The 51,671-nt window shown below is 69.7% G+C and carries 41 protein-coding genes and 2 pseudogenes (1 of these 43 only partly in view); 22 read left to right on the top strand and 21 right to left on the bottom strand.

Features of this window, described 5'->3' with window-relative positions; all coding sequences use genetic code 11:
* Window positions 1–702: pseudogene (locus J7E91_RS16455) on the bottom strand (IS5 family transposase); the annotation flags it as partial.
* A gap of 368 nt (window positions 703–1,070) precedes the next feature.
* Here J7E91_RS16455 and J7E91_RS16450 point away from each other — a divergent pair.
* From J7E91_RS16450 to J7E91_RS16440, 3 genes are all read left to right on the top strand, one after another.
* On the top strand, window positions 1,071–1,775 hold the full coding sequence (locus tag J7E91_RS16450) for a tyrosine-type recombinase/integrase (RefSeq protein ID WP_214904602.1): 705 nt from the start codon (window positions 1,071–1,073) through the stop codon (window positions 1,773–1,775).
* 120 nt (window positions 1,776–1,895) lie between these two features.
* Complete coding sequence (locus J7E91_RS16445) at window positions 1,896–2,198, top strand: AlpA family transcriptional regulator (protein WP_214904599.1); 303 nt, start codon at window positions 1,896–1,898, stop codon at window positions 2,196–2,198.
* An 82-nt stretch (window positions 2,199–2,280) separates the two neighbouring features.
* Window positions 2,281–3,501, top strand: coding sequence for a site-specific integrase (locus tag J7E91_RS16440; RefSeq protein ID WP_214904618.1), 1,221 nt, complete (start codon window positions 2,281–2,283; stop codon window positions 3,499–3,501).
* A gap of 143 nt (window positions 3,502–3,644) precedes the next feature.
* On the opposite strand, the gene J7E91_RS16435 is transcribed toward J7E91_RS16440, so the two are convergent.
* Window positions 3,645–5,174 carry a UDP-N-acetylglucosamine 1-carboxyvinyltransferase gene (locus tag J7E91_RS16435; protein ID WP_214904596.1) on the bottom strand — a complete coding sequence of 510 codons (1,530 nt, stop codon included), beginning with the start codon at window positions 5,172–5,174 and terminating at the stop codon, window positions 3,645–3,647.
* Between the two features lie 280 nt (window positions 5,175–5,454).
* Here J7E91_RS16435 and J7E91_RS16430 point away from each other — a divergent pair, with 280 nt between their 5' ends.
* Window positions 5,455–5,862, top strand: a complete 408-nt coding sequence (locus tag J7E91_RS16430; RefSeq protein ID WP_214904593.1) for a RidA family protein — start codon at window positions 5,455–5,457, stop codon at window positions 5,860–5,862.
* Window positions 5,863–5,882: 20 nt separating this feature from the next.
* Here J7E91_RS16430 and J7E91_RS16425 read toward each other — a convergent pair whose 3' ends face one another.
* Together J7E91_RS16425 and J7E91_RS16420 are read right to left on the bottom strand one after the other, a co-directional pair.
* Window positions 5,883–6,083 carry a DUF2191 domain-containing protein gene (locus J7E91_RS16425; protein ID WP_214904590.1) on the bottom strand — a complete coding sequence of 67 codons (201 nt, stop codon included), beginning with the start codon at window positions 6,081–6,083 and terminating at the stop codon, window positions 5,883–5,885.
* 86 nt (window positions 6,084–6,169) lie between these two features.
* A pseudogene (locus J7E91_RS16420) lies at window positions 6,170–6,777 on the bottom strand (GNAT family N-acetyltransferase).
* A 306-nt stretch (window positions 6,778–7,083) separates the two neighbouring features.
* Between J7E91_RS16420 and J7E91_RS16415 the strand changes: the two are divergent.
* Entirely contained in the window at window positions 7,084–9,930 is a 2,847-nt protein-coding gene (locus J7E91_RS16415) for an aconitate hydratase (protein WP_214904587.1), read from the top strand.
* Between the two features lie 77 nt (window positions 9,931–10,007).
* On the opposite strand, the gene J7E91_RS16410 is transcribed toward J7E91_RS16415, so the two are convergent.
* A complete protein-coding gene (locus J7E91_RS16410; protein ID WP_214904584.1) occupies window positions 10,008–13,877 on the bottom strand; it encodes a GH92 family glycosyl hydrolase in 3,870 nt (1,289 codons plus the stop codon).
* A gap of 466 nt (window positions 13,878–14,343) precedes the next feature.
* Here J7E91_RS16410 and ngcE point away from each other — a divergent pair, with 466 nt between their 5' ends.
* The 10 genes from ngcE to J7E91_RS16360 all read left to right on the top strand — a co-directional run bounded on the left by ngcE (window position 14,344) and on the right by J7E91_RS16360 (window position 27,978).
* Window positions 14,344–15,789: an N-acetylglucosamine/diacetylchitobiose ABC transporter substrate-binding protein gene (gene ngcE, locus J7E91_RS16405; RefSeq protein WP_214904581.1), complete on the top strand. Its 1,446-nt coding sequence runs from the start codon at window positions 14,344–14,346 to the stop codon at window positions 15,787–15,789.
* A 49-nt stretch (window positions 15,790–15,838) separates the two neighbouring features.
* The gene (locus J7E91_RS16400; RefSeq protein WP_214904578.1) at window positions 15,839–16,762 is read left to right on the top strand and encodes a carbohydrate ABC transporter permease; all 924 of its coding nucleotides are present in this window, start codon (window positions 15,839–15,841) and stop codon (window positions 16,760–16,762) included.
* Window positions 16,762–17,685, top strand: coding sequence for a carbohydrate ABC transporter permease (locus J7E91_RS16395; RefSeq protein WP_214904575.1), 924 nt, complete (start codon window positions 16,762–16,764; stop codon window positions 17,683–17,685). The genes J7E91_RS16400 and J7E91_RS16395 overlap by 1 nt, the downstream gene beginning before the upstream one ends.
* 171 nt (window positions 17,686–17,856) lie before the next feature.
* Entirely contained in the window at window positions 17,857–19,056 is a 1,200-nt protein-coding gene (locus J7E91_RS16390; RefSeq protein WP_214904565.1) for an ROK family transcriptional regulator, read from the top strand.
* A 133-nt stretch (window positions 19,057–19,189) separates the two neighbouring features.
* Window positions 19,190–20,290, top strand: coding sequence for a sugar ABC transporter substrate-binding protein (locus tag J7E91_RS16385; protein ID WP_214904617.1), 1,101 nt, complete (start codon window positions 19,190–19,192; stop codon window positions 20,288–20,290).
* A gap of 191 nt (window positions 20,291–20,481) precedes the next feature.
* Complete coding sequence (locus tag J7E91_RS16380) at window positions 20,482–21,270, top strand: ATP-binding cassette domain-containing protein (RefSeq protein ID WP_214904614.1); 789 nt, start codon at window positions 20,482–20,484, stop codon at window positions 21,268–21,270.
* Entirely contained in the window at window positions 21,267–22,571 is a 1,305-nt protein-coding gene (locus J7E91_RS16375; protein ID WP_214904562.1) for a sugar ABC transporter permease, read from the top strand. The genes J7E91_RS16380 and J7E91_RS16375 overlap by 4 nt, the downstream gene beginning before the upstream one ends.
* A 123-nt stretch (window positions 22,572–22,694) precedes the next feature.
* Window positions 22,695–24,611 carry a 1-deoxy-D-xylulose-5-phosphate synthase gene (gene dxs, locus J7E91_RS16370; RefSeq protein ID WP_214904559.1) on the top strand — a complete coding sequence of 639 codons (1,917 nt, stop codon included), beginning with the start codon at window positions 22,695–22,697 and terminating at the stop codon, window positions 24,609–24,611.
* A gap of 274 nt (window positions 24,612–24,885) precedes the next feature.
* Window positions 24,886–26,364 (top strand): amino acid permease, encoded by a 1,479-nt coding sequence (locus J7E91_RS16365; RefSeq protein ID WP_214904611.1) that lies wholly within the window; start codon window positions 24,886–24,888, stop codon window positions 26,362–26,364.
* Between the two features lie 102 nt (window positions 26,365–26,466).
* On the top strand, window positions 26,467–27,978 hold the full coding sequence (locus tag J7E91_RS16360; RefSeq protein WP_214904556.1) for a glycosyltransferase family 39 protein: 1,512 nt from the start codon (window positions 26,467–26,469) through the stop codon (window positions 27,976–27,978).
* On the opposite strand, the gene J7E91_RS16355 is transcribed toward J7E91_RS16360, so the two are convergent.
* Window positions 27,936–28,349: an NTP pyrophosphohydrolase gene (locus tag J7E91_RS16355; protein ID WP_214904553.1), complete on the bottom strand. Its 414-nt coding sequence runs from the start codon at window positions 28,347–28,349 to the stop codon at window positions 27,936–27,938. The two genes, J7E91_RS16360 and J7E91_RS16355, sit on opposite strands and share 43 nt — an antisense overlap.
* Before the next feature lie 116 nt (window positions 28,350–28,465).
* On the opposite strand from J7E91_RS16355, the gene J7E91_RS16350 reads away from it, so the two are divergent.
* On the top strand, window positions 28,466–29,557 hold the full coding sequence (locus J7E91_RS16350; RefSeq protein ID WP_214904550.1) for a hypothetical protein: 1,092 nt from the start codon (window positions 28,466–28,468) through the stop codon (window positions 29,555–29,557).
* Window positions 29,558–29,629: 72 nt separating this feature from the next.
* Here J7E91_RS16350 and J7E91_RS16345 read toward each other — a convergent pair whose 3' ends face one another.
* From J7E91_RS16345 to J7E91_RS16325, 5 genes are all read right to left on the bottom strand, one after another.
* Window positions 29,630–31,783 (bottom strand): 3-hydroxyacyl-CoA dehydrogenase NAD-binding domain-containing protein, encoded by a 2,154-nt coding sequence (locus J7E91_RS16345; protein WP_214904547.1) that lies wholly within the window; start codon window positions 31,781–31,783, stop codon window positions 29,630–29,632.
* Window positions 31,780–33,006: an acetyl-CoA C-acyltransferase gene (locus J7E91_RS16340; protein ID WP_214904544.1), complete on the bottom strand. Its 1,227-nt coding sequence runs from the start codon at window positions 33,004–33,006 to the stop codon at window positions 31,780–31,782. Before J7E91_RS16340 ends, J7E91_RS16345 begins: the two co-directional genes overlap by 4 nt.
* A 183-nt stretch (window positions 33,007–33,189) precedes the next feature.
* Entirely contained in the window at window positions 33,190–34,470 is a 1,281-nt protein-coding gene (locus J7E91_RS16335; RefSeq protein ID WP_214904542.1) for a ribonuclease D, read from the bottom strand.
* A gap of 178 nt (window positions 34,471–34,648) precedes the next feature.
* Window positions 34,649–35,311 (bottom strand): response regulator transcription factor, encoded by a 663-nt coding sequence (locus J7E91_RS16330; RefSeq protein WP_028813689.1) that lies wholly within the window; start codon window positions 35,309–35,311, stop codon window positions 34,649–34,651.
* Between the two features lie 232 nt (window positions 35,312–35,543).
* Window positions 35,544–36,215 (bottom strand): DUF3000 domain-containing protein, encoded by a 672-nt coding sequence (locus tag J7E91_RS16325; protein WP_214904539.1) that lies wholly within the window; start codon window positions 36,213–36,215, stop codon window positions 35,544–35,546.
* A gap of 90 nt (window positions 36,216–36,305) precedes the next feature.
* On the opposite strand from J7E91_RS16325, the gene hemE reads away from it, so the two are divergent.
* Window positions 36,306–37,376, top strand: a complete 1,071-nt coding sequence (gene hemE / locus J7E91_RS16320) for a uroporphyrinogen decarboxylase (protein WP_214904536.1) — start codon at window positions 36,306–36,308, stop codon at window positions 37,374–37,376.
* A 319-nt stretch (window positions 37,377–37,695) separates the two neighbouring features.
* Here hemE and J7E91_RS16315 read toward each other — a convergent pair whose 3' ends face one another.
* A complete protein-coding gene (locus J7E91_RS16315; protein WP_214904533.1) occupies window positions 37,696–39,078 on the bottom strand; it encodes an FAD-dependent oxidoreductase in 1,383 nt (460 codons plus the stop codon).
* Window positions 39,079–39,128: 50 nt separating this feature from the next.
* Entirely contained in the window at window positions 39,129–40,118 is a 990-nt protein-coding gene (locus J7E91_RS16310) for a DUF4349 domain-containing protein (protein WP_214904521.1), read from the bottom strand.
* Window positions 40,119–40,145: 27 nt separating this feature from the next.
* Between J7E91_RS16310 and hemG the strand changes: the two genes are divergently transcribed.
* Window positions 40,146–41,678: a protoporphyrinogen oxidase gene (gene hemG, locus J7E91_RS16305; RefSeq protein ID WP_374224724.1), complete on the top strand. Its 1,533-nt coding sequence runs from the start codon at window positions 40,146–40,148 to the stop codon at window positions 41,676–41,678.
* 4 nt (window positions 41,679–41,682) lie between these two features.
* Entirely contained in the window at window positions 41,683–42,414 is a 732-nt protein-coding gene (gene hemQ / locus J7E91_RS16300) for a hydrogen peroxide-dependent heme synthase (RefSeq protein ID WP_214904514.1), read from the top strand.
* A gap of 30 nt (window positions 42,415–42,444) precedes the next feature.
* Here the strand turns inward: hemQ and J7E91_RS16295 are convergent, their stop codons facing one another.
* From J7E91_RS16295 to J7E91_RS16270, 6 genes are all read right to left on the bottom strand, one after another.
* Window positions 42,445–44,049 (bottom strand): alpha/beta hydrolase, encoded by a 1,605-nt coding sequence (locus J7E91_RS16295; RefSeq protein WP_214904510.1) that lies wholly within the window; start codon window positions 44,047–44,049, stop codon window positions 42,445–42,447.
* 86 nt (window positions 44,050–44,135) lie between these two features.
* Window positions 44,136–44,660, bottom strand: a complete 525-nt coding sequence (locus tag J7E91_RS16290; protein ID WP_214904507.1) for a TIGR04222 domain-containing membrane protein — start codon at window positions 44,658–44,660, stop codon at window positions 44,136–44,138.
* On the bottom strand, window positions 44,600–45,622 hold the full coding sequence (locus J7E91_RS16285; RefSeq protein WP_214904504.1) for a TIGR04222 domain-containing membrane protein: 1,023 nt from the start codon (window positions 45,620–45,622) through the stop codon (window positions 44,600–44,602). The genes J7E91_RS16290 and J7E91_RS16285 overlap by 61 nt, the downstream gene beginning before the upstream one ends.
* A gap of 7 nt (window positions 45,623–45,629) precedes the next feature.
* Window positions 45,630–46,997 carry a DUF692 domain-containing protein gene (locus J7E91_RS16280; protein ID WP_214904501.1) on the bottom strand — a complete coding sequence of 456 codons (1,368 nt, stop codon included), beginning with the start codon at window positions 46,995–46,997 and terminating at the stop codon, window positions 45,630–45,632.
* A 90-nt stretch (window positions 46,998–47,087) separates the two neighbouring features.
* The gene (locus J7E91_RS16275; protein WP_214904498.1) at window positions 47,088–47,873 is read right to left on the bottom strand and encodes a DUF4142 domain-containing protein; all 786 of its coding nucleotides are present in this window, start codon (window positions 47,871–47,873) and stop codon (window positions 47,088–47,090) included.
* 135 nt (window positions 47,874–48,008) lie between these two features.
* On the bottom strand, window positions 48,009–48,785 hold the full coding sequence (locus J7E91_RS16270; protein ID WP_214904495.1) for an aminoacyl-tRNA hydrolase: 777 nt from the start codon (window positions 48,783–48,785) through the stop codon (window positions 48,009–48,011).
* Window positions 48,786–48,870: 85 nt separating this feature from the next.
* Here J7E91_RS16270 and J7E91_RS16265 point away from each other — a divergent pair, with 85 nt between their 5' ends.
* From J7E91_RS16265 to J7E91_RS16255, 3 genes are read left to right on the top strand one after another with little or no spacing between them, the layout of a single operon-like run.
* A complete protein-coding gene (locus tag J7E91_RS16265; protein WP_214904494.1) occupies window positions 48,871–49,548 on the top strand; it encodes an AIM24 family protein in 678 nt (225 codons plus the stop codon).
* Window positions 49,549–49,604: 56 nt separating this feature from the next.
* Window positions 49,605–49,742: a hypothetical protein gene (locus J7E91_RS16260; protein ID WP_214904492.1), complete on the top strand. Its 138-nt coding sequence runs from the start codon at window positions 49,605–49,607 to the stop codon at window positions 49,740–49,742.
* A 43-nt stretch (window positions 49,743–49,785) separates the two neighbouring features.
* A complete protein-coding gene (locus J7E91_RS16255) occupies window positions 49,786–50,328 on the top strand; it encodes a GNAT family N-acetyltransferase (protein ID WP_308376633.1) in 543 nt (180 codons plus the stop codon).
* A gap of 30 nt (window positions 50,329–50,358) precedes the next feature.
* On the opposite strand, the gene J7E91_RS16250 is transcribed toward J7E91_RS16255, so the two are convergent.
* On the bottom strand, window positions 50,359–51,231 hold the full coding sequence (locus tag J7E91_RS16250; protein WP_214904490.1) for a polysaccharide deacetylase family protein: 873 nt from the start codon (window positions 51,229–51,231) through the stop codon (window positions 50,359–50,361).
* Window positions 51,232–51,248: 17 nt separating this feature from the next.
* Window positions 51,249–51,671 carry the 3' portion of a PPK2 family polyphosphate kinase gene (locus J7E91_RS16245; protein ID WP_214904480.1) on the bottom strand. It continues 468 nt past the right edge of the window, so the window shows 423 of its 891 coding nt (coding positions 469–891); the start codon falls outside the window, past its right edge; it ends in the stop codon at window positions 51,249–51,251.

The following is a 51,671-nucleotide window of genomic DNA, read 5'->3' as shown; positions in this document are numbered from 1 at the left end:
GCCTCGTGGCGCACATGGTGCGCTCGATGACCCAGCGGCGGCGGCCGAGGCGTTCGCTGGAGTCGATGCCTTTGCGGGCGATGCGGACGCCGATGTGTTTGCCCCATAGCCATCGACGCAGGTGAGGCACGTCGTACGCCTTGTCGGCGTGCAGGCGTTGGGGCTTGGAGTCGGCTGCGTGGGATTCGTGTCCCATGTGGAAGTGGGACAGCATCGGCTTCAGCGCCTGGCTGTCGTGGGTGTTGGCGGCGGAGAGCCCGACGCGTAGGGGCAGTTCGTACGCGTCGGACAGGACATGCATCTTGGAACCGGGCTTACCCCGCTCCACGGGGCTCGCACCTGCAAGTTCGCCCCCTTTTTCGCGCGCACGTGCGCGGAGTCGAGGACCGTGCGGGAGAGGCCTACCAAGTCCCGTTCGTCCAGGAGCTGGAGAACCTTCTGGTGCAGCCTGCCCCAGACTCCCGCCCGCGACCAGATGACAAACCGGCGGTGCACGGTTGACTTCGACGCCCCGAAGCACGGAGGCAAGGCCCGCCACGCACAACCGCTGACCAGGACGTAGATGATCGCGGCGAAGACCGCCTCGTCATCGATATTCGCAACCCCGCCACCCTGCGGACGCACTCGCGCAGCCGGCAACAACGGTTCCGCAAGCTCCCACAAACCGTCCGGAACAATCCATCCCCACCGCCCACTCCCCATACAAGCCCAACGACCAACTCGCCATGTAGGACACGCTCTTAGAAGACGCCCGCTCTGTTCTGGCGCTTTCGCTCGTTGAGGGCTGAGTGCTCGATGGGTGGACCTTGGTGATTCCGGCGTCAGCGTTGTGGTTCGCCGACGGCAGACATATTGATCCCGGAAGGGACTGGAATCGTGCGGCGAAGCAAGTGAACCTAGATCAGCTCGCGAAGAGTGTGCGCGTGGGCGGCGCAACATAGCACGGGATCGCCGGTTACCGAAACCGGCGATTCTCCGGACCATTGGAGAAGTTCGGTCGGTGTGCGCTTCGCATGCGATGACCGGACGGCCGCGTCTATCCCCACGCCTCACCCTCAAGGAGCTTTCCCATGGCCGCAGTTGTTAGTGAAGGCAAGTTTCATCTCGCCGATCGGCAATGCTTTGCAATCCTGGACTGGGCCGCCGAACAGCCACAGAACGGCCTCGTTCTGCGGGCCTTCCTGGCGTCCATCGCTCTCGCGGCACTGCGACCGAAGGAAGCCCTGGTGCTGCGCGTTCGAGACGTGGAACTCGCAGACGACGGCACCGGTCGGCTCCTGGTCCACCCTCAGGCAGAAGAGCGCCGCGAAAAGGATCCGGCCGCCCGCGCAGGCGCCGTACGGCGTGTTCCCGTCTGCCGTGAGTTGGAGTCGATCCTGAAGGAGGAGATCATCCGGCGCGATCTCCGCCCTGATGACGCGATATTCGTTCTCGACAACGGACGACCGCTGACGGCCCAGGTCTACCGGAAGGCTTGGCGAGAGGCGCGGGTGGCGGTTTTGCAAGCGCATGAAATCGATTCGCCGCTCGGTAGGCATGTCTCGGCCCTGCGCGACGCATGCATCGCGGCGTGGCTGAAGAACGGTGACCAGACGGCGGCGCACATCCTCGCGGTGGCCGAATGCGCCGGAATGAGCGCTCCTCGCCTTGCCGAACGCTTCGCGCACTGCCTTCGCAGGCCGACACGGGACGAAATCCCTTGGGATCGACTCGAAGCTGCCTTGGCCCTTCCTGACCTGCCGAGCGAGCCGACTCCGGCCGCGCGGCGGCGGTAGCGCTACTCCGAGTCGCGCCTCGTCTGCGATTCTTCCCTGTCTCACGACAGGCAACGGCTGGGCGGAGCAATCGTTTCTGTCCAGCCGGCTCTCCTCTCCCGTACCTCACAGAGACCTCCGATGCCTGCACGACCTCTGCTTGCCTCCACGGCTTCTTCCGTGGCCGTACACACGGCCTTCCTGACTGTGAAGGACGCCGCCGCTTACCTTGGCCTCTCACCCCACACCCTCTACGTCTGGCGCCATCGTCGGCAGGGACCGCCGAGCTTCCGCATGGGACCCCGTGGCCGCGTCATGTATCGGGTGGAAGCCCTCGACGCCTGGGTTCGCGAACAGGAGCAGGCCGACTCCCGCTCCAACCCGGCCCTCAACCCGCTCAGTGTCCGGCCCCAGGAGCGTTCCGCCCGATTTGCCACTGCCTGACGGCCTCCCAAGCGCCGTAGAACGCTGCCGTCGCCCCTCTGCAAAGGAGTTTCATCTGGCCGGCTACATAGAAGACCGATGGCTGAAGAAGCGCCCGAACCCGAAAACCGGCAAGCGCGACCGCACCGCCATGTACGGCAAGTGCACCCGCTACCGCGTCAAGGGCATCCCCGGCGTCAAGGACCGTTCCTTCGACGCGCTTCAGGACGCCAAGACCTGGCTCGCACAGGCCCAGACCGATGCACGCCGGGGCGAGTTCGTCGATCCGCGCGACGGGGCCATCTCCCTCAAGGACTACATCGCGACCCACTGGTGGCCCACCCAGAGCGGTGACCCGTCCACGATCGAGCGGATCGAGCAGAGGGTACGGCGGCACATCGTTCCCCACCTCGGTGCTCAGCCGCTCAACGCCATCGGTGCGGAAGTCCTGCGTCACTGGAAGAAGCGGCTGGAGAAGGACCTCGGTCCGACCTCGATCCGTCTTGTCTGGGCGACACTCTCCAGCGTCCTCCAGGCAGCCGTCGAGGATCGTCGCCTCGGACGCAACCCATGTAGGTCCAGCACGGTCGGCCCTCCGGCTGCCGCACCTGGCAGGGTCGAGGCGTGGCCGCCGGAACGGGTGCTGGCGGTACGGGAGGCATTGCCGGCCCGCTACCAGCTCCTCGTCGTGATCGGCGCGGGCCTCGGGCTCCGACAGGGTGAGGCACTCGGGCTCGCCTTGGAAGACATCGACTTCGCCAAGGAAGTCGTCTACGTCCGGCGGCAGGTCAAGATGGTGCGGGCCAAGTTGTGTTTCGCGCTTCCCAAGGGCCGCAAGGTCCGGGACGTGCCGCTGCCGTCAAGCGTGGCCCGGGCCATCCGGCAGCATGTGGAGCAGTTCGCGCCGGTGCCGGTCACGCTGCCCTGGGACGACCCGACTCCTGCCGAGACATCGGTGGAAGCCAAACACCGGCGGCCGAGGACCTACAGCCTCCTGGCGACGGGGCGCGAGCGGAAGGCCATCAACCGGAACTACTTCAACTCCTACGTGTGGAAGCCGGCTCTGGCCACGGCGGGCGTGATTGCTCCGCTGGAGGAGGGCAGCGCCGACGGTGCTCGTGTGTGGGAGCCGTCCCGGGAGCACGGGTTCCACGCGCTGCGCCACTTCTACGCATCCGAGGAACTGGAGGCTGGCGAATCGGTTGTCTCCCTGGCGCGCTGGCTGGGACACTCCGATCCCGGGTTCACGCTGCGGAAGTACTCCCACTTCCTGCCCCGCGCCGGCGCACGGGGCAGTGCCGCCATCGACGCGATCTTCGCGTAGCCGCGGCTGGTCCGCAGAGCCCGTGGAGCGTGGCCCGTAGTCCGCCGAGGGCCCAAAGTCCCAGAGAAGTCCCAGAGACGCCGCCGCACCTCTTCCTGACCCGCTAAATAGCAGGTCAGGCGGGGTGCGGCGGCATTCGCATCTCAGATGTCGCGGAAGATCTCGATCTGCGCGCCCACCGAGTTGAGGCGCTCCGCCAGGTCCTCGTAACCCCGGTTGATGACATAGACGTTGCGGAGTACGGACGTGCCTTCGGCCGCCATCATCGCCAGCAGGACGACCACGGCCGGCCGCAGCGCCGGCGGGCACATCATCTCGGCGGCGCGCCACCGGGTCGGGCCCTCCACCAGCACGCGGTGCGGGTCCAGGAGCTGGAGGCGGCCACCGAGCCGGTTGAGGTCCGTCAGGTAGATCGCGCGGTTGTCGTACACCCAGTCGTGGATCAGGGTCTGGCCCTGGGCGACCGCCGCGATCGCCGCGAAGAACGGCACGTTGTCGATGTTGAGGCCGGGGAAGGGCATCGGGTGGATCTTGTCGATCGGCGCCTCAAGCTTCGAGGGCCGTACGGTCAGGTCCACCAGCCGCGTACGCCCGTTGTCGGCCTCGTACTCGCCGGTGCGGTCGTGGTCGAGACCCATCTCCTCCAGCACCGCGAGCTCGATCTCCAGGAACTCGATCGGCACCCGGCGGATCGTCAGTTCGGAACCCGTCACGACGGCGGCCGCGAGCAGGCTCATCGCCTCGACCGGGTCCTCGGACGGCGAGTAGTCGACGTCCACGTCGATGTTCGGTACGCCGTGTACGGTCAGCGTGGTCGTACCGACACCCTCGACCCGTACGCCCAGCGCCTCCAGGAAGAAGCACAGGTCCTGGACCATGTAGTTGGACGAGGCGTTGCGGATCACGCTCACGCCGTCATGGCGGGCCGCCGCGAGCAGCGCGTTCTCGGTCACCGTGTCGCCGCGCTCGGTCAGTACGATCGGACGGCTCGGCCCGGTCGAAGGCTCCACCACCGCGTGGTAGATGCCCTCGGTCGCGGTGATGTCCAGACCGAAGCGACGCAGCGCGATCATGTGCGGCTCGATGGTGCGCGTACCGAGGTCACAGCCGCCCGCGTACGGGAGTTTGAAGTGGTCCATGCGGTGCAGCAGCGGGCCGAGGAACATGATGATGCTCCGCGTCCGGCGCGCCGCCTCCGCGTCCATGGAATCCATGTCGAGCTGCGCGGGCGGGACGATCTCCAGGTCCTTCCCGTCGTTGACCCAACGGGTGCGTACGCCGATCGAGTTGAGCACCTCCAGCAGGCGGTAGACCTCCTCGATGCGTGCGACGCGCCTGAGCACGGTGCGGCCCTTGTTGAGCAGTGAGGCGCAAAGCAGCGCCACGCAGGCGTTCTTGCTCGTCTTCACGTCGATCGAGCCGGAAAGTCGCCGTCCGCCGACCACACGCAGATGCATCGGTCCCGCGTACCCCAGCGAGACGATTTCACTGTCGAGCGCCTCGCCGATGCGCGCGATCATCTCAAGGCTGATGTTCTGGTTCCCGCGCTCGATGCGGTTCACGGCACTCTGGCTGGTGCCCAGCGCTTCGGCGAGCTGTGCCTGAGTCCAGCCACGGTGCTGACGGGCGTCACGGATGAGCTTGCCGATGCGTACGAGGTAGTCGTCTGCCATAGCGGCAGGTTATCTCAGATATGAGATGTTGCATTCCGGGGGTGGGTGTGGCGGAAGTTGTGGGGGTGGCAGGCGGGTTGGGGGGTGGGGGTTCTTGTCCGCCAGTCGGGGGAGAGCGGGTGAACTGCTGGGGCACCGTAAGGTTCCCCAGTCACCGAAAAGTGCGTTCTTTCATGTCAGCCGCCACTCTCCTACGGTTCCTGAGTAACCACGAGAGACCAAGAGAGTCTTGGTCGGTGGAAGCGAGCCCACGGGCTCTTACGACAAGGGGGCAGGCAGCATGGCCATCACCCTGGTAAATCCCAGCGGATTGCCGGAAATCGATGCCTACCGGCAGGTGTCGATCGCGACCGGGTCGAAGCTGGTCTTCATCGCCGGGCAGGTCGCCTGGGATGCCGACGGTGTCACGGTCGGCGAAGGTGACCTCGCCGCTCAGGTCGAGCAGTGCTACCTCAACATCGGCACCGCCCTGGCCGGGGTCGGTGGTTCCTTCGACGACGTGGCGAAGCTGACCGTGTACGTCGTCGACTGGACCCCCGACAAGATGCCCCTGTTCCTGGAGGGGGTCACTCGGGCGGCCGCGAAGCTGGGGATCACGCCGGTACCGCCGGGCACGCTGCTGGGCGTTGCGGCACTGGACGTACCCGGCCATCTGGTTGAGGTCGAAGCCACCGCGGTCATCGACTGAACGACGAAGGCCCGTCTGTGTCAGCCCTGAGACTCCTGTGGCTTGACGTCGATATCCCGCAGATTCTGGTCCTTGAGGTCGGTGCGCGCTTCCGTGCGGTGACCACGGGCGATGTAGTCACGTACGACCGCCTCGATGGCATCCTGGGGTGAGCCGACCCCGGCCAGAACCATAACTTCCACCACCAGTTCGGCGTCGAGACTGATGCTGACCTTGGCCACAGGCGTGCCCCCTTTGTGAGATGCGGGCCCCAGCCTCTCTGACATGTCTGAGGAGGGGCAAGGGGCAGAGGTTGAGTGGTTGCAGCTCAGACGTTGAGCGGGCGGCGCGGCTCGCGCCACATCGCCCACAGCTTCGGCCCGCCCCTCGGGAGCCGCAGTTCCTCACGCACGGTGAAGCCGAAGTGTTCGTAGAAGGGGAGGTTGGACGCCTTGGAGGACTCCAGATAGGCCGGCAGGCCCGCCGCATCGGCCTTGGCCAGCCCCGAGCGCAGCAGAGCGGCCCCCTGTCCCTGGCCCTGGGCGGCGGGGTCGGCGCCGATCACGGCCAGGTACCAGTGCGGTTCCTGGGGCGTGTGCTTGGCGACCGCCTCGACGGTGTCCCTGAACAGCCCGCCCGGTCGCCGAGGATGTTCTGCAGCTCCTGGATGGTTTCCGCGTCGGGAACGGCCTTGGCCTGCGCCTCCGGCGGTACCCAGAACGCCGCCGCCGCCTCGGTGCACTCGCACACGCCGTTGTCGACGTACTGCCGGGTGAAGATCGTGGCGAAGTAACCGACCAGTGATGTCTCGCGCGAGGAGTCGTCGGGGAAGAACCAGCGCATCATCGGGTCATCGTCGAAGGCACGGGCCAGGGAGCGACTGATCGGCGCGGCGTCGTTGATCGCTGCCGTCTTCGGCATGTTCGTTATCGGCATACGGGCATTCTGCATCGGGTGATCTTTGATGCCGGGCCGGGCCGGGCCGGGGGCGGGGCCGGGCCCTGGTCCGCTCACGACAGCCACCGAATCTTCGCTGCGACAGGTCAGCGGTCAGTGGCGGTCCGGGCATGACCGAATCGCGGCCATGTACTAGAGTTATCTCGACATCGAGATATCTGCCCAAGGCGTACCGCAGCCGCCGACCGGTAAGGGTGACCTAACTAAGTCTTACCTTAGCGGATGGCCAGGGGGTCGTGGCGGCAGGATGCGGTAGAAACGCGCACATTGAAGAAGGAGACTGTCGTGTCGGCGAACAGCTTCGACGCCCGCAGCACGCTGCGCGTGGGCGACGAGTCGTACGAGATCTTCAAGCTGGACAAGGTCGAGGGCTCCGCGCGCCTCCCTTACAGCCTGAAGGTGCTGCTGGAGAACCTGCTCCGCACCGAGGACGGCGCGAACATCACCGCCGACCACATCCGGGCGATCGGCGGCTGGGACTCGCAGGCCCAGCCCAGCCAGGAGATCCAGTTCACCCCCGCCCGCGTGATCATGCAGGACTTCACCGGCGTGCCCTGTGTCGTGGACCTCGCCACCATGCGTGAGGCCGTCAAGGAGCTCGGCGGCGACCCGGCGAAGATCAACCCGCTGGCCCCGGCCGAGCTGGTCATCGATCACTCCGTCATCGCCGACAAGTTCGGTACGGCCGGCGCCTTCCAGCAGAACGTCGAGCTGGAGTACGGCCGCAACAAGGAGCGCTACCAGTTCCTGCGCTGGGGCCAGACCGCCTTCGACGAGTTCAAGGTCGTCCCCCCGGGCACCGGCATCGTCCACCAGGTCAACATCGAGCACCTCGCGCGGACCGTCATGGTCCGTAACGGCCAGGCCTACCCCGACACCCTCGTCGGCACCGACTCGCACACCACCATGGTGAATGGTCTCGGTGTGCTCGGCTGGGGCGTCGGCGGCATCGAGGCCGAGGCCGCGATGCTCGGCCAGCCGGTCTCCATGCTCATCCCGCGCGTCGTCGGCTTCAAGCTGACCGGCGAGCTGCCGGCCGGCACCACCGCCACGGACCTGGTGCTGACCATCACCGAGATGCTGCGCAAGCACGGCGTCGTCGGCAAGTTCGTCGAGTTCTACGGTGAGGGTGTGGCGGCGACGAGCCTCGCCAACCGCGCCACCATTGGCAACATGTCGCCGGAGTTCGGCTCCACCGCCGCGATCTTCCCGATCGACGGCGAGACCCTGAAGTACCTGCGCCTGACCGGCCGCGACGAGCAGCAGGTCGCGCTCGTCGAGGCGTACGCCAAGGAGCAGGGCCTCTGGCTGGACCCGGCCGCCGAGCCCGACTTCTCCGAGAAGCTGGAGCTGGACCTGTCGACGGTCGTCCCGTCGATCGCCGGCCCGAAGCGTCCGCAGGACCGTATCGTCCTCGCCAACGCCGCCGAGCAGTTCAAGCGCGACGTACTCAACTACGTCGAGGCGGGCGTCACCGGCGGCGACGACCGCAAGGCGGGCGTGCCGCAGCAGGAGAAGCCGCACGGTGTCGCGTCCCCGGTCGACGAGGCGAGCTCCGAGTCGTTCCCGGCCAGCGACGCCCCGGCGTACGGTCACGACGACAACGGCGCCGGCGCTCCGCAGCACGACGCCGCCACGGGCGACGCCGTCCCGTCCAACCCGGTCACCGTGACCGCCGCCGACGGTTCGACGTACGAGATCGACCACGGCGCCGTGACCGTCGCCGCGATCACCTCCTGCACGAACACCTCGAACCCCTACGTCATGGTCGCCGCCGCGCTGGTGGCCAAGAAGGCGGTCGAGAAGGGCCTGACCCGCAAGCCGTGGGTCAAGACCACCCTCGCCCCCGGCTCCAAGGTCGTCACCGACTACTTCGACAAGGCGGGGCTCACCCCCTACCTCGACAAGGTCGGCTTCAACCTCGTCGGCTACGGCTGCACCACCTGCATCGGCAACTCGGGCCCGCTGCCCGAGGAGGTCTCCAAGGCCGTCAACGACAACGACCTGGCTGTTACGTCCGTCCTCTCGGGCAACCGTAACTTCGAGGGCCGTATCAACCCCGACGTCAAGATGAACTACCTGGCCTCCCCGCCGCTGGTCGTCGCGTACGCCATCGCGGGCTCCATGAAGGTGGACATCACCAAGGACGCGCTCGGTATCGACACCGAGGGCAAGCCGGTCTACCTCGCGGACATCTGGCCCACCGAGGCCGAGGTCAACGACGTCGTCGCGAACTCCATCGGCGAGGACATGTTCAACAAGTCCTACGCCGACGTCTTCGCGGGCGACGCGCAGTGGCAGGCGCTGGAGATCCCGACCGGCAACACCTTCGAGTGGGACAACGAGTCGACGTACGTCCGCAAGCCCCCGTACTTCGAGGGCATGACGATGGAGACGACCCCGGTCGAGGACATCACCGGCGCGCGTGTCCTGGCCAAGCTGGGCGACTCGGTCACCACCGACCACATCTCCCCGGCCGGTGCGATCAAGGCCGACACCCCGGCCGGCAAGTACCTCACGGAGCACGGCGTCGAGCGCCGTGACTTCAACTCCTACGGCTCGCGCCGTGGCAACCACGAGGTCATGATCCGCGGCACGTTCGCCAACATCCGCCTGCGCAACCAGATCGCGCCGGGCACCGAAGGCGGCTTCACCCGCGACTTCACCCAGCCCGACGCGCCGGTGTCGTACATCTACGACGCCTCGCAGAACTACCAGGCCGCCGGCACCCCGCTGGTCATCCTGGCGGGCAAGGAGTACGGCTCGGGTTCGTCCCGCGACTGGGCGGCCAAGGGCACGGCGCTGCTCGGCGTCAAGGCCGTCATCGCCGAGTCGTACGAGCGCATCCACCGCTCGAACCTGATCGGCATGGGCGTTCTCCCGCTCCAGTACCCGGAGGGCGCCTCGGCGACCGCGCTGGGCCTGACCGGCGAGGAGACCTTCGAGATCACCGGCGTCACCGGTCTGAACGACGGCGGCATCCCGGAGACCCTGAAGGTCAAGGCCGTCAGCCCCGCCGGTGAGACCGTCGAGTTCGACGCGAAGCTGCGCATCGACACGCCGGGCGAGGCGGACTACTACCGCAACGGCGGCATCCTGCAGTACGTCCTGCGGTCGCTGATCCGCAAGTAGGAACTACGGCTTCACCGCTTGAAGGCTGAAGGGCCGCACCCCCGCCGGGGTGCGGCCCTTCACCTTTGTCGCCTGCCTCAGGACAGCAGCTCCACCTCCGCCAGCGTCGCCTGTCCGCCGCCGCTCACCAGCCGGTAGTGGCGGTACGTACCCGGATCGGCCGGGGTGAAGGCCCTGGTCTGCCGGTCCCAGGCGAAGGATTCACCCGAGCGCCTGTCCAGATCCGTCCACGTCCCGCCGTCGTCGGACCCCTGGAGCGTCCAGCCTGACGGCGCCTTGGCGCGGTCCGCCGAGGTGAGGGTGTACTGCAGGGCCCGCACGGGGCCGGTCACCGGAAGCTCCGCCGACGTGAAGTCCCCCGCCGTCTCGGAGGAGTTGTCGAAGAGCGGTCCTGAGCCGGTGATCGCGTCGCCGTGCGGCGCGGGCACCTTGTCGTCCTGGGTGATGGAGACGGGCGCGGCGTTCTTGCCCGTACCCCACGAGGACGGCTCGGTTCCCATGTCGAACTCCAGCGTCCCGCCGCGCGCCAGCACGCTGTGCGGGAGGGCGGTGGACTTCCAGGGCTTGCCGTTGACCTTGAGGCCCTGGACGTAGACGTTCTTCGCGCTGTTCTTCGGGGCCTTGACCACGAGGTCGCGGCCGTTCTCCAGGTGGACGGTCGTCTTCGTGAAGAGGGGCGAGCCGATCGCGTACTCGCCGCTGCCCATGACCAGCGGGTAGAAGCCGAGCGAGGAGAAGAGGTACCAGGCGGACTGCTCGCCGTTGTCCTCGTCGCCGTGGTAGCCCTGGCCGATCTCGCTGCCGGTGTAGAGGCGGGAGAGGACCTCGCGGACCTTCTCCTGGGTCTTCCAGGGCTGACGAGCGGCGTTGTACATGTACGTCGCGTGGTGGGCCACCTGGTTGCTGTGGCCGTACATGCCCATCCGTACGTCGCGCGCCTCCGTCATCTCGTGGATGACGCCGCCGTACGAACCGGCGAACTCGGGGGCCGCCGTCTCCGGGGTGGAGAAGTAGCGGTCGAGCTTGTCGCCGAGGCCGGAGCGGCCGCCGTAGAGGTTGGCGAGGCCGCGGGAGTCCTGGGGCGCGGTGAAGGCGTAGCCCCAGCCGTTGGTCTCGGTGTAGTCGTAACCCCACACGCGGGGGTCGTACCGGTCGGACGGAACCCGCCAGTCGCCCTTGAGGTCGCGGCCCTGGAAGAAGCCGGCCTTGTCGTCGAAGAGCTTGACGTAGTTGCGGGCGCGGTTGAGGAAGTACGCCGACTCCTCCTTGTAGCGCGCCTTCTTCGTCTTCTTGTGGAGTGCCTCGCCCATCTTCGCGAGGCCGTAGTCGTTGAGGTAGCCCTCCAGGGACCAGGAGAGGCCTTCGTGGGTCTCGGTGGAGGCGTACCCGAGGAAGGGGGACGTCTTCATGCCCTTGCGGCCCACGCCGGAGAAGGGCGGTACGACGGTGGCATTTTTGAGCGCGGCCTCGTACGCCGCCTCGGCGTCGAAGCCGACACCCTTGACGTATGCGTCGGCGAACGCCACGTCGGACGAGGTCCCGGTCATCAGGTCGGCGTAACCGGGCGACGACCAGCGGGAGATCCAGCCGCCGTCCTTGTACTGCTGGACGAAGCCGTCGACGAGCTTGCCCGCCTTCTTGGGGGTGAGGAAGGAGTACGCCGGCCAGGTCGTCCGGTAGGTGTCCCAGAAACCGTTGTTGACGTACACCTCTCCGTCGACGATCTTCGCGCCGGTGTGGGTCGGGGTGTCGGGTCCCGGCTGCTTCGAGAAGGGGCTCGCGTACTGCTGCCGGGGGCGTGCCCTGGTGCCGGTGTTCTCGAAGCCGGAGTTCGGGTACAGGTACAGCCGGTAGAGGCTGGAGTAGAGGGTCGTCAGCTGGTCGCGGCTCGCGCCCTCGGCCTCGACGCGGCCGAGGAGGTCGTCCCAGGCGTCCTGAGCACGGTCCTTGACGCGCTCGAACCGGGTGCCTGCCGGGATCTCGTCGGCGAGGTTCTTCTTCGCCTGGTCCACACTGATGAGTGAAGTCGCCAGGCGCAGGGTCACCTGACGGTCGGCGCCGGGTTTGAAGCGCAGGTAGCCGGTTACATCGTCGGCGCTGCCGCCCCCGCCGCCGCTGAGCTTGCCGCTACCGGTGACCGGCGCGTCGAAGACGCCGTACACGAAGAGCCTGGTCGCGCCGGTGGACAGGCCGCTCTTGACGTCCGAGAAGCCGGTGAAGGAGCGGGTGGCGGGGGCGAGGGTGAGGCCGCCGTCGTTCGACACGTTGTCGAAGATGACGCTCGCGTCGTCACCGGGATAGGTGAACCGCATCATCGCCGCGTGGTCGGTCGGGGTCATCTCGGCCTTGAGGCCGTTCTCGAAGGTGACCTCGTACTCGTGCGGCTTCGCTGTCTCCTTCTCGTGGCGGAAGGGCAGGGCGCGCGTCTTGCGGGTGGCGTCCGGGGTGCCCGCCACCGCGGACGGCATCAGCTGGAACGTCTGCCGGTCGCCCATCCACGGGCTCGGCTCGTGGCTCGCGCTGAACGCCTGGATGGTGGGCAGGTTGTCGCTGTTGTTGCCGCGGGCGTAGTCGTAGAGCCAGCTGGTGGAGGCCGCGTTGGTCACCGGCGTCCAGAAGTTGAAACCGTGCGGGACGGCGGTGGCGGGGATGTTGTTGCCGCGCGAGAAGGCGCCGCTGGAATTGGTGCCACGGGTGGTCGACACGTAGTCCGACAGGTGCGCGAGGCGCTTCTCCGGCGCCTTGGGGGAGATGGTGATGTCATCGACCCAGCCGCTGAACTTCGCCGGCCCCTTGGGGGAGTCGTACGCCACCAGGACCCGGTCGACGGTCTTGCCGGCCGCGACCGAACCGATCCGCGACGCCTTGTGGTTCCACTGGTTGACGTACAGCGTCTTGGACGCGCCCTGGCCCTGCGGGGACAGGACGGCCCCGTGCTGGTCGAGGGCGCGCAGATCACTCAGATAGGTGCCGTCCGTGAAGGCCAGGTCGACCGACACATGGGTGGCGGGGTAGTCGAGGTCGGTCTCGGGGAGGGACGGGAAGACGCGGTACGACAGCTCGGTGTCCCGCGTGACGCGCGTGTCGACGTCGAAGACCTTGTTGTACGAGTACGCCCGGCCCTCGGGCTTGTGCGTGCCGGCGTACCGCAGCGCACGCTTTCCCGTGAAGCCCGCGCCCGCCTTGGCGGTGGGGGAGCCGGAGGGGCCGCGGTCGACCTGGCTGCGCATGTCGTCCGGGGCGGGCGTGGAGGTGTCACCGTTCGAGAACTGAACGTCCGCCAGCTGGGTGATGCCCGACGCGCCGTTGTTACGGGTGATGTCGAGCCGGTAATGCGCGTACGCCGTCGTGTTCGCCGTGTTGTGGAAGGTATAGCTCTTCGTCTCGAACCGCTTGGCGAAGGTCTGCCCCTCGCGGGAGTCGAGGACCTTCCACTCCTTGCCGTCGGCGGAACCCTTGAGTGTCCAGTCCTTCGGATCGCGCTCGGCGTGATCATTGGCGGAAGTGAGGGCGTATGTCACGACCTTGGCCGGTTCGTCGAGGTCGAACTCGATCCACGCGGTCGGTTCGAAGGCCAGCCACTTGGTGGCGGGCTGGACGTCGACGAGGTTCTCCTTGGTCTCGCCGCCGCCGGTGTTCTCGCCGCTGGCGCGCAGCTCGACGACCCGGTCGGTCACATTGCCCGGAATTCCGGAGCTGTACCCGCCGTCGACCCCCGAGGCACGCTTCTCGCCGCCGGGTGCGACTTCCACCGTATTGCGCCAGTCCGGCTGGGGTTCGTCCGCCTCGAAGGAGGAGCTGAAGGACGAGGTGACGGTCTGCTCCGGCGGCGCCGGGCGGTGGGGCTGGGCGACGGCCGCCGAAGGGGCCGTGACGACGAGCAGGAGGGCGGTCGCCGCGACGGCGGCCGCACTATGGCCTTGTGCGTGCCGAGGTCTGTACTGCATCCCGGGCGTTTCCTCCCCTTGGACAACGTTGTCATGAGCAGTGCAACGGGATCCAGTAGGGAGCCAAGTCGCCGATGGTGTCAAGGGTGTTGCATGCGCCAGGGGAGGTGCGGGGGGCGCGCCGTGTTCGCGGAGTCGCGCGACGACTACGTGCGCGTTCCAGATATCCGCGAGGTCTCAACTCGGGAAAGCTTGCTGCCGAAACTCGCTTTCGATCTTGCTCAGTTGACCGTAAGTGGACTATACCTGTCGGCGTCTGCAACGCCGCTTCGTGGCCGCGGACCAGGGGGACGGGGATCGGTGCGGGGAGGCCGCTGCGGCGGTTACCACACACTGTGTCCGTACCATCTGCCAACTCAGCACGACCCAGCGTCATTTGACTGCGGTGCGGGGCCCTTCGCCTAGGCGAGATAAGTACGGGCGACCGGTACACCGCCTGAGTCCTGGAGAAGGCGAGGACTTGAGCATGGGATCCACCTCCGCCCACAACAATGAGGGCCTTGGCCGTCGCGATCTGATCAAGCGGTCGGCCGCACTCGGTCTGATCACTGTTCCGGCGATGAGCTTCCTGTCGGCCTGCGCCAGCGGTGACAGCGGTGGCGACGAGAAGGTCGAAAAGGGCAAGAAGACCGAGAAGAACCCGCTGGGTGTCAACGAGAGCGCGCCCCTCGAAATCGTGATTTTCGACGGCGGGTTCGGCACGAAGTACGCGGAGGACGCCAAGGCCGTCTACCAGAAGACGTATCCCAAGGCGGAGATCAAGTTCTCTTCGACGCAGAAGATCAGGTCACAGCTTCAGCCGAGGTTCAACGGCGGAACGCCTCCGGACCTCATCGACAACTCGGGCGCCGAGCAGATGGACATGGGCGTCCTGGTCGGCAAGAAGCAGCTCACCGACCTCACCCCGCTGCTGGACGCCGCGTCCATCGACGACCCGAGCAAGAAGGTCCGCGACACGCTGCGCCCCGGCATCGTCGAGATGGGCCAGTTCGACGGCGACCCCGTCTGGATCATGTACTACGCGTACACGGTCTACGGCGTCTGGTACTCCGAGACCGCGCTGGAGAAGCTGGACGCGACGTACCCGGAGAACTGGGACGACATGCTCGCCCTCTGCGCCAAGGCGAAGAAGAAGGGCATCGCGGGCTGGACGTACGCGGGCAAGCACCCGTACTACCTGCCGTTCTCGCTCTACCCGTTCATCGCCAAGATCGGTGGCCGCGAGGTTCTCGACAAGATCGACAACCTGGAGCCGAACGCCTGGTCGGACCCGGCCGTGAAGGCCGCGTTCGAGGCGTACTACGAGCTCTACAAGAAGGGCTACATCCTCAAGGGCACGCCGAGCATCGACCACATCCAGTCGCAGACCGCCTGGACCCAGGGCAAGGCGCTCTTCATCCCGAACGGTTCGTGGGTGGAGAACGAGGCGTCCAAGACGATGCCGGCCGACTTCAAGCTCGCCGTGAGCGCGCCGTCCAGCCTCGACAGCTCGGACAAGATGCCCTTCGGCACCATCTGGGCCTCCGGTGGTGAGCCGTTCATCGTCCCGAAGTCGGCGAAGAACCCCGACGGCGGCATGGAGCAGCTGCGCATCATGCTCAGCGAGGCGTCGTCGAAGAACTTCACCCAGAGCGTGAAGTCCCTGACCGCCCTCAACGGCGGCACCGACGGCATCGAGCTGACCCCGGGTCTGAAGTCCGCCACCGCCGCCCTGGAGAAGGCCGGCGACAACGTGGTGAACCCGCGCATGCAGGACTGGTACGTGAAGCTCCAGAAGGAGCAGATCGGTGTCGCCGGTCTGGGCGAGATGATGGCCGGCCGAGCGACCCCGGCGGAGACCATCAAGAAGATCCAGGCCTTCGCCGACGCGGCGGCCAAGGACCAGTCCATCAAGCACTACAAGCACCAGTGATTAAGCGTCACCAGCGGCGGCGCACGCCGGAAGGTCGGGGTCGGTAACCATGCAACACGGCAAGTACCGGTTCATCGTGGGGTTTTTGGCGGCCCCCTTGGCGTTGTACGCAATCTTCGTCATCTGGCCGTTCATCCAGTCCATCTACTACTCGTTCACGGACTGGACCGGCCTGAGCCCGGACTTCAAGATGGTCGGCTTCGACAACTACAGCCGGATGCTGGAAGACCAGATCTTCTGGGATTCGCTGTGGCACAGCCTGCTGTTCGCGCTGTTGCTGCCGCTGGTGACGCTCGGCCTCGCGCTCTTCTTCGCCTTCATGCTCAACGTCGGCGGACGGCGCCGGAAGGGCGCGGCGATCGCGGGAGTCCGGGGCTCGGGCTTCTACAAGATCGCGTACTTCTTCCCGCAGGTGCTTTCGATCGCCATTGTCGCGGTGCTCTTCACCTTCGCGTACAACCCGAACGAGGGCGCGATCAACGGACTGCTGAGGGCCGTCGGCCTCGGCAGCATCCAGCCGCAGTGGCTGGGCGACCCGGACGTCGCCCTGTGGGCGGTCATGGCGGTGCTGGTCTGGAGCACCGTCGGATTCTTCGTGGTGCTCTTCTCGGCGGGCATGGCGTCCATTCCCAAGGACTTCTACGAGGCCGCCCTGCTTGACGGCGCGAGCCGGTTCACCACGTTCTTCAGGATCACCATCCCGCTGCTCTGGGACACCGTGCAGTCGGGGTGGGTCTACATGGGAATCCTCGCGCTGGGCGCGGAGTCCTTCGCGGTCGTCCAGATCATGACCGTGGGCCCCGGCGGCCCCGACTACTCGACGACCGTCCTGGTGCTTTACGTCTACCAGACGGCGTTCCGGGACGGCCAGGCAGGCTATGCGACAACGATCGGCGTGGCCCTGCTCGTCATCACCCTGGCCCTCGCGGCCCTCGTGATGCGGGTGGGCCGGCGTGAGCGGCTGGAGTTCTGATGAAGACCACTGACACCCCGCCCGCAGGCATCACCGAAGACCGCCCGCCCGCCCCGAAGGTCTCCGGCCCGGCTCCGGCGAAGCCGAAGAGGGACGTGAGCGGCAGCACGCTCAACGTCTTCTCGCACGGCATCCTGATCCTCTGGGCCTTCATGGTCGTCATGCCGCTGCTCTGGGCGGTCATGACGTCGTTCAAGGACGACGCGTCGATCTTCGAGTCGCCGTTCTCGCTGCCGGACCGGCTGCACTTCGAGAACTGGTCGCGGGCCTGGTCCGAGGCCCACATGAGCGACTACTTCTTCAACACCATCCTCGTGGTGGGCGGCTCGCTCATCGGCACACTCCTGCTGGGCTCCATGGCGGCGTACGTCCTCGCGCGCTTCGACTTCCCCGGGAACCGCTTCATCTACTTCCTCTTCGTCGGAGGAATGAGCTTCCCGATCATGCTGGCGCTGGTCCCGCTGTTCTACGTACTGAAGAACATCGGCATGCTGGAGACGCTCCCCGGCCTGATCCTGACCTACATCGCCTACTCGCTGCCGTTCACCGTCTTCTTCCTCACCTCCTTCTTCCGTACGCTGCCGAGCTCGGTGGCGGAAGCGGCGATGATCGACGGCGCCTCGCACACCAGGACCTTCTTCCAGGTGATGCTGCCGATGGCCAAGCCCGGCCTCATCAGCGTCGGCATCTTCAACTTCCTCGGGCAGTGGAACCAGTACATGCTGCCGACCGTGCTCAACAACAACCCGGACAACCGGGTGCTCTCGCAGGGCCTGGTCGAGCTCGCGACCAGCCAGGGCTACAAGGGCGACTGGTCGGGACTCTTCGCCGGCCTGGTGATGGCGATGCTGCCCGTTCTCGCGGCATACATCATCTTCCAGCGCCAGGTCGTCCAGGGCCTGACCGCGGGGGCTGTGAAGTAGCGAAGCCGCGCCGCGGGCCCCGCCCCGCGCCCGTACGAACCGCCCGCCGGCGTCCCTGCCGGCGGGCGGTTCGGCGTGGTGTGACGTTCCACCGCCAGGCTCAAGGTCTTGACGGGGGGCAACCCGAAAGGCTCATCTTAGAGTTCACATGTTGGAGAAAGAGGAGAGTCAATGGAGACTCCGGGGTCGCAGACATCCCTGCACCGGGCCAATCTTGAGCGGGTCGTACGTGCCGTACGCATGGCGGGCTCGCTCACCCAGGCAGAGATCGCCAGGGCCACAGGGCTCTCGGCAGCCACGGTCTCCAATATCGTGCGCGAGCTGAAGGACGGCGGGACCGTCGAGGTCACCCCGACCTCCGCGGGCGGCCGCCGGGCGCGCAGCGTGGCGCTCAGCGGCGACGCCGGCATCGTCATCGGCGTCGACTTCGGCCATACGCACCTGCGCGTCGCCGTCGGCAACCTCGCCCACCAGGTGCTCGCCGAAGAGTCCGAGCCGCTGGACGTCGACGGCTCCGCCGCCGAGGGCTTCGACCGGGCGGAACAGCTGGTCAAGCGGCTGATCGCGGCGAGCGGCATCAGCCAGGACAAGGTAATCGGCGTCGGCCTGGGCGTACCCGGACCGATCGATGTCGAGTCCGGCACGCTCGGCTCGACCTCGATCCTGCCGGGGTGGAAGGGCATCAATCCCAGCGAGGAGCTGTCCGGGCGCCTCGGTGTGCCCGTGTACGTCGACAACGACGCCAACCTCGGAGCGCTCGGCGAGCTGGTCTGGGGCAGCGGGCGCGGGGTCAAGGACCTGGCGTACATCAAGGTCGCGAGCGGTGTCGGCGCCGGTCTGGTGATCAGCGGCCAGATCTACCGGGGACCGGGCGGCACGGCCGGCGAGATCGGGCACATCACACTCGACGAGTCCGGCCCGGTCTGCCGCTGCGGCAACCGCGGCTGCCTGGAGACCTTCACGGCCGCCAGGTACGTCCTGCCGCTGCTCCAGTCCAGCCACGGCGCCGATCTGACCATGGAACGTGTGGTGCAGCTGGCCCGCGAGGGCGACCCGGGCTGCCGCCGGGTGATCGCCGACGTGGGCCGTCACATCGGCAGCGGCGTGGCCAACCTCTGCAACCTCCTCAACCCCAGCCGGGTGGTGCTGGGCGGCGATCTGGCGGAGGCTGGGGAACTGGTCCTGGGGCCGATCCGGGACTCCGTCTCGCGATACGCGATCCCGAGTGCGGCCAGGCAGCTCTCGGTGCTGCCCGGGGCGCTCGGCGGGCGGTCCGAAGTCCTGGGCGCGCTGGCGCTCGTACTCAACGAAATGGGCGATTCGACCCTTCTTGACAGTGCCCTGCCCGCGAACACTCCTGCCTTCACTTAGATAACGAATGGCACCGTTGTCATCTCGTTAAGGATTTACTCCTTGACGCTGCCATCGGGGCGGAGTTGACTTCCAGCCACCTCGGCCGCAACGACGCGGCCTCGTCAGGGAGGTTTCTGAAGTGAACACGCGTATGCGTCGTGCCGCCGTGGCCGTGGCCGCCACCGCAATGGCCGTATCCCTCGCCGCCTGTGGCAGCGCCAAGGAGTCCGGGGACAAAGCAAAGGAGTCGGAGGGCAAGAAGACCGACGCCCTCAAGATTGGCCTGCTGCTTCCGGAGAATCAGACCGCTCGTTACGAGAAGTTCGACAAGCCCCTGATCGAGAAGAAGATCAGCGAGCTGACCGGCGGCAAGGGCGAGGTCGTCTACGCCAACGCCAAGCAGGACGCCACCGTCCAGACGCAGCAGATCGACACGATGATCACCAACAAGGTCGACGCGCTCATCGTGGACGCGGTGGACTCCAAAGCGATCGCCAACGGCGTGAAGAAGGCCAAGGACCAGGGCATCCCGGTCGTCGCCTTCGACCGCCTCGCCGAGGGCCCGATCGACGCGTACACCTCCTTCGACAACGAAGAGGTCGGCCACGTCCAGGGCAAGGCCCTGCTGGAGGCGCTGGGCGACAAGGCCGACGGCGGCCAGATCGTCATGATGAACGGCGCCATCACCGACCCGAACGCCGCGCTCTTCAAGAAGGGCGCGCTGGCCGAGCTCAAGGGCAAGGTCAAGATCGGCAAGTCGTACGACACCAAGGAGTGGAAGCCGGAGAACGCCAACCAGAACATGGAAGGCGCGCTCTCCGCACTCGGCAAGGACAAGATCGACGGCGTCTACTCCGCCAACGACGGCATGGCGGGCGGCATCATCACCGCCCTCAAGGGCGCCGGCCTCTCCAAGCTCCCGCCGGTCACCGGTCAGGACGCCGAACTCGCCGGTGTGCAGCGCATCGTCGCCGGTGAGCAGTTCATGAGCGTCTACAAGCCGTACGCCCCGGAGGCCGCCGCCGCCGCCGAGATGGCCGTCGCGCTCGCCAAGGGCGAGAAGCTCGACTCCATCGCCAAGGACACCGTGGACAGCCCCACCACGAAGGGCGTCCCGACCGTGCTGGTGCCGGTCGTCTCGCTGACCAAGGACAACATCAAGGACACCGTCATCAAGGACGGCGTCTACACGGTCGCCGAGATCTGCACCCCCAAGTACAAGGCCGCCTGCGACAAGCTCGGGCTGAAGTAGGTCCCCGAAGTTCCCTGCTCCGCAAGGGACTTACCCGCGGCAGAAGCCTGTCCGGTGCCCCGCCCTCCACAGCCCCGCAGCTACTCGGGCCGGGCACCGGACAGAACACCCCCGCACCCCCCACTTTCTTGCTCGACCTCCGCGCCGCCTTCCCCCGGCGCGGCATCCCCGCCGGTCAGGCGGCGAAGGAGATGGTTCACGTGTCCGCTACGCCCGTGCTGGCGTTGCGAGGGGTCTCAAAGCGGTTCGGTGCCGTCCAGGCGCTCACCGACGTAGAGCTTGAGGTCCACGCCGGTGAAGTGGTCGCCCTGGTGGGCGACAACGGCGCCGGAAAGTCCACGCTGGTCAAGACGATCGCCGGCGTGCACCCCATCGATGACGGTGTCATCGAGTGGGAAGGCAGCGCCGTACAGATCAACAAGCCCCACGACGCCCAGAACCTCGGCATCGCGACCGTCTACCAGGACCTCGCGCTGTGCGACAACATCGACGTCGTCGGCAACCTCTACCTCGGCCGGGAGATCCGCAAGCGCGGCATCCTCGACGAGGTCGAGATGGAGCGCCGCGCCCGCGAGCTCCTCACCACGCTGTCCATCCGCATCCCGAGCGTGCGCATCCCGATCGCCTCGCTCTCCGGCGGTCAGCGCCAGACCGTGGCCATCGCCCGCTCGATGCTCGGCGAGCCCAAGCTCGTGATCCTCGACGAGCCGACCGCGGCCCTCGGTGTCGAGCAGACCGCGCAGGTGCTCGACCTCGTCGAGCGGCTGCGCGACCGCGGCCACGCGGTCATCCTCATCAGCCACAACATGGCGGACGTCAAGGCTGTCGCGGACAAGGTGGCGGTCCTCAGGCTGGGCCGTAACAACGGCGTCTTCGACGTCAGGTCCACCTCGCAGGAAGAGATCATTTCCGCCATCACCGGTGCCACGGACAACGCCGTGACCCGCCGTGCGGCGCGCAACGTGGAGGTCCAGAAGTGAGTACCGACAAGACCTCCGCGGCAGTCGGGAAGACCGCCGACACGGCCCCCGTGGACGCGCCGGCTCCCGCCCCCGCCGCCGTCACCGCCGTCGACCCGCGCCTGCTCGTCCGCGAGCAGGGCTTCGCCGGTTACCTCTCCGAGTTCAAGCGCAAGATGCGCGCCGGTGACCTCGGCTCCATCCCGGTCGTCATCGGTCTGCTCGTCATCTGCGTGATCTTCCAGGGCCTGAACGAGAACTTCCTGTCGGCCGGCAACCTCAGCAACATCGCCGTCTCCATGGTCGCCACCGGCATGATGGCCGTCGGCATCATCTTCGTGCTGCTGCTCGGCGAGATCGACCTGTCGGTCGGCTCGGTCAGCGGTGTTTCGGGCGCCATCGTCGCCGTACTCAGCGTCACCAACGGCATCAACGAGTGGCTCGCGATCGTCGCCGCCATCGTCGGCGGCGCCCTCATCGGCGCCATCCACGGCTTCTTCTTCGCCCGGATCGGCGCCCCCGCCTTCGCCGTCACCCTGTCCGGCCTGCTGTTCTGGCAGGGCTTCATGCTCCAGCTGCTCGGCAGCAACGGCACGATCAACCTGGACTCCGACGGCCTGGTCGGCCAGCTGACGACGTACTACTTCTCGGACGTCGCCGCCGCCTACGGCCTCGCCGTGGTCGCCGTCGTTGTCTTCTTCCTCTCCTCCTTCACCGACAGCCGCCGCCGCGAGGCAGCGGGCGTCCCGTCCCGGCCGCTCAGCGAGATCGCCCTGCGTACGGGGCTGCTCGCCGTGATCGCGTTCGCCGCCGCTGCCACGTTCAACCAGTACAAGGGCCTGCCGCTCGCGGTGCTGCTCTTCCTGCTGGTCCTGGTGGCGTCCGACTTCGTCCTGCGCCGCACCTCGTACGGCAGGAAGATCTTCGCGCTCGGCGGCAGCGTCGAGGCGTCCCGTCGTGCCGGTATCAACGTCACGGCGGTCCGGATCTCGGTCTTCGCCATCGCCGGTACGTTCGCGGCCATCGGCGGCCTGTTCTGGGCCTCCAAGATCGCGGCGGCCAACCAGAGCGCCGGCGCCGGTGACCTGCTGATGAACGTCATCGCGGCGGCCGTCATCGGCGGCACCAGCCTCTTCGGCGGCCGCGGCCGCACGTGGAACGCGCTGCTCGGCGTGATGGTGATCACCTCGGTCCAGTACGGCCTGGCGCTCGAAGGCATCGCCACCCCGATCCAGTACATGATCACCGGTGGCGTCCTCCTGGCGACCGTCGTGATCGACTCCGTCACCCGGAAGACGCAGAAGACCGCGGGCCGCGCCTGACCGCCCCACCCCGGCCGTAGCCGACGCGTGACGCAGAACGCACCGCCCGATGACCAACGTCGCGGGCGGAACATTAGACTCGACAGACCGGCAAGCAGACAGTTCAACTGCAAGGAGGCACGGGTGGCGCTGCTGACCCGCATTACGGGACCGCGCGATCTGGACCGGCTCACCCCGGAGCAGCTGGACCGGCTGGCCGCCGAGATCCGGACATTTCTCGTGGACGAGGTCTCCAAGACCGGCGGACACCTGGGCCCCAACCTCGGTGTGGTCGAACTGACGATCGCTCTGCACCGTGTCTTCGAGTCGCCGAAGGACAAGATCCTCTTCGACACCGGGCACCAGAGTTACGTCCACAAGCTGCTCACCGGCCGCCAGGACTTCACGAAGCTGAAGATGAAGGGCGGCCTGTCCGGCTACCCCTCGCGCGCCGAGTCCGAGCACGACGTCATCGAGAACTCGCACGCCTCGACCGTCCTCGGCTGGGCCGACGGCCTCGCCAAGGCCAACGAGGTCCTCAAGAAAGAGGACCACCACGTCGTCGCCGTCATCGGCGACGGAGCCCTCACCGGCGGCATGGCCTGGGAGGCGCTGAACAACATCGCCGTCGCCAAGGACCGCCCGCTCGTCATCGTCGTCAACGACAACGAGCGTTCGTACGCCCCGACCATCGGCGGCCTCGCGAACCACCTCGCCACGCTCCGCACCACCGACGGTTACGAGCGTTTCCTCGCCCGCGGCAAGGACCTTCTGGAGCGCACGCCCGTCGTCGGGAAGCCGCTCTACGGGACGCTCCACGGCGCGAAGAAGGGCCTCAAGGACTTCATCGCCCCGCAGGGCATGTTCGAGGACCTCGGCCTGAAGTACGTCGGCCCGATCGACGGCCACGACATCGAGGCCCTGGAGTCCGCGCTCCAGCGCGCGAAGCGCTTCGGCGGCCCCGTCATCGTCCACTGCCTCACCGAGAAGGGCCGCGGCTACCAGCCGGCCCTCGCGGACGAGGCGGACCGCTTCCACGCCGTCGGCAAGATCCACCCCGACACCGGCCTGCCGATCGCCTCCTCGGGCGTCGACTGGACCTCGGTGTTCGGCGAGGAGATGGTCAAGCTCGGCAAGGAGCGCGAGGACATCGTCGCGATCACCGCCGCGATGCTCCAGCCGGTCGGCCTCGACCGGTTCGCAAAGGCCTTCCCCGACCGCGTGTACGACGTCGGGATCGCCGAGCAGCACGGCGCGGTCTCCGCGGCGGGCCTGGCCACCGGCGGCCTGCACCCCGTGTTCGCCGTGTACGCGACGTTCCTCAACCGGGCCTTCGACCAGGTCCTGATGGACGTCGCCCTGCACAAGTGCGGTGTCACCTTCGTCCTGGACCGGGCGGGCGTCACCGGCACCGACGGCGCCTCGCACAACGGCATGTGGGACATGTCGATCCTCCAGTGCGTCCCGACCCTGCGCATCGCCGCCCCGCGCGACGCCGACCAGGTCCGCGCCCAGCTGCGCGAGGCCGTCGAGGTCGACGACGCGCCCACCGTCGTCCGCTTCTCCAAGGGCGCGGTCGGCCCGGCGGTCAAGGCCGTGGGCAAGGTCGGCGGCATGGACGTCCTGCGCAAGCCGGACGGCGGCACGGCGGACGTCCTGCTGGTCTCCGTCGGCGCGCTCGCGCCGATGTGCCTGGAGATCGCCGACCTCCTCGACAAGCAGGGCATCACCACGACCGTCGTCGACCCGCGCTGGGTCAAGCCGGTCGACGAGGCGCTCCCGCCGCTCGCCGAGCAGCACCGCGTCGTCGTCACCGTCGAGGACAACAGCCGCGCCGGCGGCGTCGGCTCCGCGGTCGCCCAGGCGCTGCGGGACGCGGGTGTCGACGTACCGCTGCGCGACTTCGGCATCCCGCCGCGCTTCCTCGACCACGCCTCCCGCAAGGAGGTCATGGCCGAGATCGGTCTCACGGCGCCGGACATCGCCCGCCAGGTGACAGGTCTGGTCGCCAGGCTGGACGGCCGTCTGGAGGACGAGCCGGCCGAGGCCGCGCGCGACTGACGCCCCGCCACGCACGAGGAAACGGCCCGCCCGGAGCTCACACTCCCGGGCGGGCCTTTTCGTTTCGATCCCCCAAAAGGGTCAACTCGCAGGGCCAGTACGCATACCGGTCCGTGCCTCCCATCGGGTGAAACCGGGCGGCGGTCCTCGTGGGGACTGACCGGTTCACTCACGATCATGACTGAAACTCGCTCACTTCAAGGTTGGGCGACAGCCGACAGTCGGAGGTACGCCGGTGAGTACGCAGCACGATCCAGGACCGGCCAAAGAGGGCATGTTCCGGACCAAGACGGTCGAACAGTCGATCCGCGACACGGAGGAGCCGGAGCACGAGCTCAAGAAATCCCTCTCCGCGCTCGACCTGACGGTCTTCGGAGTCGGTGTCATCATCGGCACCGGCATCTTCGTCCTCACCGGCAAGGTGGCCAAGGAGACGGCGGGCCCCGCGACGGCCTTCGCCTTCATCGCCGCCGGTGTGGTCTGCGCCCTGGCCGCGCTCTGTTACGCCGAATTCGCCTCCACCGTCCCGGTGGCCGGTTCGGCGTACACCTTCTCGTACGCCTCGCTCGGCGAGCTGGTCGCCTGGACCATCGGCTGGGACCTGGTCCTCGAATTCGCGCTGGGCACGGCGGTGGTGGCGGTCGGCTGGTCCGGCTATGTCCGCTCGCTGATGAGCAACGTCGGCTGGGACATGCCCGAAGTGCTCTCCGGACCCGAAGCGGCCGACGGATTCGGCTTCGACCTGCTGGCGTTCGTACTGGTGCTGCTGCTCACCGCCATCCTGGTGGTCGGCGTGAAGCTGTCCGCGCGCGTCACCGCGGTCGTCGTCGCCATCAAGGTGACCGTGGTCCTGATCGTGATCATCGCGGGTTCCTTCTTCATCAAGGCCGACAACTACTCGCCCTTCATCCCGGACGCCGTGCAGCAGCCCGCCGGATCGGGCTGGGACGCGCCCCTGGTCCAGCTGCTGTTCGGTTACGAGCCCACCAACTTCGGCATCATGGGCATCTTCACCGCCGCCTCCGTCGTCTTCTTCGCCTTCATCGGATTCGACGTCGTGGCCACCGCCGCCGAGGAGACCCGGGTCCCGCAGCGGGACATGCCGCGCGGCATCCTCGGCTCGCTGCTCATCTGCACCGTGCTGTACGTCGCCGTGTCGCTCGTGGTCACCGGCATGCAGCACTACAGCCAGCTGTCGGTGAGCGCCCCGCTCGCCGACGCCTTCAAGGCCACCGGGCATCCCTTCTACGCCGGCACCATCAGCTTCGGTGCCGCGGTCGGTCTCACCACCGTGTGCATGATCCTGCTGCTCGGGCAGACCCGCGTGTTCTTCGCGATGAGCCGCGACGGGCTGCTCCCGCGGTTCTTCTCCGTCACGCACCCGAAGTACCGCACCCCCTACCGCCCGACCATCCTGCTCGGCGTGCTCATCGCGATCATCGCCGGTTTCACCAGCCTCGAAGAGCTCGCGACGCTGGTGAACATCGGCACCCTCTTCGCGTTCGTCGTCGTCGCCCTCGGCGTGATCGTCCTGCGCCGGACCCGGCCCGACCTGCACCGCGCCTTCCGCACCCCGCTGGTGCCGCTGGTCCCGATCCTCTCGGTGGCCGCCTCGTTCTGGCTGATGCTCAATCTGCCCGCCGAGACCTGGCTGCGGTTCGGCATCTGGATGGCGCTGGGCTACGTGCTGTACTTCGCGTACAGCCGCAGCCACAGCCGCGTCGGCCGCGTGGGCGACGACGCCAAGTACTGAGCGAAATCCGGCCACTTCCGGCCGGCACGGTTTCACAGGCACAGCCCCGGCTCCGTATGTCCCGTTTCGGCGCGGACCGCGGAGCCGGATAGCTTGGCGCGCATGCTCACGCGGCCGCCGATCCCGTCACCTTCCGCGTCCGCGCCGGTGCTGCCGTGCCCGAGGCCGGCCGCCGGCGCCCGGACTGCCGCGCCGCCCTACTGGCGGACCCTGCTGCCCGCCCTGGCGCTGCTGGCCCTCCTTACCCGCCTCCCGTCCCTCCGGCGCCCCCTGTGGAACCCGGACGAGGGCTATCTCGCCGTACAGGCAAGGATGCTGGCCGACGGGGGAGTGCTCTACGACACGGTCGTGGACCGAAAACCGCCCCTGCTGCCGTGGCTCTACGAGACGGTCTTCGCCGTCTTCGGCGACGAATCGCTGCTGCCCCTTCAGCTCTGCGCGGTCGCCGCCCAGCTGCTCACCGCCGCGCTGCTCGCCTCGGTCGCCCGCCGCCGCTGGGGCGACGTCGCGGGCCGCACGGCGGGCGCCCTCTACCTGCTCATCTCCATCGGGCTCAACCCGGAGGACGCGCAGGCGGCGACGTTCGAGGTCTTCATACTGCCGTTCACGGTGGCGGCGCTCTGGTGCGCCGACCGCGGCCGGTGGTGCGGCGCGGGCGTGGCGGTCGCGGCGGCGTTCCTGACGAAGCAGACGGGCGGCGCGGTCCTCGCCCCGGTCCTGTGGCTGCTGTGGCAGAACGCGCCGGCCCGAAGTGCGCTCTTCCGTACGGCCTTCGGCTTCTGCCTGCCGGTGCTGTACGCCGCGCTGCTCACCGGACCGCACCGCTTCCTCTTCTGGACGGTCACCGGTTCGGGGGCGTACGCCACCTTCACCGGCTCCGAACTCCACGTCCTCTTCCGGGGGCTGGCGAACACCCTGATCCTGGCCTTCGCCTGCGCCGGGCTCATCCCGCCCGTCCTGCGCGTCCTGCGGGTCGCCAGGACCGGGGCGGCCGACCTGTGGTTGTGGTTCCTCACCGCGGCGGGCGCGGTGATCCTCGGGTTCCACTTCTTCGGCCACTACTACCTCCAGCTCATGCCGCCGATCGCCCTGCTGGCCACGGCGGCGCTCCAGGTCCTCCCGGCCCGGCGGGCGACCAGGGCGGTCCTCATCTCGGTGGGCACGTGTGCGGTGTTCCTGGCGTGGGGCCTGCTGGCGCCCCGGCCCGAGCTCGCGCACGTACAGAAGGTCGCGAAGGCGGTGAAGGTACGGACGGAGCCCCAGGACCGGGTTCTCGTCTGGGGGATACACCCCGAGGCGTACTGGCTCGCCGACCGAACCCCCGCCAGCCGCTACCTCACGGCGGGCCTGCTCACCAACTACAGCGGCGGCCGCAACGGCCCGCAGGTCGGAGAGAAGTACGCGATGGCGGGCGCCTGGCCCGTCTTCCGCACCGAAATGGCGGCGCGCCCCCCTGCCCTGATCGTCGACGACTCACGCGGGAAACCCTTCGCGCCGGAGCGCGTGCCGACGCTGCGCAGGCTGCTGGCGGACGGGTACGAGGAGCTGACGACGGTCGACGGGGCGGTGCTCTACGTACGTTCCTCCTCGGCGTCGTCCGCGTCGGCGCGCTGAGGCCGCACGGTACGTGGCCCCGCGCACTGGGCGCCGTACGTCTCCACGCGCCGCCTGAGCTCCCGGTCGGCGGTGACGACGAGCACGGCCGCGCCCTTGCCGGTTTCCTCCGCGACCACCTCGACGATACGGTCGTCGCCGCTGCCGGGCGCGGACTCGACCCGTACGCCGGGCACCGGGACGACGCCACGGGCGGCGCCCTCGACGACGAGGACGACCGCGAGGGGACCGGGGTGGCCGGGGAGGCCCTCCTCGGCGTAGACCTGGAGGCGGTCGCGCAGGCGCTCGGCGGCTCCGTGACGGTCGCGCCACCAGCCGTCGGGCACGGATCCGACGACATTGGCAGCGTCCACGACGACCAGAGTTCTCATACCATCCTCATAGCACGAGCGGGACGCGTGAGGCAGGCGCGACCAGGCAAAACGCTATGCTTGTTCGATATTCCGGAGATCCGAAAAGCCGATGTACAGAAGGTTGGCCTGACGCCATGAGGCCGCGGAGCGCGCGTAAGACCGAGCGAATTTCCCCGTCCCCCTCGGGCCCACCGCCCGCGACCGGCCCCGAGACCAGCCGCTGGCTTCCGCGCGGCAAGGACCACCGGCTCACCGCCTACGCCCCCACCGAGGGCGGGCTGCTGCGCTGGACGGAGACCGCCCCGGGCGGCCCGGACTGGACGGGCCCCCTGTTCTTCCCGGCCCCCGGCATCGAACACCTCACCCTCGCCCAGGGCCCCGACGGTTACGTGCACTTCATCGGCCGGCGCCGCATGGGCGACGCCGTGGACCTCGTGCACGCGATCCAGTACCAGACCGGCCGCCCGCTGACCGCCTGGCACTCCCTCGGCAACCCCTACAAGGAGGCCGAGCGCGGCCTCAGAGTCGGCATCCCGGCCGCCACCGTGAACACGGCGGGCTCGGTGCACGTCTTCGTGCGCAACGCGGGGCGCGGCATCCAGATGCGCCGCCAGGCCGCGAACGGCAAGTGGGAGGGCTGGAAGGACCTGAAGGGCAGCAAGGCCCACGACGGTCCGGCGGCGGTGGCCACGTCCTCCGGCACGGTGGAGCTCCTGGTTCCGGCGGAGGGCAGGACCCTGCGCTGGACGCAGGAGAAGCCCGGCGGCGAGCTGACGCAGGCCGAGGACATCCCGTACACCCCGGCGGTCCGCACGGTCACCGGTCTGGAGACCGCCGACGACCGCGTCACGTACTACTCCAACGACAGCGACTCCAAGGGCATCACCGCCCACCGCCCCGGCGGGGAAACCGTCCCCCTGTCCGGCACGCCCGCCGACAGCCCTGTCGCCGCCCTGCGCGCCGGCATAGGCGGCCACGACTGTACGGTCCTCGCCCACCGCGGCCACGACGGCCGGCCCGTGCTGGCGGCCTGTGTGACGCAGGCCGAGAGCGACGGCGTGTGGTGGACCGCCACGGGCGAGGAATGCGTGGGCGCACCGGCGCTCGCGGTCGACGCGACGGGCCGCGTGGTCCTCGCGGTGATCGGCCGGGACGGCGCGCTGCACGTGGCCCGCCAGAAGCCGGAGGAGACGGGCCTGGCTCTGGCGGCCTGGACCCGCGTCTGACCCGCCCGCGCCCCGACGGACCGAGCCCGGCACACCTTTCGGTGTACCGGGCTCAGTCGCGTACAGAAGAGGTTACGCGGGGACGCTCGCCACGCCCTGCGGCAGGAACTTCTTGCCGTTCACGCGCTCCGAGTAGCCCTCACGGTCCAGGTACGGCGTGATGCCGCCCAGGTGGAAGGGCCAGCCGGCGCCGGTGATCAGGCAGAGGTCGATGTCCTGCGCCTCGGCGACGACACCCTCCTCCAGCATGAGCCCGATCTCCTGCGCCACGGCCTCCATGACGCGGGTACGGACCTGCTCCTCGGTCAGGACGGTGTCGCCCTGCTTGAGGAGAGCGGCCACCTCGGGGTCCAGCTCGGGCTTCCCCGAGTCGTACACGTAGAAGCCGCGCTTTCCGGCCTTGACGACCGCCGCCAGGTTCGGCGACACCGTGAAGCGCTCCGGGAAGGCGCGGTTCAGGGTCTCCGAGACGTGCAGACCGATGGCCGGGCCGACCAGCTCAAGCAGCACCAGCGGGGACATCGGCAGACCGAGGGGCTCGACGGCCTTCTCGGCGACCTCGACCGGGGTGCCCTCGTCGATGGTGTTCTGGATCTCGCCCATGAAGCGGGTGAGGATGCGGTTCACCACGAACGCCGGGGCGTCCTTGCAGAGCACAGCGGTCTTCTTGAGCTTGCGGGCGACGCCGAAGGCGGTGGCCAGCGAGGCGTCGTCGGTCTGCTCGCCGCGCACGATCTCCAGGAGCGGGAGGATCGCGACCGGGTTGAAGAAGTGGAAGCCGACGACCCGCTCGGGGTGCTTCAGCTTCGACGCCATCTCGCTCACCGACAGCGAGGAGGTGTTGGTGGCGAGGATCGCGTGCGCCGGGGCGACCGCCTCGACCTCCGCGAACACCTGCTGCTTGACGCCCATCTCCTCGAAGACGGCCTCGATGATGAAGTCGGCGTCGGAGAATCCCTCGGCCTTGTCCAGCACACCGGAGACCAGGCCCTTGAGGCGGTTGGCCTTGTCCTGGTTGATGCGGCCCTTGCCGAGCAGCTTGTCGATCTCGGCGTGGACGTAGCCCACGCCCTTGTCGACGCGCTCCTGGTCGATGTCGGTCAGTACGACCGGCACCTCCAGGCGGCGCAGGAACAGCAGCGCAAGCTGCGAGGCCATCAGGCCCGCGCCGACGACGCCCACCTTGGTGACCGGACGCGCCAGCGACTTGTCCGGCGCACCGGCCGGGCGCTTGGCACGCTTCTGGACCAGGTTGAAGGCGTAGATGCCGCTGCGCAGCTCGCCGCCCATGATCAGGTCGGCGAGAGCGGTGTCCTCGGCGTCGAAGCCGACGCTCAGGTCGCCGTCCTTCGCCGCCGCGATGATCTCCAGCGCGCGGTACGCCGCGGGGGCCGCGCCGTGCACCTTGGAGTCGGCGATGGCCTTGCCGCGTGCGACGGCCTGGTCCCAGGCCTCGCCGCGGTCGATCTCCGGCCGTACGACCTCGAGCTCGCCGCGCAGCACGGAAGCCGTCCAGATCAGCGACTGCTCCAGGAAGTCCGCGCCCTCGAAGATCGCGTCGGCGATCCCGAGCTCGAAGACCTGCTTGCCCTTGAGCTGCTTGTTCTGGTTGAGCGAGTTCTCAATAATGACCGAAACCGCTCGGTCGGCGCCGATCAGGTTCGGCAGCAGCGCGCAGCCGCCCCAGCCCGGAACGAGGCCGAGGAAGACCTCGGGCAGCGAGAAGGCGGGCAGCGCGGCCGAGACCGTGCGGTAGGTGCAGTGCAGGCCGACCTCGACGCCACCGCCCATCGCGGCACCGTTGTAGTACGCGAAGGTCGGGACAGCGAGCCCGGACAGACGGCGGAAGACGTCGTGCCCGCCCTTGCCGATCGCCAGCGCGTCCTCGTGCCGCTTCAGCAGCTCGACGCCCTTGAGGTCGGCGCCGACCGCGAAGATGAACGGCTTGCCGGTGAGGCCGACGCCGACGATGGAGCCCTCGGCGGCCTCCTTCTCGACCTGGTCGATGGCGGTGTTCAGGTTCGCCAGGGACTGCGGTCCGAAGGTGGTCGGCTTGGTGTGGTCGAAGCCGTTGTCCAGCGTGATCAGCGCGAACCGGCCGCCCGCGGCGGAGCCGCTATCGGACGCCGTGCCGGGCAGTTCGAAGTGCCGTACGTGGGCGCTGGTGACGACCTCGTCGGGGAACAGCTCAGCCGCACCCTTCAAAAGCTCAGCGGTCGTGCTCACTTGCTGCCTCCGGCGTCCTTGTGGTTCGGGTTTTCCCAGATCACGGTGGCGCCCATGCCGAAGCCGACGCACATCGTGGTGAGGCCGTAGCGGACCTCCGGCTGCTCCTCGAACTGGCGGGCCAGCTGCGTCATCAGACGCACACCGGAGGAGGCCAGCGGGTGACCGTAGGCGATGGCGCCGCCGTACTGGTTGACGCGCGCGTCGTCGTCGGCGATGCCGTAGTGCTCCAGGAACGCGAGGACCTGGACCGCGAAGGCCTCGTTGATCTCGAAGAGGTTGATGTCCTCGATCGACAGACCGGCCTTCGCGAGGGCCTTCTCGGTCGCCGGGATCGGGCCGTAGCCCATGACCTCGGGCTCCACGCCGGCGAAGGCGTACGAGACGAGGCGCATCTTCACCGGGAGGTTGTTCTCGCGGGCGAAGTCCTCGGAGGCGATGATCGAGGCGGTGGCGCCGTCGTTGAGACCGGCCGCGTTACCGGCGGTGACGTTGCCGTGGACGCGGAACGGCGTCTTCAGGTTCGCCAGCGACTCCAGGGTGGTGCCCGGACGCATCGGCTCGTCGGCGGTGACCAGACCCCAGCCGGTCTCGCCGACATCGGCGTTGGTGCGGCGCACCGAGACCGGCACCAGGTCCTGCTGGATCTTGCCGTCGGCGTACGCCTTGGCGGCCTTCTCCTGCGAGCGCACGGCGTATTCGTCGGCGCGCTGCTTGGTGATGCTCGGGTAGCGGTCGTGCAGGTTCTCGGCGGTCATGCCCATGAACAGGGCGGACTCGTCGACGAGCTTCTCCGACACGAAGCGCGGGTTCGGGTCGACGCCCTCGCCCATGGGGTGGCGGCCCATGTGCTCGACACCACCGGCGATGACGGCGTCGTACGCGCCGAAGGCGATCGACCCGGCGGTCGCGGTGACGGCGGTCAGCGCGCCGGCGCACATGCGGTCGATGGAGTAGCCCGGAACGGACTGCGGCAGCCCGGCGAGGATGCCGGCGGTACGGCCGAGGGTCAGGCCCTGGTCACCGATCTGCGTGGTCGCGGCGATGGCGACCTCGTCGATCTTCGCGGGGTCGAGGGCCGGGTTGCGGCGCAGCAGCTCCCGGATCGCCTTCACGACGAGATCGTCGGCGCGGGTCTCGTGGTAGATGCCCTTCGGGCCCGCCTTGCCGAACGGGGTGCGGACGCCGTCGACGAAGACGACATCCCTGACGGTACGAGGCACGATTGGCTCTCCTCCAGGGTGCGGGGTGGCACTGCTGCACACACGGCACGCCGCGTGGGCGTGCTGCGTACCGCCATGCTACTTGCGGGTAACCAAGCTGCCCAGCCCCCACGGCCGGAGCGGCGAACGTCACACGACGAAGCCCCCGGCCGAGGACGGCCGGGGGCTCAGGTTCGGGGACGCTCAGGTCGCGGCCGTCACGGCCAGCGCCTGGGTCATCAGCGGCGACACCAGCTCCACCTGCCACGGGCGCGCGCCGTAGGACGCCAGCGCGGCCGCCACCGCGTCCGTCGTCGCGTCCTTCGGCGGCTCCCAGCAGACCCGCCGCACCGTGTCCGGCGTGATCAGGTTCTCCTGGGGCATGTTCAGCTCCTCCGCGAGCGCGGACACAGCGGCCCGCGCGGCCGACAGGCGAGCCGCCGCGGCCGGGTCCTTGTCCGCCCAGGAACGCGGCGGAGGCGGGCCGGTGACTGCCGCACCCGGCTGCGGAAGCTCCGAGTCCGGCAGCGCCTTGGCACGGTCGATCGTCTGCTGCCACTGCTCCAGCTGCCGGCGCCCCATGCGGTGGCCGAACCCGGGCAGTACGGACAGCGCCTGTACGTTCGCCGGCACGGCCAGCGCCGCCTCGACGATCGCGGTGTCGCTCAGCACCTTGCCGGGTGACACGTCACGCCGCTGGGCGATCCGGTCCCGCGCGTTCCACAGCTCCCGCACGATCGCCATCTGCCGCCGGCGGCGCACCTTGTGCATTCCCGACGTACGACGCCACGGGTCCTTGCGGGGCGGCGCGGGCGGGGCCGACGCGATGGCGTCGAACTCCTGGCGGGCCCACTCCAGCTTCCCCTGCCGGTCGAGCTCCTTCTCCAGCGCGTCCCGCAGATCGACGAGCAGCTCCACGTCGAGCGCGGCGTAACGCAGCCAGGGCTCGGGCAGCGGGCGGGTGGACCAGTCGACCGCGGAGTGGCCCTTCTCCAGGGCGTACCCGAGGACGGACTCGACCATCGCGCCCAGGCCGACGCGCGGGAAGCCCGCGAGCCGGCCCGCCAGCTCGGTGTCGAAGAGCCGCGTCGGCATCATGCCTATTTCGCGCAGGCACGGAAGGTCCTGCGTGGCGGCGTGCAGGATCCACTCGCTGCCGGCGAGGGCTTCGCCCAGGCCGGAGAGGTCGGGGCAGCCGACCGGATCGATCAGCGCACTGCCCGCGCCCTCACGGCGCAGCTGCACGAGGTAGGCGCGCTGCCCGTACCGGTACCCGGACGCGCGCTCGGCGTCGACGGCTACGGGCCCAGTGCCACGGGCGAAAGCCGCGATGACTTCATCAAGGGCCTCTTGCGTGGCAACCACCGGCGGAATGCCTTCGCGAGGCTCCAACAAGGGGATCGGCGCCGTCTCGACGTCGACCGGGGGGGCGCCCCCGGGGTTTCGCAGGTCTGGCTCTGCTGCGGTCTCTTGGGCGTCGGTCACGTGTAAAGGGTATCTGCACGAGCGAACGCCTGACCTGCACTCGTGCTCGAAACTGCGGGTGACCTGCGAAAACCAGTCGCGGTCCGATGCCCCCCGAATGTGCCCTTTCCGGGCGCCGCAATGGGGTGCGCCCGCCGGCGGAACGTTCCGTCGACGGGCGCCTGAGGGGAAGAACCGGTCAGTGAATGATTCCGGTTCGCAGGGCCACCGCGACCATTCCGGCACGGTCGCCCGTGCCGAGCTTGCGTGCGATGCGGGCGAGGTGGCTTTTGACCGTCAGGGCGGAGAGGCCCATCGAGACGCCGATCGCCTTGTTCGACTGGCCTTCCGCGACCAGCCTGAGCACCTCGACCTCGCGGCCGGAGAGCTCTCGGTAGCCGCCCGGGTGGCTCGGGGCACCCGGGGGGCGGCGGTGCATTCGTGCGGCCGCGGCGCCGATGGGGGCGGCGCCGGGGCGGGTGGGGTGCCCGATGTTGTTGCGCGTACCGGTGACGACGTAGCCCTTGACGCCGCCCGCGAGGGCGTTGCGTACGGCGCCGATGTCGTCGGCGGCGGAGAGGGCGAGCCCGTTGGGCCAGCCCGCGGCGCGGGTTTCGGACAGCAGGGTCAGCCCGGAACCGTCGGGCAGGTGGACGTCGGCAACGCAGATGTCGCGCGGGCTGCCGACGCGGGGGCGTGCCTCCGCGATGGACGACGCCTCGATGACGTCACGTACTCCAAGGGCCCACAGATGGCGGGTGACGGTGGAGCGGACGCGTGGGTCGGCCACGACGACCATGGCCGTCGGCTTGTTAGGGCGGTAGGCGACCAGGCTTGCGGGCTGCTCGAGGAGAACGGACACCAGGCCTCCTGGGGGAGTGGCGGAACTCGCCGGCTCGGGGTGAAGCCGGGGGGAACCGTGCTGAAGGGTCATCAACCTCTTCGGCAGCAGGGCCGCTCGCCTTTAGGGAAAGATCACGATTTGGTGCGTAACAATTCGGGCAATTCGGACGAGTGATCGATCATGTGAAGAATTGGCGGCCCGGGCACACGAAAGAGGGCGCGCCCCCGTCCGTGCGCCCCCACGTCTCCTGCTAAGGCGCCTGCGGGCCCCGCCGCTGCGGCAGCGACACCACACCCGCGTCCACCGGACCCGGCCCGTGGCCGGTCACCGGAGGCAGCCCGGCGATCTGCGCCAACAGGTCGCACCAGGCCGCCAGATGCGCCGCCGTGTCCGGCACCCCGCCGCGCCCCTCGCGGGGCGTCCACGACGCCCTGATCTCGATCTGCGTGGCGGGCCTGCGCTCGGCCAGGCCACCGAAGTAGTACGAGCCGGCCCGCGTCACGGTGCCGCTCGCCTCCGCGTACGACAGACCGCGTGCCTCCAGCGCGCCCGTCAGCCAGGACCAGCTCACCTCGGGAAGCAGCGGATCGGCCGCCATCTCCGGCTCCAGTTCCGCCCGTACGAGCGTCACCAGCCGGAAGGTGCCGTGCCAGGCGTCGTGCCCCGCCGGGTCGTGCAGCAGCACCAGCCGCCCGTCCGCCAGGTCCTCGTCGCCGTGCACGACAGCCGCTTCCAGCGCGTACGCGTACGGCGCGAGTCGCTGGGGGGCGCGGGTGGGGTCCACCTCCACCTCGGGACGCAGGCGCGCCGAGCGCAGGGCCTCGACCGCTTGACGGAACGCGGGCGGGGCGGAGTCGCCCCCCGCGCCGCCCCTGTCGTCAGCCTCATCCTCATCCGAAAGTCGTCCCTGAGCCGGAGCCATGCGGGGAAGAGTAGGCGGAACGCGAGCCTCGCGCAGGGAAGGACACCCGCCCCGCGACACCCGCTTCGGCCCGCGTGCGAAGATTTGGGCGTGAGTGCCAATGACCGCCGCCCCGTGGGCAGCCCGCAGAGCCAGACGTACGACTCGGCCTTCCTCAAGGCGTGCAGGCGCGAGCCGGTGCCGCACACGCCGGTCTGGTTCATGCGGCAGGCGGGGCGCTCGCTGCCGGAGTACCTGAAGGTGCGCGAGGGCATCCCGATGCTGGAGTCGTGCATGCGGCCGGAGCTGGTCACCGAGATCACGCTGCAGCCCGTACGCCGTCACGGCGTCGACGCGGCCATTTTCTTCAGCGACATCGTGGTGCCGCTGAAGGCGATCGGTATCGACCTGGACATCAAGCCGGGAGTCGGCCCTGTCATCGCCGAGCCGATCCGTACGCGGGCCGACCTGGCCCGGCTGCGGGACCTCACGCCGGACGACGTCGCGTACGTCACCGAGGCGATCGGAATGCTCACGCGAGAGCTCGGGTCCACTCCGCTCATCGGATTCGCGGGCGCGCCTTTCACCCTCGCGAGTTACCTCGTGGAGGGCGGTCCTTCGCGCAACCACGAGCACACGAAGGCGCTGATGTACGGCGACCCGCAGCTGTGGGCCGATCTCCTCGACCGGCTCGCGGAGATCACCGGCGCCTTCCTGAAGGTGCAGATCGAGGCCGGCGCGTCCGCGGTGCAGCTCTTCGACTCCTGGGTCGGCGCGATCGCCCCCGCCGACTACACGCGCTCGGTGATGCCCGCTTCCGCGAAGGTCTTCGACGCGGTGGCGTCGTACGGCGTACCGCGCATCCACTTCGGGGTGGGCACGGGCGAGCTGCTGGGCCTGATGGGCGAGGCCGGTGCGGATGTCGTCGGCGTCGACTGGCGCGTCCCGATGGACGAGGCGGCGCGGCGCGTCGGCCCCGGCAAGGCGCTCCAGGGCAACCTCGACCCGGCCGTCCTCTTTTCGACGCCGGACGCGGTCATGGCGAAGACCGACGAGGTGCTGGCTGCGGCGGCGGGCCTCGAAGGCCACATCTTCAACCTGGGCCACGGTGTCCTGCCGACGACCGACCCCGACGCCCTGACCCGCCTGACGGAGTACGTCCACACGCGCACGGCGCGCTAGGAGCTGACCGCCTGCGGCGGGCCTTTTCCCCACCCCGCCCCTTCCCGGCTGTGACATTTGCGGCTTCGCCGCGGGGGGCTCCGCCCCAGACCCCGCTCCTCAAACGCCGGAGGGGCTGGATATGCCGGGCAGGGGCGAGATTCGCGGCCCTGGCCGCAAAACTCGGCCCGCCCTGGCGGCAGCCAGCCTGCCCGCGCTGCGGTAACCATCCAGCCCGTCCGGCGTTTGAGGACACGCCCGTAGGGCGTCCGGGGTCTGGGGTTTGCCCCAGGTCGGGAAGGGGCGGGTAGGGGAACAGCCCCGCACGGCTCCGCGTCCCCTACGCTCCCCCCTCCCGTACCGCCGCCACCGCCTTGCGCGCCGCCACCAGGACCGGGTCCCACACGGGGGAGAACGGCGGGGCGTAGCCCAGATCCAGGGCCGTCATCTGCTCCACCGTCATGCGGGCGTGGAGAGCTACCGCCGCGATGTCGACCCGCTTGCCCGCCCCCTCCCGGCCCACGATCTGCACCCCGAGCAGCCGCCCCGTACGCCGCTCCGCCGTCATCTTCACCGTCATCGGCGACGCGCCGGGGTAGTACCCCGCACGGCTCGTGGACTCGATCGTCGCCGTCACGAACTGCAGGCCCTCCGCCCGTGCGTCCTTCTCACGCAGCCCGGTCCGCGCGATCTCCAGATCGCACACCTTGCTGACCGCCGTGCCGACGACACCAGGGAACGTCGCGTAGCCGCCCCCCACGTTCGACCCGATCACCTGACCGTGCTTGTTCGCGTGCGTGCCGAGCGCGATGTGGCGCCGGCGGCCCGAGACGAGGTCGAGCACCTCCACGCAGTCGCCGCCCGCCCAGATGTTGTCGTGGCCCACGACGCGCATGGAGAGGTCGGTGACCAGCCCGCCGTACGAGCCGACCGGCAGGCCCGCGTCCCGCGCCAGAGTGGTCTCCGGTTCCACGCCGATGCCCAGGACCACGACGTCCGCCGGGTAGGTCTCCGCGTCCGTGGCGACCGCCCTGACGCGCCCGTCGTCGCCGGTCAGGACCTTGGTCACCTCGGCGCCCGAGACGGTCGTGATGCCCATGCCGTTCATCGCCTCGTGGACGAGGCGGCCCATGTCCGGGTCGAGGGTGGCCATCGGCTGCTCGCCCCGGTTCAGGACGGTCACCTCGTACCCGCGCCCGACCAGCGCCTCCGCCATCTCGACGCCGATGTACCCCGCCCCGACGACAACCGCGCGCCGCCCCTTCGTCCGCTCCAGCGTGCCGATCAGCGCCTGGCCGTCGTCGAGGGTCTGCACGCCGTGCACGCCCGGCGCGTCGATGCCCGGCAGGGGCGGGCGCACCGGCCGGGCGCCGGTCGCCACCACCAGCTTGTCGAAGCCGGTCCAGGACTCGGCGCCCGATTCGAGGTCGCGCGAACGGACCCGGCCACCCGCCACGTCGATGTCGGTGACCTCGGTGCGGATCCGCAGGTCGATGTCGCGCGTCCGGTGCTCCTCGGGCGTACGGGCGATGAGGTCGTCCCGGTCCGGGACGGCTCCACCGACCCAGTACGGGATCCCGCAGGCCGAGTACGACGAGAAGTGGCCGCGCTCGAAGGCCACGATCTCCAGCTCGTCCGGGCCCTTGAGCCTGCGGGCCTGCGATGCGGCGGACATGCCCGCCGCATCGCCGCCGATGACCACCAGTCGCTCCGCCGCTGCCATGCGTGTCCGTCCCCTCGTCAGTACGTACTGCCGTCAGGACACGCTAAGGGTTACTCCTGCGGCCGCGGCCTCTCCTGCGGCTCCCCGGCGGGCGCCAGCACCTGTGCCCCCCGCTGCGGCAGGCGGCCCCGCAGCAGCCGCCACAGCGCGTACAGCAGCGCGAGCGCCGCCGCGAACGGCGCCACCGCGCCGAGCGCCATCGCGACCCACTTCAGGGTCGTGGTGAACGCGTCCCAGCCGCCACCGAGCGCGTCCAGGAAACCGGGGTCGTCGTCCTCCCGGGCGGTCTCCTTCGCTTCGGGCTCGGAGAGTTCGAGGGTGATGGTCGCCATGGCCGTACGGTCCTTCAGCGACGCCTGCTGCGCGAGCAGCGCCTCCAGCTCCGTCTGACGGGTGTTCAGCTCCCCTTCCAGCATGACCACATCGCTGAGATCGGTCGCCCGGTCCATCATGTCCCGCACCCGCGCGACGCTCGTCCGCTGCGACTTGACGCGGCTCTCGACGTCCACCACCTGGTCGGTGACGTCCTTGGCGTCGGCCTTGCGGTTGAGGAGCTTGCCGGTGCCGGTGAGCTCCTTCAGTATGGCGTCGTACTCCTCCTGCGGGACGCGCAGCACGATGCGGGAGTAGACGTGGCTGTCGTCGATCCGCTCGGTGCTCTCGTTGCCGACGACACCCCCGGCGTTCTCCGCCGCCGCACGGGCCGTGGCGAGCGCCTTCGTGGCGCTCTCGACCTCGACGGAGAGGGTCGCGGTACGGATGACGTGGGTCTTGGCGAGCGGTGGCTTCTTCGCCCCGGCCTGATCGGCGGGTTTCTGCGCCCCGGCCCCGGCCCCGGTCCCCGCATCGGTGTCGGCGCCGCTGCCGGCCGCCCGCTCCTCCTGCCCTCCGCCCTTGCTGTCGGCCGCCGCGCCCCGGGCGCTGTCCCTGGCGGCGCCGTTGTCGCTCGCGCCGCATCCGCCGACCGCGAGTGAAGCGGTGAGCAGAGCGGCCGCCAGGGCCGTGAGCGACCGGTGCCCGGACGTACGTGCTGCACGCATGTCGGTTCCCCCCGAACGTCGTTGTGGGTGTTGCGGATTCGACGTACGGGGCGGGGGAGGGGGTTGCCGTTTTCCGGTCCCGAAGCGGTCACGGTCAGGACTCGTTCCGGGTTTGAGAGAGTGGACCCCATGAACGTGGAATCTCGTACGGGCCATGTCGTCGTCATCGGCGGTGGCATCTCCGGGCTCGCCGCCGCCCACCGGCTGGTCGGCGCCGGTGCCCGCGTGACCCTGCTGGAGGCGACGGACCGGCTCGGCGGCAAGCTCCTGGCGGGCGAGATCGCGGGTGCGCCCGTCGACCTGGGTGCCGAGTCGATGCTCGCCCGGCGGCCCGAGGCGGTCGCCCTCGCGCGCGAGGTGGGGCTCGGGGACCGTCTCCAGCCGCCCGCCACCGCCACGGCGTCGCTGTGGAACCGGGGCGTGCTCACCCCGATGCCGAAGGGGCACGTCATGGGCGTGCCCGGCGACCCGTCGGTGCTAGGCGGAGTCCTGTCCGCCGACGGCCTCGCGCGGATGCGCCGCGACCACGAGCTGCCGCGCACCGACGTCGGCGACGACATCGCGCTCGGCGAGTACGTCGCGGCCCGCCTCGGCCGCGAGGTCGTCGACCGGCTGGTGGAACCGCTGCTGGGCGGCGTGTACGCCGGTGATGTGTACCGCACCTCGATGCGCGCCGCCGTACCGCAGCTCTTCGAGGCGGCGCGTACGTACGACTCGCTCCTCGACGGCGTACGGGAGATCCAGCGCAGGGCCTCCGCGAACCAGCAGACCGGCCCCGTCTTCATGGGCATCGAGGGGGGCGTGGGTACCCTGCCCGACGCCGTCGCGGACGCGGTGCGGGCCAAGGGCGGCGAGGTTCTGCTCCGGACCCCCGTGCTCGGGCTGACGCGCGGCGCCGACGGCTGGCAGGTGCGTACCGACGAGCGGGTGATCACGGCCGGCTCCGTCGTCCTCGCGGCCCCCGCCTGGGCCGCCTCCGCGCTGCTCGCCGCCGAGTCACCGGCCGCGGCCGCCGAGCTGGCCGCCGTCGAGTACGCGTCGATGGCCCTGGTCACCATGGCCTTCCGGCGCCGGGACGTGCAGTCGTCGCTGCCGGAGGGCTCAGGATTCCTCGTGCCGCCCGTGGACGGGCGCACGATCAAGGCGTCGACGTTCTCGACCCGCAAGTGGGGGTGGGTGGACGCCGCCGCGCCCGACCTGTTCGTCCTGCGCACCTCCATCGGGCGCTACGGCGAGGAGGACCACCTGCACCGCGAGGACGACGAGCTGGTGGAGGTGTCACTGCGCGACCTGGGTGCGGCCACCGGGCTCGCCGCCCGGCCCGTCGCCACCGAGGTCACCCGCTGGATCGGCGGCCTGCCGCAGTACCCCGTCGGCCACCCCGACCGGGTCGCGCGGGTGCGCGGCGAAGTCGCGAAGCTGCCCGGACTGCGGGTCTGCGGGGCGGCGTACGACGGTGTGGGCATCCCCGCGTGCGTCGCGAGCGGGTGGCGCGCCGCCGACGAGATCATGCTCACCCCGGACCCGGCGCGGGGCACGGATCAGGGCGCGGGAGAATAGGGACATGACTGATGCTCCGGAGACTGTGACATCCCCCCGAGGCCCGAACGCCGGCAAGAAGGCCAAGGACCTCAACGACGTCATCCGCTACACCCTGTGGTCCGTCTTCAAGCTGCGCGACGTCCTCCCCGAGGACCGGGCCGGGTACGCGGACGAGGTGCAGGAGCTGTTCGACCAGCTCGCTGCCAAGGACGTCACCGTGCGCGGCACGTACGACGTGTCGGGGCTGCGCGCCGACGCGGACGTCATGATCTGGTGGCACGCGGAGACCGCCGACCAGCTCCAGGAGGCGTACAACCTCTTCCGCCGCACCAGGCTGGGCCGCGCGCTGGAGCCGGTCTGGTCGAACATGGCGCTGCACCGCCCCGCCGAGTTCAACAAGTCGCACATCCCGGCCTTCCTGGCCGACGAGACCCCGCGCAACTACGTCTCGGTCTACCCCTTCGTGCGCTCGTACGACTGGTACCTGCTGCCCGACGAGGACCGTCGCCGCATGCTCGCCGACCACGGCAAGATGGCGCGCGGCTTCCCGGACGTGCGCGCCAACACGGTCGCCTCGTTCTCGCTCGGTGACTACGAGTGGCTGCTGGCGTTCGAGGCCGACGAGCTCTACCGCATCGTCGACCTGATGCGCCACCTGCGCGCCTCCGAGGCCCGCATGCACGTGCGCGAAGAAGTGCCGTTCTACACGGGTCGGCGCAAGTCGGTCGCAGACCTGGTGGCGGGCCTCGCCTGAGCGGCGGCCCACCACCCCCGACCCGGAAGATCAGACGGTGGGCGCAGGCTCCTTCGCCACTGCCCGCTTGTCCAGCGACACCGGGTTCGGCTCCCGGTGCGGCGCGCATTGCGCGCGCCGCACCGGCGTCCGACCGGTCAGGAGATACGTCTCCAGGTGACCGTTGACGCACTTGTTCCCGCCGCCGCCGATACCGTGCGTCCCCGCGTCCCGCTCCGTGACCAGCGCGGAGCCGGCCAGCCGCCGCTGAAGTTCCAGCGCGCCCGGATACGGCGTCGCCGCGTCCCGCTCGGCGGCCAGGATCAGCGTCGGGGGCAGCTCACCCGGCCGCGTACCGACGTCCAGGGGCTCCTGGCGCGGAGCGCTCCAGTACGCGCACGGCAGGTTCATCCACGCGTTCGCCCACGTCTCGAAGGGTGCGCGCTCCGCCAGCAGACTGTTGTCGCGGTCCCACACCCACCACTCGGTCGGCCAGGGCGCGTCATTGCACTCGACGGCGGTGTAGACGGCCTTGCCGTTCTCGTCGTCCTTCGCCGACTCGGGCCTCGGTGACGCCTGCTCGATCAGCGGCTTCGGGTTGCCCTTCAGGTACTCCGAAAGCGCCGTGGCACGCATCGCCCAGTAGTCGTCGTAGTAACCGGCGCTGAGCAGCGCGGACTGGAGCTGACCGGGGCCCACCTTGCCGCCCGCCGGTTCGCGGGCGAGCCGGGCGCGCGCCTTCTCGTAGCTGAGCTGGACCGCGTCGGGCGTGGCGCCCAGGCGGTACGTCCTGTCGTGCTTGGCGACCCAGGTGCGGAAGTCCTTCCAGCGCCCCTCGAAGGCGAGCGACTGGTCGAGGTTGTTGCGGTACCAGATCTGCCCGGGGGCGGGATTGACGGCCGAGTCGAAGACCATGCGGCGTACGTGGGAGGGGAAGAGCGTCGCGTACAGCGCGCCGAAGTAGGTGCCGTACGACGCGCTCATGAAGGTCAGCTCCTTCTCGCCGAGCGCCGCCCGCAGCACGTCCAGGTCGCGGGCGTTGTTGAGCGACGTGTAGTGGCGCAGCGCGCTGCCCGCCGTGCGGGCACAGCCGTCGGCGTACGCCTTGGCCTGGGCTTTGCGCTCCTCCTTGTACGCGAAGGAAGGGTGCGTCGGGGCCTGGCTGGGAGCCTGGACGAGCTCCGACGGCTTCTGGCAGGACAGCGGGGCCGAGCGGCCGACGCCGCGCGGAGCGTAGCCGACGAGGTCGTACGCCGCGCCGATCCGCTTCCACTCGGGCAGGACGCCCGCCATCGGGAAGAACATGCCGGACGCGCCGGGGCCGCCGGGGTTGTAGACGAGCGCGCCCTGGCGTGCGGCGGGCTTCCCGGTCGCGCGGGCGCGGCTGACGGTCAGTGAGATCTGGCGGCCGCCGGGGTCGGCGTAGTCGAGGGGGACCTTGACCGTGCCGCACCTGACGTGTTTGGGCAGGCCCTCGGACGCGGGGCAGGCGCCGAAGGCGATGCCGGCGGCGGCCGCGCGGTGGGCGGCGCGCGCGGTGCCGCGGGCCTCGGGGGAGGCGGCGGACTCGGCGCTGCCGGCGGGGGCGGCGACGAGGGCGGTCAGGACCAGGGAGCCGACGGATGCCAGGGTCCCGTACATGGCCAGTGCTCTCATCGCGTTCCCTTCGCGTGCGGTGCGGGACAAAAGGGATACTTGGCGGGGGAGTTGGCGAAGTAAAGCACCGGTGGGCGGTGTCGGGGTCAATGACCCCGACGAGCCGCGAGGGCGGCACGCAGGTGCGGATCGTCGACAGCGCGTACGCCGAGACGGGCGACGGCGGTGAGGAACGCGCGCTCACCGGCGCAGTGGCCGGGCGTGAGCGCGTCGAGCACCCGCCGGCCGGCGGGGGAGGCCCAGCCGGTGTACGGGTGGATCTCGAACCGGGCGATGGCCAGGCAGCCCAGGCTGAGGCCGAGCGGGAGCGCGAACCAGGCGGCGACCAGGCCCCGGCCCGCGGCCTGCTCCTGACCCGGCAGCAGCAGGGACGCGGCGGCCAGGGCCAGGACGAGCAGGGTCGCGGCCCACACGGACCGTACTGCGGAGGCGAGGGGGGCGCGTACGGCGTCGGGGACGGCGAGGCCCGCGGAGACCAGGCGGTCGGCCACGGCCCGTACGGCGTCGGCGGTGGTCGTGGCCCAGGTTCGGCGGGTCGCTCCGCCGCCTGTCAGGAGCTGCTGCCGCAGCTGGAGCCCGAGCTGCAACTCGAACCGGAGCTCGAACTGCAACTGGATCCGCTGCTGCTGCCGCAGCTCGACCCGCCGGAGCCGCTGGAGCAACTGGAACCGCCCGATCCGGAGCCCGAATTCCCCGAGCTGCTGCCACAGCTCGAAGCGCCGGAGGCGGAGCCTGCGCACCAGACCATGGCGGCGGCCGCGTAAGTGGTGCTGCTGCCGCTGTCCGGCGACGGCGTACGGGAGGTGGTGCGGGAGCCGCCCGGTGTCAGCCGCGCCGCCGTGTGCAACTGCTCCCACAGGGCGCGGTCGGGCAGCGCCCGCAGGCCGCGCACCGCGACGAGGTGGCCCGAGGTGGTCCAGTGCACGTGCGAGGCGGCGTACGCGGCGGCCGCCGCGCGGCCCGCCGGGGTGACACGGGCGGCCGCCCGGCCGGCGTTGACGGCACCGCACACGATTCCCCAGACCAGCGCGGGCAGCACCAGGATGATGAACGGGACGGCGAAATGCCCCGCGACGCTCACCGCGATCGCGGTCACGATGCACGCGGGCACACCGAGTATGCAGGCCAGCAGCAGGACGATACTGCCGATGCGCCACTTGCGGCCGGCCTGCGGCGGCACCATCAGGCCGCGGAACGCGAGGCTGTCGCCGATCTCCTGCACCGCCTCGCCGCGCATGACGGCGTGCCGCAGGTTGTGCAGCGCGCCGTTGGGCGCGGCGGCGAGTTCGGCGTACACGCTCCGCTCCACCGGGTCGTGGGCGACGGTGCTCTGCGCCGAGACGACGCCGGGGCCGCCGATCGCGAGGCGGCCGTCGGAGCACATGGTGGCGAGTGCGGTGTCCACGACCCTGGAGGGGCCGCCGTTCAGGAACGCGACCTCCATGAGGTCGTGGATGCGGACGGGCCCGGTGCCGGCCGGGCCGCGGCGGAGGGCGGAGGTGCCCCGGAACAGGATGATCGAGGCCGCCACGATGGCGAGCGTGATGAGCAGGGCGAGGACGGTCGTGGTCATCGGCGCGTCACTTCCTGACGAGTGCGGCACGCGCCGCACGGACGAATCGGGTGGTACGGCGGGGAGGGCGCGGGCCCGCGCGGTCCTGCCACCAGACGGTCAACCGCCTGCGGGCGGCCTCGTCCCCGGCCCGGCCGGTGGCCAGCAGGTGCTCGGCGAAGTCGAGCGCGTCGCGCCGGTAACCGGCCGACATGGGCCGGGACTTGGCATACGCGAGGAACGCGTCGCGGTAGGCGGCGGCCCCCAGGAGCTCTGCGAGCTCCGGGGCGACCTTGGCCACGACGTCGGCCCGCTTCCCGGCGAGCGCACGGCTCTGGACGCGCAGGCGCGCGGAGTCGAAGCCGGCGGGGACGGGGGTTGCGGCGACGAGGGCGGAAAGAAGCGCGGCCTGCGCGAGCGCGACCCGGGTACGGGCGTCGTCACCCCGCCCCGCCCCCGCCCCTTCCCGAGACCGGGGGTGGCCCTCCAGCACCCCGACGAGGCGGGCCTCGCCGCGCTCGGGAGCGGCGGGGGGCGTGGTCTCCGGCCGCCCGGCGCGCTGTGCCGGGGGCGTCAGGGCTGTGCGGATTTTCGTCAGTTCCCTGGCCAGGTCCTCCGGGGGCGGGAAGTTGTCGTCGCGCTCCAGGAGGACGCCCGGCGGGTCCGTGCGGGAGCGGAGGTCCGTCAGGATGTCGAGGACCGGCCGGGGCACGGGGTGGGCGTGCGTGTCGTGCCAGACGCCGTCCTTCTCGATGCCGCCCGCCACGTGGACGTACGCGATCGCCTCCACCGGGAGCTCGTCGAGCGCCGCCGAAGGATCCTCGCCGCGGTTCACGTGGTTGGTGTGGAGGTTGGCCACGTCGATCAGGAGGCGGACGCCGGTCCGGGACACCAGCTCCGCCAGGAACTGGCCCTCCGTCATGTCCTCGTCCGGCCAGTTGATCAGCGCCGCTATGTTCTCCAGCGCCAGCGGCACCGGCAGCGAGTCCTGCGCGATGCGCACGTTCTCGCACAGTACGTCGAGCGCGTCCCAGGTGCGCGGCACCGGGAGCAGGTGCCCGGCCTCCAGAAGCGGGCTTGCCGTGAGGGGGCCTCCCGCCCGTACGAACGCGATGTGCTCCGTGACGAGAGGGGCGCCCAGCGCCTCGGCCGTCGCCGCCAGGTCCGCCAGCCGGGCCGCGTCCGGGCGGTCCGCGCCGCCCAGGCCCAGCGAGACACCGTGCGGGATCACCTTCGTACCGCGGGCGCGCAGCCGGAGGATGGAGTCGGGGAGGTGGCCGGGGCAGAGGTTCTCCGCCACCGCCTCGACCCAGTCGATGCCGGGCAGCGCCTCCACCGCGTCGGCGATCTCCGGCCGCCAGCCGATACCCGTACCGAGACGTCCAAGACGTTCCATGTGTCCCCCTCCTCTGCTTCGTGCAGGGGTAATGGCCCCGGCGCGCCGCGCCGAATCCAGAGGAGGGGACGTTCAGAGGTTGATTTGAGGTTAGGGCGACGGCTCGGGGCGGTTCGTGTTGACCGCCGGGCTGCCGATCTCGCCCTCCGGCTGTGCGGACGGCCGGGAGGTGAAGGTCTGGTCACCGGTCGGCACGGCGGGCGGCGGCGACGGGACCGTCACCGAGCCGTCGGGCGGCGGGGGCCCGGTCGGGCTCGCCGTGGTGTTGCCCGCGGCCTCGTTCGCCAGGGCGTCGAAGTCGACCAGACCGGTGGCCTCCAGCATGGTGATGTGGTCGAGGACGGTCTGGTTCGCGTCGGTCGCCAGCTGCCGTATCAGCGCGTTGCGCGTGGTGTGCCGCACCTGGGCCACGAGGGAGAAGACCTTGCCGTGCGCGTTGCGCAGCAGATTGGCGAACTTGCGCTCGTACTCCGGACCGCTCGCCGCCGACAGCTCCCTGAGCCACCCCTGCTGCTGCTCGTTGGGCTGGTTCGGCAGCGGCACGTTGAGCTGCGCGGCCACTGAACGGGCCCGCTTGTCGAGGTCCGCGTGGCCGACGACCAGGTGGTCGCCGGCCTCCTTGATCGCCTCGCTGGGGGCTCGTTCGATGGCCTGCTGTCCGGCGGGCAGCTCCCACAGGCCCGCCAGCCGCACCTTCACCAGGAAATCCCGGTCGGTGGCGGACAGCGGGCCCCACTGGGTGGCGACCGTGGAGGCGTTGAGGTTGGCCTGGCCGGTGCCGGAGCGGTCCGCGTAGGACCACACGGGGAAGGCGAGTGCGCCGATGGTGGCGACAAGTGCCGCGATGATGAGTGCTGTTCCGTTGATGCGTCGCAACAAAGTGTCTCCCGAGCCGATGCGTTACACCGTCGAACCAACCGCCTGCCGGGCGGCCGGACAACCTACTTGCAAGTATTCGTAGGTACGTGTGACGCAGCCGACGCGTTCAACGGCGCGCGACCAAAATCCGGTTCAGGGCCGCGGCGCCCGGCGGCGCAGCGCCGGGTGGTCCGCGACCACCGTGCAGGAACCGGGGGCGATCTCCGTGAACCCCGCGTCGCGCACTATCGGCAGCCCGCTCGCGGTGAGCTCCCGCCACCGCCCGGCCTCGGGCGTACGTACCGAGAGCGGGAAGCCGGCGGCCTGCCAGGCCTTCCGCTCCACCTCCGACAGCTCCCACCAGGCCAGTTGGGCGCCGTGACCGGCCTGCGCCATCGCCTTGCCCGCCGACATGCCGACGTCCGGGCTCATCCACAGCACCGCGCCCTCGGCGGCGGCCGGGCCCGGCGGCTGGGGATCGTCCAGTTCCGTGCCCGAGACCTGGAGCTTCGCCAGCTCCTTGGGCCAGCCGTCAATGGGGTATCCCCTGCTCGAGCGAAGCCGAGAGCTTGGGGAAGGTACGGGCGGGAAGACCCGCACCTCCGCCGCCTGTCCGGTGACGGTGATGCCGGGGAGCGCCGAGGCCTTCCGCCACTCGCCGCCGCGCGCCCGCCGCACCACCTTGCGGATCCGGGCGTCCTGCCAGAGCCGCATCGTCTCGGCCCACTCGCCCTCGCCCAGCGACCGCTCGTCGGACAGCATCACCAGTACCGCGCGGGCCGCCGTCTCCAGGGCGTCCGTACGGGCCGGCGGAGCGTCCTTCTCGATGTGCACGACCAGCGGCAGCACGAACTGCGGGGCCTCGTCGCGCGCGGTCTGCTCGTGCCGGAAGGGACTGTCGGGGGTCTCGGGGATGTCGTTGTCGCTCACCCGGCCAAGTCTGCCAGCCGGGTACGGGGCATCTCCTCCTCAGGTAGCTTGGCGGAACGGAGGGCTCCGGGCCAGGATGATCCGCATGAAGAGCGATCTTTTTGCCTCAGAGAACATGGCGCAGCAGGCCACGGTCCCCGGAATGACCCTCCAGAACGCCAAGTCGGTGAAGTACGCCGTCAATGGCGAGATGCACGCGCGGCAGGGCTCGATGATCGCCTTCCGCGGCAACCTGCAGTTCGAGCGCAAGGGCCAGGGCATCGGCGGCATGCTCAAGCGCGCCGTGACCGGCGAGGGGCTGGCACTGATGGCCGTGCGCGGCCAGGGCGAGGCGTGGTTCGCGCACGAGGCGCAGAACTGCTTCATCGTCGACATCGAGCAGGGCGACGCGCTCACCGTCAACGGCCGTAACGTGCTGTGCTTCGACTCGACCCTCTCGTACGAGATCAAGACGGTGAAGGGCGCCGGCATGACCGGCGGCGGCCTCTTCAACAGCCTCTTCACCGGATACGGCAAGCTGGCCGTCATCTGTGAGGGCAGCCCGATCGTGATCCCCGTGACCCAGCAGCAGCCGGTGTACGTCGACACCGACGCGGTGGTGGGGTGGAGCGCCCAGCTCAGCACCTCGCTGCACCGCTCGCAGTCGGTCGGCTCCATGATCCGCGGCGGCTCGGGCGAGGCGGTCCAGCTGATGCTCCAGGGCGACGGCTTCGTCATCGTCCGGCCGAGCGAGCTCAAGCCCGAGAAGGCGGCGAGTAGCTGACCTGGCCCGAGGCGGCGCCTGCTCGGGCCCGGGTGGGCCTGAGTAGGCTCGTACGCATGGACGAGAAGAGCCCGCCGTACGCCGAGTGCGTGCTGTGCCGGAAGCCGACCGAGTACCCGGAGTCGGTCAAGGGCGTCGTGTACTGCCCCGTCTGCGAGTGGCAGGAGGCGCAGCGCATGGCCTGCTCGGGGTGAAATTGGGTCGACGGGCGGCCGGGCGAGCGGGATCATCCGCACGGTGACAGATCGAGACGAGCAGCAGCAACAGATCAGCTTCGTGGAGCTGGACGGGGCGGTCATGACCGCCCTGCTCGACGGTGACCTGGCCGAGGCCGGCGCCGAGGCCGGGGTCGCCCTGACCGACTTCTTCCTGACCGACAGTGCGCTGTGGCTGTGGCGCTACCGCCTCGGGCAGATGGCAGACGACCCCGCGCGGGCGCACTGGTGCGGCCGGCTCGCGGTGTGCGGGCCGGGCGGCGAGGTCGTCGGACACGGCGGGTTCCACGGTCCGCCCGACGACCGGGGCATGGTCGAGGTCGGTTACGCCGTCGACCCGGCCTTTCGCCGCCGGGGATACGCCAGGGCCACCCTCACCGAGCTCCTGCGCCGGGCCGCCGCCGAGCCGGGTGTGACCACGGTGCGGGCGTCGATCCGGCCCGACAACGTGGCGTCCCTGGCCACCATCGCCGGTTTCGGCTTCACGGAGACCGGCGAACTGTGGGACGAGGAGGACGGGATGGAGACGCTGTACGAGATTCAGCTCCGCACGAGGGCTTCATGAGGGCTCATGTTCATGGGGGCTCATGAGGGCTCATGACGTCTTCATGAGGTCCGAGACCTTCACGAAGCGGTAGCCGCGCTCGCGCAGCTCCGGCACGATCCGCAGGATCGCCTGCTCGGTCACCGGCGCCGCGCTGCGCGTGCAGTGCATGACCACCAGCGAGCCCGGCCGCACCCCGGCCAGGACCTGCTCGGCCACCGCGTCCCCGTCGCGCGCGAAGGCGTCGCCGCTCACCACGTCCCACTGGACCGCCGTCACCTTCGCCGGGGCCAGTGCGCGCAGGGCCTCGTCGTCGTAACAGCCGCCGGGGAAACGGAAGTACGGGACGATGTTCCGCGCGCCCGCCTTGCGGAACACGGCGAAGGCGCGCTCCACGTCGGTGCGCATCTGCTGCCCGTCGACCGTCGGCAGGCCGTAGCAGGGGGACTTGAAGGCGTGGTGGCTGTACGAGTGGTTGGCGATCTCGAAGAGCGGGTCCCGCCCGATGGAGCGGGCCTGGTCCGGGTACTCCTCGGCCCAGCGGCCCGTCATAAAGACCGTCGCCGGGACCTTCAGCCTGCGCAGGGACGCGATCAGGGCGGGGTTGTCGAAGTGCTCGCCGCGCGCGGCCCGTGGGCCCTGGTCCGCGGTCATGTCGGCGTCGAAGGTCAGCGCGACCGTTTTGGTACGGGTGTCGCGGGCGCGTTCGAAGACGGGGGTGAGACCGCCGGGACCCGCGGCCAGGGTCGGCGGCGCGGCCCGCTCCGGTGACGGGGCGGGTGCGGGGCGGCCGGAGGCAGAGGCGGCCGGGGTCGCCGCGGCCGGGAAGGAGGCGGAACCGTTGGGTCCGCCCGCGCACCCCGTGAGGGCGGCGCACAGCGCCGCTGCCGTCACCAGTCTTCGTCGTCGTACGGGAATGATCACACACGGAAACTATCCGATTATCGGGACAATAGCCGTTTGCGGCACTCCGCCACATCGAAGTCCGCCCTCGGGTACCGCGGATCCAGCGCTTCCAGGTGTTCGAGCAGCAGTTTGCTGACGGCCCAGTTGCGGTACCACTTCCGGTCGGCCGGGACTACGAACCACGGGGCGGCCTCTGTCGAGCAGCGTTCCAGCGCCAGCTCGTACGCCTCCTGGTAGGCGGGCCACAGCGCGCGCTCGTCGATGTCGACCGTAGTGAATTTCCAGTGCTTGTCCGGGTTGTCGAGCCGTTTGAGGAGGCGGCGGCGCTGCTCCTCGTAACTGAGGTGCAGGAACACCTTGACGACGGTGACGCCGTCCTCGGCGAGAGTCTTCTCGAAGCGGTTGATCTGGCCGTAGCGGCGGCCGATCTCCTCGCGCGGCACCAGCTCGCGCACCCG

Origin of the sequence: Streptomyces sp. ISL-99, from assembly GCF_018614005.1 — a bacterium.
Taxonomy (GTDB): domain Bacteria; phylum Actinomycetota; class Actinomycetes; order Streptomycetales; family Streptomycetaceae; genus Streptomyces; species Streptomyces flavidovirens.
Note: the sequence above shows the minus strand (reverse complement) of the source record. Positions and strands in the feature narration are given on the sequence as shown.

Bases quoted from the DNA above. Each gene is read 5' to 3' on its own strand.
- J7E91_RS16450 (WP_214904602.1), top strand. From the start codon at position 1,071: ATGGCCGCAGTTGTTAGTGAAGGCAAGTTTCATCTCGCCGATCGGCAA.
- J7E91_RS16445 (WP_214904599.1), top strand. From the start codon at position 1,896: ATGCCTGCACGACCTCTGCTTGCCTCCACGGCTTCTTCCGTGGCCGTA.
- J7E91_RS16435 (WP_214904596.1), bottom strand. From the start codon at position 5,174: ATGGCAGACGACTACCTCGTACGCATCGGCAAGCTCATCCGTGACGCC.
- J7E91_RS16430 (WP_214904593.1), top strand. From the start codon at position 5,455: ATGGCCATCACCCTGGTAAATCCCAGCGGATTGCCGGAAATCGATGCC.
- J7E91_RS16410 (WP_214904584.1), bottom strand. From the start codon at position 13,877: ATGCAGTACAGACCTCGGCACGCACAAGGCCATAGTGCGGCCGCCGTC.
- ngcE (WP_214904581.1), top strand. From the start codon at position 14,344: ATGGGATCCACCTCCGCCCACAACAATGAGGGCCTTGGCCGTCGCGAT.
- J7E91_RS16400 (WP_214904578.1), top strand. From the start codon at position 15,839: ATGCAACACGGCAAGTACCGGTTCATCGTGGGGTTTTTGGCGGCCCCC.
- J7E91_RS16395 (WP_214904575.1), top strand. From the start codon at position 16,762: ATGAAGACCACTGACACCCCGCCCGCAGGCATCACCGAAGACCGCCCG.
- J7E91_RS16390 (WP_214904565.1), top strand. From the start codon at position 17,857: ATGGAGACTCCGGGGTCGCAGACATCCCTGCACCGGGCCAATCTTGAG.
- J7E91_RS16385 (WP_214904617.1), top strand. From the start codon at position 19,190: ATGCGTCGTGCCGCCGTGGCCGTGGCCGCCACCGCAATGGCCGTATCC.
- J7E91_RS16380 (WP_214904614.1), top strand. From the start codon at position 20,482: ATGGTTCACGTGTCCGCTACGCCCGTGCTGGCGTTGCGAGGGGTCTCA.
- J7E91_RS16365 (WP_214904611.1), top strand. From the start codon at position 24,886: ATGTTCCGGACCAAGACGGTCGAACAGTCGATCCGCGACACGGAGGAG.
- J7E91_RS16360 (WP_214904556.1), top strand. From the start codon at position 26,467: ATGCTCACGCGGCCGCCGATCCCGTCACCTTCCGCGTCCGCGCCGGTG.
- J7E91_RS16355 (WP_214904553.1), bottom strand. From the start codon at position 28,349: ATGAGAACTCTGGTCGTCGTGGACGCTGCCAATGTCGTCGGATCCGTG.
- J7E91_RS16350 (WP_214904550.1), top strand. From the start codon at position 28,466: ATGAGGCCGCGGAGCGCGCGTAAGACCGAGCGAATTTCCCCGTCCCCC.
- J7E91_RS16325 (WP_214904539.1), bottom strand. From the start codon at position 36,215: ATGGCTCCGGCTCAGGGACGACTTTCGGATGAGGATGAGGCTGACGAC.
- J7E91_RS16315 (WP_214904533.1), bottom strand. From the start codon at position 39,078: ATGGCAGCGGCGGAGCGACTGGTGGTCATCGGCGGCGATGCGGCGGGC.
- J7E91_RS16310 (WP_214904521.1), bottom strand. From the start codon at position 40,118: ATGCGTGCAGCACGTACGTCCGGGCACCGGTCGCTCACGGCCCTGGCG.
- hemQ (WP_214904514.1), top strand. From the start codon at position 41,683: ATGACTGATGCTCCGGAGACTGTGACATCCCCCCGAGGCCCGAACGCC.
- J7E91_RS16295 (WP_214904510.1), bottom strand. From the start codon at position 44,049: ATGAGAGCACTGGCCATGTACGGGACCCTGGCATCCGTCGGCTCCCTG.
- J7E91_RS16285 (WP_214904504.1), bottom strand. From the start codon at position 45,622: ATGACCACGACCGTCCTCGCCCTGCTCATCACGCTCGCCATCGTGGCG.
- J7E91_RS16280 (WP_214904501.1), bottom strand. From the start codon at position 46,997: ATGGAACGTCTTGGACGTCTCGGTACGGGTATCGGCTGGCGGCCGGAG.
- J7E91_RS16265 (WP_214904494.1), top strand. From the start codon at position 48,871: ATGAAGAGCGATCTTTTTGCCTCAGAGAACATGGCGCAGCAGGCCACG.
- J7E91_RS16260 (WP_214904492.1), top strand. From the start codon at position 49,605: ATGGACGAGAAGAGCCCGCCGTACGCCGAGTGCGTGCTGTGCCGGAAG.